The sequence below is a fragment of the Streptomyces sp. CRN 30 genome (assembly GCF_034105845.1).
The window spans coordinates 1-56,609 of record NZ_JAVRHI010000305.1; the positions used below are offsets into that span (position 1 = coordinate 1).

The 56,609-nt window shown below is 71.3% G+C and carries 54 protein-coding genes, 2 pseudogenes and 1 riboswitch (1 of these 57 running past the window's edge); of the genes and pseudogenes, 30 read left to right on the forward strand and 26 right to left on the reverse strand.

The genetic code is table 11. The features are described 5' to 3' along the window. From UW392_RS33105 to UW392_RS33120, 4 genes are all read right to left on the reverse strand, one after another. Positions 1-186, reverse strand: a 186-nt coding sequence (locus tag UW392_RS33105) for a hypothetical protein (RefSeq protein ID WP_320778886.1), incomplete at its 3' end; no start/stop codon positions are given. Positions 187-189: 3 nt separating this feature from the next. After that, positions 190-1,188 carry a MoxR family ATPase gene (locus UW392_RS33110; protein WP_320778887.1) on the reverse strand — a complete coding sequence of 333 codons (999 nt, stop codon included), beginning with the start codon at positions 1,186-1,188 and terminating at the stop codon, positions 190-192. Between the two features lie 145 nt (positions 1,189-1,333). Then, positions 1,334-3,295: a trypsin-like peptidase domain-containing protein gene (locus UW392_RS33115; protein ID WP_320778888.1), complete on the reverse strand. Its 1,962-nt coding sequence runs from the start codon at positions 3,293-3,295 to the stop codon at positions 1,334-1,336. Further along, entirely contained in the window at positions 3,288-3,710 is a 423-nt protein-coding gene (locus tag UW392_RS33120; protein WP_320778889.1) for a CU044_2847 family protein, read from the reverse strand. The genes UW392_RS33115 and UW392_RS33120 overlap by 8 nt, the downstream gene beginning before the upstream one ends. Positions 3,711-3,917: 207 nt before the next feature. Between UW392_RS33120 and UW392_RS33125 the strand changes: the two genes are divergently transcribed. The 3 genes from UW392_RS33125 (at position 3,918) to UW392_RS33135 (ending at position 6,416) form a co-directional block, all read left to right on the forward strand. Next, on the forward strand, positions 3,918-4,100 hold the full coding sequence (locus UW392_RS33125) for a DUF6104 family protein (RefSeq protein ID WP_018892073.1): 183 nt from the start codon (positions 3,918-3,920) through the stop codon (positions 4,098-4,100). A gap of 203 nt (positions 4,101-4,303) precedes the next feature. Further along, positions 4,304-5,281, forward strand: coding sequence for a DUF4097 family beta strand repeat-containing protein (locus UW392_RS33130; RefSeq protein ID WP_320778890.1), 978 nt, complete (start codon positions 4,304-4,306; stop codon positions 5,279-5,281). 1 nt (position 5,282) lies between these two features. Then, positions 5,283-6,416, forward strand: a complete 1,134-nt coding sequence (locus tag UW392_RS33135) for a PadR family transcriptional regulator (protein ID WP_320778891.1) — start codon at positions 5,283-5,285, stop codon at positions 6,414-6,416. A gap of 58 nt (positions 6,417-6,474) precedes the next feature. Here the strand turns inward: UW392_RS33135 and UW392_RS33140 are convergent, their stop codons facing one another. Both UW392_RS33140 and UW392_RS33145 read right to left on the reverse strand, forming a co-directional pair. Beyond that, complete coding sequence (locus tag UW392_RS33140; protein ID WP_320778892.1) at positions 6,475-7,440, reverse strand: zinc-binding dehydrogenase; 966 nt, start codon at positions 7,438-7,440, stop codon at positions 6,475-6,477. Positions 7,441-7,579: 139 nt separating this feature from the next. Further along, positions 7,580-8,800: an NADP-dependent malic enzyme gene (locus UW392_RS33145; protein ID WP_320778893.1), complete on the reverse strand. Its 1,221-nt coding sequence runs from the start codon at positions 8,798-8,800 to the stop codon at positions 7,580-7,582. 710 nt (positions 8,801-9,510) lie between these two features. Here UW392_RS33145 and UW392_RS33150 point away from each other — a divergent pair. From UW392_RS33150 to UW392_RS33160, 3 genes are read left to right on the forward strand one after another with little or no spacing between them, the layout of a single operon-like run. After that, positions 9,511-10,473: an ABC transporter substrate-binding protein gene (locus tag UW392_RS33150; protein ID WP_320778894.1), complete on the forward strand. Its 963-nt coding sequence runs from the start codon at positions 9,511-9,513 to the stop codon at positions 10,471-10,473. Positions 10,474-10,505: 32 nt separating this feature from the next. Then, complete coding sequence (locus UW392_RS33155) at positions 10,506-11,438, forward strand: amino acid ABC transporter permease (protein WP_320778895.1); 933 nt, start codon at positions 10,506-10,508, stop codon at positions 11,436-11,438. A 4-nt stretch (positions 11,439-11,442) separates the two neighbouring features. Next, positions 11,443-12,207 carry an amino acid ABC transporter ATP-binding protein gene (locus UW392_RS33160; RefSeq protein WP_320778896.1) on the forward strand — a complete coding sequence of 255 codons (765 nt, stop codon included), beginning with the start codon at positions 11,443-11,445 and terminating at the stop codon, positions 12,205-12,207. A 71-nt stretch (positions 12,208-12,278) separates the two neighbouring features. Here the strand turns inward: UW392_RS33160 and UW392_RS33165 are convergent, their stop codons facing one another. Beyond that, the gene (locus UW392_RS33165) at positions 12,279-13,049 is read right to left on the reverse strand and encodes a class I SAM-dependent methyltransferase (protein ID WP_320778897.1); all 771 of its coding nucleotides are present in this window, start codon (positions 13,047-13,049) and stop codon (positions 12,279-12,281) included. Positions 13,050-13,149: 100 nt separating this feature from the next. Between UW392_RS33165 and UW392_RS33170 the strand changes: the two genes are divergently transcribed. Beyond that, the gene (locus tag UW392_RS33170; RefSeq protein ID WP_320778898.1) at positions 13,150-13,779 is read left to right on the forward strand and encodes a CGNR zinc finger domain-containing protein; all 630 of its coding nucleotides are present in this window, start codon (positions 13,150-13,152) and stop codon (positions 13,777-13,779) included. Here the strand turns inward: UW392_RS33170 and sodX are convergent. Beyond that, the gene (gene sodX, locus UW392_RS33175; RefSeq protein ID WP_320778899.1) at positions 13,683-14,117 is read right to left on the reverse strand and encodes a nickel-type superoxide dismutase maturation protease; all 435 of its coding nucleotides are present in this window, start codon (positions 14,115-14,117) and stop codon (positions 13,683-13,685) included. The genes UW392_RS33170 and sodX overlap by 97 nt on opposite strands. A gap of 146 nt (positions 14,118-14,263) precedes the next feature. Here sodX and sodN point away from each other — a divergent pair, with 146 nt between their 5' ends. Then, positions 14,264-14,659, forward strand: coding sequence for a superoxide dismutase, Ni (gene sodN, locus UW392_RS33180; RefSeq protein ID WP_004983535.1), 396 nt, complete (start codon positions 14,264-14,266; stop codon positions 14,657-14,659). A gap of 985 nt (positions 14,660-15,644) precedes the next feature. Here the strand turns inward: sodN and UW392_RS33190 are convergent. Both UW392_RS33190 and UW392_RS33195 read right to left on the reverse strand, forming a co-directional pair. After that, complete coding sequence (locus UW392_RS33190) at positions 15,645-16,763, reverse strand: family 2 encapsulin nanocompartment cargo protein polyprenyl transferase (protein ID WP_320778901.1); 1,119 nt, start codon at positions 16,761-16,763, stop codon at positions 15,645-15,647. Between the two features lie 32 nt (positions 16,764-16,795). After that, positions 16,796-18,202: a family 2B encapsulin nanocompartment shell protein gene (locus UW392_RS33195; protein ID WP_320778902.1), complete on the reverse strand. Its 1,407-nt coding sequence runs from the start codon at positions 18,200-18,202 to the stop codon at positions 16,796-16,798. Positions 18,203-18,532: 330 nt separating this feature from the next. On the opposite strand from UW392_RS33195, the gene UW392_RS33200 reads away from it, so the two are divergent. After that, entirely contained in the window at positions 18,533-19,111 is a 579-nt protein-coding gene (locus tag UW392_RS33200) for an N-acetylmuramoyl-L-alanine amidase (protein ID WP_320778947.1), read from the forward strand. 46 nt (positions 19,112-19,157) lie between these two features. Next, positions 19,158-20,108 carry a 1-aminocyclopropane-1-carboxylate deaminase/D-cysteine desulfhydrase gene (locus tag UW392_RS33205; protein ID WP_320778903.1) on the forward strand — a complete coding sequence of 317 codons (951 nt, stop codon included), beginning with the start codon at positions 19,158-19,160 and terminating at the stop codon, positions 20,106-20,108. A 4-nt stretch (positions 20,109-20,112) separates the two neighbouring features. Here the strand turns inward: UW392_RS33205 and UW392_RS33210 are convergent, their stop codons facing one another. Beyond that, positions 20,113-21,705 (reverse strand): Na+/H+ antiporter, encoded by a 1,593-nt coding sequence (locus UW392_RS33210; protein WP_320778904.1) that lies wholly within the window; start codon positions 21,703-21,705, stop codon positions 20,113-20,115. Between the two features lie 62 nt (positions 21,706-21,767). On the opposite strand from UW392_RS33210, the gene UW392_RS33215 reads away from it, so the two are divergent. The 3 genes from UW392_RS33215 to UW392_RS33225 all read left to right on the forward strand — a co-directional run bounded on the left by UW392_RS33215 (position 21,768) and on the right by UW392_RS33225 (position 23,778). After that, on the forward strand, positions 21,768-22,028 hold the full coding sequence (locus UW392_RS33215; protein ID WP_320778905.1) for a UBP-type zinc finger domain-containing protein: 261 nt from the start codon (positions 21,768-21,770) through the stop codon (positions 22,026-22,028). A gap of 257 nt (positions 22,029-22,285) precedes the next feature. Further along, on the forward strand, positions 22,286-22,699 hold the full coding sequence (locus UW392_RS33220; protein WP_004925829.1) for an anti-sigma regulatory factor: 414 nt from the start codon (positions 22,286-22,288) through the stop codon (positions 22,697-22,699). Then, the gene (locus tag UW392_RS33225) at positions 22,696-23,778 is read left to right on the forward strand and encodes an RNA polymerase sigma factor SigF (protein ID WP_320778906.1); all 1,083 of its coding nucleotides are present in this window, start codon (positions 22,696-22,698) and stop codon (positions 23,776-23,778) included. The genes UW392_RS33220 and UW392_RS33225 overlap by 4 nt, the downstream gene beginning before the upstream one ends. A 7-nt stretch (positions 23,779-23,785) precedes the next feature. On the opposite strand, the gene UW392_RS33230 is transcribed toward UW392_RS33225, so the two are convergent. Next, positions 23,786-24,241 carry a hypothetical protein gene (locus UW392_RS33230; protein ID WP_320778907.1) on the reverse strand — a complete coding sequence of 152 codons (456 nt, stop codon included), beginning with the start codon at positions 24,239-24,241 and terminating at the stop codon, positions 23,786-23,788. Positions 24,242-24,358: 117 nt separating this feature from the next. On the opposite strand from UW392_RS33230, the gene UW392_RS33235 reads away from it, so the two are divergent. After that, entirely contained in the window at positions 24,359-25,327 is a 969-nt protein-coding gene (locus UW392_RS33235; RefSeq protein ID WP_320778908.1) for a diacylglycerol/lipid kinase family protein, read from the forward strand. Positions 25,328-25,645: 318 nt separating this feature from the next. Beyond that, positions 25,646-25,903, forward strand: a complete 258-nt coding sequence (locus UW392_RS33240) for a WhiB family transcriptional regulator (protein WP_003973730.1) — start codon at positions 25,646-25,648, stop codon at positions 25,901-25,903. A 178-nt stretch (positions 25,904-26,081) separates the two neighbouring features. Here the strand turns inward: UW392_RS33240 and UW392_RS33245 are convergent, their stop codons facing one another. Next, a complete protein-coding gene (locus UW392_RS33245; RefSeq protein ID WP_320778948.1) occupies positions 26,082-27,548 on the reverse strand; it encodes a PAS domain-containing sensor histidine kinase in 1,467 nt (488 codons plus the stop codon). A gap of 496 nt (positions 27,549-28,044) precedes the next feature. Here UW392_RS33245 and nagB point away from each other — a divergent pair, with 496 nt between their 5' ends. Beyond that, a complete protein-coding gene (gene nagB, locus UW392_RS33250; protein ID WP_320778909.1) occupies positions 28,045-28,830 on the forward strand; it encodes a glucosamine-6-phosphate deaminase in 786 nt (261 codons plus the stop codon). A 101-nt stretch (positions 28,831-28,931) separates the two neighbouring features. Here nagB and UW392_RS33255 read toward each other — a convergent pair whose 3' ends face one another. From UW392_RS33255 to UW392_RS33270, 4 genes are all read right to left on the reverse strand, one after another. After that, entirely contained in the window at positions 28,932-30,419 is a 1,488-nt protein-coding gene (locus tag UW392_RS33255) for a glycoside hydrolase family 3 protein (RefSeq protein WP_320778910.1), read from the reverse strand. Between the two features lie 7 nt (positions 30,420-30,426). Continuing rightward, positions 30,427-31,257 (reverse strand): carbohydrate ABC transporter permease, encoded by an 831-nt coding sequence (locus UW392_RS33260; RefSeq protein ID WP_320778911.1) that lies wholly within the window; start codon positions 31,255-31,257, stop codon positions 30,427-30,429. Beyond that, positions 31,254-32,240, reverse strand: coding sequence for a sugar ABC transporter permease (locus tag UW392_RS33265; protein WP_320778912.1), 987 nt, complete (start codon positions 32,238-32,240; stop codon positions 31,254-31,256). Before UW392_RS33265 ends, UW392_RS33260 begins: the two co-directional genes overlap by 4 nt. Positions 32,241-32,322: 82 nt before the next feature. Next, positions 32,323-33,585, reverse strand: a complete 1,263-nt coding sequence (locus UW392_RS33270) for an extracellular solute-binding protein (protein ID WP_320778913.1) — start codon at positions 33,583-33,585, stop codon at positions 32,323-32,325. Positions 33,586-34,033: 448 nt separating this feature from the next. Between UW392_RS33270 and UW392_RS33275 the strand changes: the two genes are divergently transcribed. From UW392_RS33275 to UW392_RS33320, 10 genes and pseudogenes are all read left to right on the forward strand, one after another. Next, a complete protein-coding gene (locus UW392_RS33275) occupies positions 34,034-34,798 on the forward strand; it encodes a GntR family transcriptional regulator (RefSeq protein WP_320778914.1) in 765 nt (254 codons plus the stop codon). A 128-nt stretch (positions 34,799-34,926) separates the two neighbouring features. Beyond that, the gene (locus UW392_RS33280; RefSeq protein WP_320778915.1) at positions 34,927-37,065 is read left to right on the forward strand and encodes a carbon starvation CstA family protein; all 2,139 of its coding nucleotides are present in this window, start codon (positions 34,927-34,929) and stop codon (positions 37,063-37,065) included. Next, on the forward strand, positions 37,037-37,237 hold the full coding sequence (locus UW392_RS33285) for a YbdD/YjiX family protein (protein WP_320778916.1): 201 nt from the start codon (positions 37,037-37,039) through the stop codon (positions 37,235-37,237). The genes UW392_RS33280 and UW392_RS33285 overlap by 29 nt, the downstream gene beginning before the upstream one ends. Positions 37,238-37,354: 117 nt before the next feature. Further along, entirely contained in the window at positions 37,355-37,621 is a 267-nt protein-coding gene (locus tag UW392_RS33290) for a DUF3311 domain-containing protein (RefSeq protein WP_320778917.1), read from the forward strand. Next, complete coding sequence (mctP, locus tag UW392_RS33295; protein WP_320778918.1) at positions 37,618-39,228, forward strand: monocarboxylate uptake permease MctP; 1,611 nt, start codon at positions 37,618-37,620, stop codon at positions 39,226-39,228. Before UW392_RS33290 ends, mctP begins: the two co-directional genes overlap by 4 nt. Positions 39,229-39,336: 108 nt before the next feature. Further along, positions 39,337-39,657, forward strand: a pseudogene (locus tag UW392_RS33300) (GNAT family N-acetyltransferase); the annotation flags it as partial. 153 nt (positions 39,658-39,810) lie between these two features. Beyond that, a pseudogene (locus tag UW392_RS33305) lies at positions 39,811-40,008 on the forward strand (GNAT family N-acetyltransferase); the annotation flags it as partial. A 79-nt stretch (positions 40,009-40,087) separates the two neighbouring features. Continuing rightward, positions 40,088-40,165, forward strand: a riboswitch (cobalamin riboswitch). A 140-nt stretch (positions 40,166-40,305) separates the two neighbouring features. After that, positions 40,306-42,687 (forward strand): ribonucleoside-diphosphate reductase subunit alpha, encoded by a 2,382-nt coding sequence (locus UW392_RS33310; protein WP_320778919.1) that lies wholly within the window; start codon positions 40,306-40,308, stop codon positions 42,685-42,687. Then, complete coding sequence (locus tag UW392_RS33315) at positions 42,687-43,703, forward strand: ribonucleotide-diphosphate reductase subunit beta (protein ID WP_320778920.1); 1,017 nt, start codon at positions 42,687-42,689, stop codon at positions 43,701-43,703. Before UW392_RS33310 ends, UW392_RS33315 begins: the two co-directional genes overlap by 1 nt. A gap of 230 nt (positions 43,704-43,933) precedes the next feature. After that, positions 43,934-44,899: a GlxA family transcriptional regulator gene (locus UW392_RS33320; RefSeq protein ID WP_320778921.1), complete on the forward strand. Its 966-nt coding sequence runs from the start codon at positions 43,934-43,936 to the stop codon at positions 44,897-44,899. Positions 44,900-44,937: 38 nt separating this feature from the next. Here UW392_RS33320 and UW392_RS33325 read toward each other — a convergent pair whose 3' ends face one another. From UW392_RS33325 to UW392_RS33360, 8 genes are all read right to left on the reverse strand, one after another. After that, positions 44,938-46,314: a cytochrome P450 gene (locus tag UW392_RS33325; RefSeq protein ID WP_320778922.1), complete on the reverse strand. Its 1,377-nt coding sequence runs from the start codon at positions 46,312-46,314 to the stop codon at positions 44,938-44,940. Beyond that, complete coding sequence (gene cyc1, locus UW392_RS33330; protein WP_320778923.1) at positions 46,311-47,396, reverse strand: epi-isozizaene synthase; 1,086 nt, start codon at positions 47,394-47,396, stop codon at positions 46,311-46,313. Before cyc1 ends, UW392_RS33325 begins: the two co-directional genes overlap by 4 nt. Positions 47,397-47,654: 258 nt before the next feature. Continuing rightward, the gene (def, locus tag UW392_RS33335) at positions 47,655-48,305 is read right to left on the reverse strand and encodes a peptide deformylase (protein WP_320778924.1); all 651 of its coding nucleotides are present in this window, start codon (positions 48,303-48,305) and stop codon (positions 47,655-47,657) included. Between the two features lie 62 nt (positions 48,306-48,367). After that, complete coding sequence (locus UW392_RS33340) at positions 48,368-49,348, reverse strand: hypothetical protein (protein WP_320778925.1); 981 nt, start codon at positions 49,346-49,348, stop codon at positions 48,368-48,370. Between the two features lie 209 nt (positions 49,349-49,557). Further along, complete coding sequence (gene rsrA, locus UW392_RS33345) at positions 49,558-49,869, reverse strand: mycothiol system anti-sigma-R factor (RefSeq protein ID WP_320778926.1); 312 nt, start codon at positions 49,867-49,869, stop codon at positions 49,558-49,560. Beyond that, positions 49,866-50,552, reverse strand: a complete 687-nt coding sequence (gene sigR, locus UW392_RS33350; protein WP_320778949.1) for an RNA polymerase sigma factor SigR — start codon at positions 50,550-50,552, stop codon at positions 49,866-49,868. Before sigR ends, rsrA begins: the two co-directional genes overlap by 4 nt. Before the next feature lie 257 nt (positions 50,553-50,809). Then, positions 50,810-51,445, reverse strand: coding sequence for an alpha/beta family hydrolase (locus tag UW392_RS33355; RefSeq protein ID WP_320778927.1), 636 nt, complete (start codon positions 51,443-51,445; stop codon positions 50,810-50,812). A gap of 37 nt (positions 51,446-51,482) precedes the next feature. Then, a complete protein-coding gene (locus UW392_RS33360) occupies positions 51,483-52,316 on the reverse strand; it encodes an SOS response-associated peptidase (RefSeq protein ID WP_320778928.1) in 834 nt (277 codons plus the stop codon). 50 nt (positions 52,317-52,366) lie between these two features. Here UW392_RS33360 and UW392_RS33365 point away from each other — a divergent pair, with 50 nt between their 5' ends. From UW392_RS33365 to UW392_RS33380, 4 genes are all read left to right on the forward strand, one after another. After that, positions 52,367-53,089 carry a M50 family metallopeptidase gene (locus tag UW392_RS33365; protein ID WP_320778929.1) on the forward strand — a complete coding sequence of 241 codons (723 nt, stop codon included), beginning with the start codon at positions 52,367-52,369 and terminating at the stop codon, positions 53,087-53,089. Between the two features lie 143 nt (positions 53,090-53,232). Continuing rightward, positions 53,233-54,549 (forward strand): 3-phosphoshikimate 1-carboxyvinyltransferase, encoded by a 1,317-nt coding sequence (gene aroA / locus UW392_RS33370; RefSeq protein WP_320778930.1) that lies wholly within the window; start codon positions 53,233-53,235, stop codon positions 54,547-54,549. A gap of 17 nt (positions 54,550-54,566) precedes the next feature. Then, the gene (gene rsgA / locus UW392_RS33375) at positions 54,567-55,577 is read left to right on the forward strand and encodes a ribosome small subunit-dependent GTPase A (protein ID WP_320778931.1); all 1,011 of its coding nucleotides are present in this window, start codon (positions 54,567-54,569) and stop codon (positions 55,575-55,577) included. A 156-nt stretch (positions 55,578-55,733) separates the two neighbouring features. Further along, positions 55,734-56,057 (forward strand): multidrug efflux SMR transporter, encoded by a 324-nt coding sequence (locus UW392_RS33380; RefSeq protein WP_320778932.1) that lies wholly within the window; start codon positions 55,734-55,736, stop codon positions 56,055-56,057. A 16-nt stretch (positions 56,058-56,073) separates the two neighbouring features. Here UW392_RS33380 and UW392_RS33385 read toward each other — a convergent pair whose 3' ends face one another. Continuing rightward, positions 56,074-56,609, reverse strand: the 3' portion of a protein-coding gene (locus tag UW392_RS33385) for a TetR/AcrR family transcriptional regulator (protein WP_320778950.1). It continues 175 nt past the right edge of the window; only the last 536 of its 711 coding nucleotides appear in the window; the start codon falls outside the window, past its right edge; its stop codon occupies positions 56,074-56,076.

Consider the following 56,609-nt stretch of genomic DNA (forward strand, 5'->3'; position numbering starts at 1 on the left):
CGCGTCGTCGGCGAGGGCGCCCCGGGGTCCTCGTCCCGCGCCGGCGGGGAGGCTGCGGGCCAGCCACAGCGCGTCGGCGAGTTCCTCGACGCCCGGGGCGACACCGGCCTCGCGCAGGCGTGCGACCAGGGCCGTCAGCGCGGGGTGGGCGCCGTCGGCCGGGGGTCCGGGGTCCGCTGCGGTCATCGGTTACCTGGGCCCGCGGTCCAGGGGCTGCATCAGCAGCTCCGAGATCTCCTCCCGCCGGTGGACCGCCTCCCGGGCGGCGTACTGGGTGAGGAAGATGGCGTTCAGCAGCTGGTCGGTGGGGCGCATCGCGCCGTCCGCCTCGGCGTGGGCGAACCGGTCGACGAGGTCGCGGTTGTCCTCGTACGCCTCCTGGCCGAAGTGGGCCTGGACGAGGGCGGCGAGGCGCTCGTCGCGCGGGGCCTTGAGGTCGAGGGTGATGCAGCGGCGCAGCAGCGGGGCGGGGAACTCGCGCTCGCGGTTGCTGGTGAGGACGACGAAGGGGAAGGCGCGGCAGCGCACCTGGCCGCCGGTGACCGCGACCCGCCGTCCGTCGTCGGTGAGGACGTCCACGACCGGGGCGCGGTCGGCGATCCGCTCCAGCTCGGGGATGGCGAAGCGGCCCTCCTCCAGTACGTTCAGCAGGTCGTTGGGGAGGTCGATGTCGCTCTTGTCCAGCTCGTCGATGAGCAGGACGCGGGGCCGGTCGGCGGCGATGAGGGCGGTGCCGAGCGGGCCCAGCTTGATGTACCGGCCGATGTCCCGCGCGCTCTGCTCGCCGGGCAGCTGGGCGTCCTGGAGCCGGCCGATGGCGTCGTAGGTGTAGAGCGCCTCGCGCAGTTCGCTGCGGCTGACGACGGGCCACTCCAGGACCCGGCCGAGGGCGAGTTCGTGCGCGACGGAGTGGGCGAGGGTGGACTTGCCGACGCCGGGTTCACCGGTGACGAGCAGGGGGCGGCGCAGGTACAGGGCGGCGTTGACGAGTTCCAGGGTGTCGGGGTCCTGGACGGGCAGCGGGACGGTGGAGCCGCCGAGCCGACGCCGGGTGGAGGCGTCGAGGTCCGGTACGTCGTAGGCGACCGGCGGGGTGTCGAAGGAGCGCCACGGCGGTGGCGGCGGGAGCCGGTCGATCCTGTCCGGATCCGGTCGCCCGACGCCCCGGTAGATGAACCACTCGGTCATGCCCTGCTCCTCGTCGACGGTCGGCGGCGGTCCACGTCCTGGCCGACGGGGGCGTCGTACACCCGCAACGGGCCCCTGAAAATGTACCCGCGGCGACCTGTGGAAAGAGGCGTTTTCGGCCAGCCGCCGGGCCGCCGGGCCGCGCTCACAGCGGGGCGTCCAGGGTCTCGGCCTCCTCGGCGGGCAGCGGGCGGCGCGGGTCGTCGTACAGCAGCGCCATCGGTTCGGCCCAGCCGTTGCCGGTCCGGCGTTCGCTGATGTCCTGGCGCAGGTGGCGCAGCCGGTCCGGGAGTTCGGCGAGCGAACCGAGCGTGCCCAGCAGTTCCTGGGCCTTGGCGTGCAGGACGTCGCACGGCTCGGCGCACGCGCGCGTGGAGTGGCCCTCGATGTGCCACAGGGCGACGCCGTGGCCGCTCTCCAGGGCGAGCCGCATGGCGGTGCGCCCGGGTCCGTGACCGGCCGGGCGGCACATCACCGGGATGCGGTCGTGGGCGGCCTCCCGGTAGACCCGCGCGGTGGGCAGGACGCCCTGCGCGGGGGTGCGCCAGCCGGTGAAGCGCCGCTCGGCCGACGTGGAACGCCAGCGCTCGGCCCACAGTTTGTCCGGATCTCCCCGGCGCTCAAGGGCGCGCAGGACGACCCGGCGGCGCGCGCCGAGGTGACCGCCGTCGGTCAGCTGCGCGATGTCGTCGAACCGCCAGCGGTGCACGGCGGTGTCGAAGTACTCGACGGGCAGCGCGACTTCCAGCGGTACGGGCCTGCCCTCCTGGTCGCGGGCGCGCAGCAGCCGGCCCAGCGGTCCGCGCAGCGCCTGGACCAGTGCGTCGGGGGCGCAGCCGTGCACGGAGCCGTCGGTCTCGTACAGCTCGGGCTCGCCGTCGCCGCCGTCGTACCAGATCTGCCAAAAGAACCGCGCGGTCTCGGTGCCGATCACCGGGTCGAGCAGCACCACGGCGGTGGGGCCCTCCCCCGGTCCCGGGTACGGGATGACGATCCGCCCGCCGCCGTGCGCGGGCGCGGGCCGCAGCTCCTCGGGCAGTACGGCGTCCCGTACGAAGTCGTGCATGGCCCGGCGCGGTTCCTTGCGCAGCCGCCGCTCGGACCAGCGGGCCAGGTCGCCGGGGTCGCCGCCGCGGGAGCGGACGTACAGCTCGACGTATTTCAGGTACCGCAGGAAGGTCAGCGCCTCCAGCGGGCGGGTCCCCTCGTACAGCAGCCCCGCGCCGTCGCGCCAGGTGAGCAGCTCGGGGGTGGAGCCGGGCCACCGGTTGTGGCTGCGGGCCTTGGCGGCGAGCAGCTCCACGGTGGGCGCGTCGGGCGGCGGGGGCAGCTCGGCGAGGAGCCGCAGGGCCTCGCGGCGGTCTGCGGGCGTCCACTGCTCGGCGCCGGGGCCGGGGCCGCCGCCCTGGAGGTCGATCCAGTTGTCCCCGGCGGCGGAGGACGGTTCGTCGCCGTGCCAGCGGTCGTGCGCGGCGAGCACCTCGCGGTAGGTCTCACCGAACCGGCGCAGAGCGGAGATCGCCACGGCCTTGCCGCCGTCCTGCTGCCGGCGGCGCGACTTGACCACTCCGACGACGGCGCCGGTCTCCGGGTCGAGCAGCGGTCCGCCGGAGACCCCGCTCGGGAAGTCGATGTCGGGCTTGATGATCAGCCCGTGGGTGTCCTCGTGCCCGTTGATCTCGGCGTCGACGAGCCGGAAGTGGGTCTCCGGCGGCCCCGGGAAGTAGCCGCACGCCTTGAGCGCCCCGGAGTGCCGTACGGCGCGGTCGGCGAGCCAGACGCACTCGTGCTGGTGCTCGTCGGCGCCGCCCGTCAGCCGGACCAGCGCCAGGTCCTCCTCCAGCGGCACCTTGGCGGCGCGGGCGTCGCCGACGAGCCAGTGCGCCAGGCGGGCCTCGGCCTCGACGTCTTCGCCGCGCACCCGGAAGACGGTGTCGCACGGTCCGTCCGGCAGGTGCGGCCGCAGCACGTGGGCGGCGGTGAGCACCCAGCCGGGCGCGACGAAGAAGCCGCTGCCCCACAGGGGTCCGTCACCGCCGCCGGCGGGCAGCAGGTGGACGGTGGCGGCCCGCGCCAGCTCCTGCAGCCGGTCGTACCGCTCACTCATGCGCGACCGCGCCCCCGCTGCCACCGTCTCCGCCGGCACCGGCACCGGCACCGCTACCGCCGGCACCGCTACCGCTACCGCCGGCACCGTCTGCGGGCCGCGGGTCGAAGTCCCAGTTCAGGGTGACCTCGATCGACGCCTTGGCCTCGCCCCTGGCGAGGACGGCGACGGCGAGCCCCTCCTTGGCGGTCAGCTCCACGCCGAAGGTGACGGAGGCGCTGCTGGGCCGCGCCGCGCGGGCGGCGTCGAGCACCGATCCGCCGACCCCCCTGATCAGCTCCTCCAACTGCTCGACCTTGGCCGCGGCCGCCTCGGTGAAGCCGACGTCCTCCTGGTCGTCGTACCCGTCGCCCGCCCCGATGCGGGCGGTGACCACCGTGCCGTCCGGCAGCCGGACGTCCTGGATGTGACTCATGCCGTTCCCCCGTGCACTCCTCGCGGCCTACTGCTGAAGTCCTCGCGGGACACTGCGCCGCGTCCGTTCCCCACATGCCCCGACGCGTTCCCTACCCAGCCCGGTTGCGCCCGACCCCACCGGCCGCACGGTCCGCCCCGCCGCCGCACCGCCTACCCTTGGAAGGCAGAACCCGTGGGCTCGTCCCGTCCGCATCAGGAGCAAGAGTTGTACTTCACCGACCGTGGCATCGAGGAACTGGAGAAGCGGCGCGGCGAGGAGGAGATCACTTTCGAGTGGCTCGCCGAGCAGCTGCGTACGTTCGTCGACCTGAACCCGGACTTCGAGGTCCCGGTGGAACGCCTGGCCACGTGGCTGGCCCGGCTGGACGACGAGGACGACGAGGAGTAGGCGGACCCCTCAAGGGCCCGTCGGACGCTTCCACCACCGGAAGCGTCCGACGGGCCTTTCGCATACACGTAAGTCTCGACTTCAGCCACGACTTCGGTCTCGACTCCGACCTTGACTTCAGCCTTGACTTCCCCGATCCGCGATATATCGTAAGTACCGCGAGGACGCGATATGGCGCGTCGAGCGCCGAAGGGAGCCGACCCATGCCCGAGTGGTCCGTCAAGGAACCGGAGAAGCTCACGTTCGACACGCCCGTGAGCGAACTGCACGTACGCGTCGTCAACGGCACGGTCAACGTCGTCGGCACGGACGAGGGCGCCGCGCGTCTCCAGGTCTCCTCGATCGAGGGGCCGCCACTGATCGTGACCCAGGAGGGCGGCACGCTCACCGTGGCCTACGAGGACCTCCCCTGGAAGGGGTTCCTCAAGTGGCTGGACCGCAAGGGCTGGCGCCGCCACGCCGTGGTCTCCCTGGCCGTCCCGACCCGCACGCGCGTGGAGGTCGGCGCGATCGGCGCCACGGCCGTCCTCTCCGGCCTCGACGGCCGCGCGGAGATCAGGGGCGTCTCCGGGGACACCACCCTGGTCGGCCTGGCGGGCCCGGTCCGCGCGGACACCGTCTCGGGGAACGTGGAGGCGCAGGCCCTCACCGGCGACCTCCGCTTCCACTCCGTCTCGGGTGACCTGACGGTCGTGGAGGCGGGGTCGTCCGTCCGGGCGGACTCGGTGAGCGGCTCGATGATCGTCGACTGCGACCCGGCCAGCCGCCGTACGGACATCAGCCTGACCAGCGTCTCGGGCGAGATCGCCATCCGCCTGCCCCAGCCTGCCGACGCGGAGGTGGAGGCCAACACCGCGGGCGGCACGGTCTCCAGCGCCTTCGAGGACCTCAAGGTCACCGGCGCGTGGGCCGCCAAGCGCATCACGGGCCGCCTGGGCGCGGGCAACGGCCGCCTGAAGGCGACGACGGTCTCGGGCTCCATCGCCCTGCTGCGCCGCCCGCCGACGGAGCACGACCACTGGGACACGGAACGCGAGCACGGGAGCGGACGGACGGAAGCCACGCCCGCCGCCCCGCCGCCCACACCACCTCACACCTCGGGGGACAATTCCACTGCCGACCGGGACACCGCCGCCACGGACGTCCCGGACGACGGTACGACCGACAAGAAGGTGCTCTGACATGCCCCCCGTCTTCGCCCACGGCCGCCTGCGCCTCTACCTCCTCAAGCTGCTCGACGAGGCCCCGCGCCACGGCTACGAGGTCATCCGGCTCCTCGAAGAGCGCTTCCAGGGCCTGTACGCGCCGTCGGCCGGCACGGTCTATCCGCGCCTGGCCAAGCTGGAGGCCGAGGGCCTGGTCACCCACACCACCGAGGGCGGCCGCAAGGTGTACTCCATCACCGACGCGGGCCGCGCCGAACTGGCCGACCGCAGCGGCGAGCTGGCCGACCTGGAGCTGGAGATCCGGGAGTCGGTCGCCGAACTGGCCGCGGAGATCCAGGCCGACGTACGGGGTGCGGCGGGCGACCTGCGCCGCGAGATGCGCGCGGCGGCCACGGCGGCCCGCCGGGGCTCCCGCCCGACCTGGCCCCCCACCGGCGACTCCGCCGACCCGTCCGAGCCCTCCGACTCCACCGGCTCTCCCCTCTCCGCCGAGAAGGAGGCGTGGCGCTCGGCCAAGGAGGAGATGCGCCGCGTGAAGCAGGAGTGGAAGGAGCAGGCCCGCCGCGCCAAGGACGAGAGCCGCCGGGCGCGCGAGGAGGCCCAGCGGGCCCGGCGCCAGGCGAAGGAGGCGCAGGAGTGGGCCCGGACCCAGGCCGCGGAGGAGGTGCAGCGCATCGCCCACCGCGTCCAGGAACAGGTGCAGGACCACTTCACGCGGGGCGACTGGCCCACGGGCCTGCGCGAGGGCCTCAGCGAGCTGGTCAAGGAAATGGGCGAGTTCGGCAAGGACGTGGGGAAGGACTTCGGCTTCCCCCGCCCCCCGCAGCCCTCCATGTCAAAGCCCTCCCCGGAGCACTCCCCTTCCTCCCCCGTCCCGGAGTACGCTTCCCCCTCCCCCGCCCCGGAGTACTCCTCGCCCTCTCATCCCTTTCCCGCGGAGTACGAGCCCTCCTGGGCCCATGAGCAGCCGGCGGACTCGACGGGCAACCCGGCCCGCGACCTGGACCGCCTGCTGGACCGCTTCCGGGACGACGTCCGCGACGCGGCCCGCGACCACGGCGTCACACCCGACCAGCTCCGCGAGGCCCGCCGCCATCTGTCGACGGCCGCGGCCCAGCTGGGAGCCCTGCTGAGGACCCCGGCCCCCTGACCGCCCCCCTGACCGCCCCCCCCTGACCGCAGGGCCTGCCCCGACAGGGGAAGGCCCCTCACCCACTCCCCAGCACGATCTTGCCGAAGTGCTCCCCGGACTCCATACGGGCGAAGCCCTCGCGGGCCCGGTCCAGGGGCAGTACTTCGTCGATGACGGGCCGCACACCGGTGGCGGCGCAGAAGGACAGCAGATCCTCCAGCTCGTCCTTGGTCCCCATGGTCGACCCCACGACCTTCAGCTCCAGGAAGAAGATCCGGGTCAGCTCGGCGTGCGAGGGCCGGTCACCACTGGTCGCCCCCGAGATGACCAGGGTCCCTCCCGGCTTGAGCGACTTCACCGAATGCGACCAGGTGGCGGCCCCCACCGTCTCGATCACGGCATCGACCCGCTGCGGCAGCCGCGCCCCCGGCTCGACGGCCTCCACGGCCCCCAACTCCACCGCGCGCTTCCGCTTGGCCTCATCCCGACTGGTGGCGAAGACCCGCAGTCCGGCGGCCTTGCCCAGCACGATGGCCGCCGTGGCGACCCCGCCCCCCGCGCCCTGCACCAGCACGGAGTCCCCGGGCCGCACACCGGCGTTGGTGAACAGCATCCGGTACGCCGTCAGCCAGGCGGTCGGCAGACAGGCCGCCTCCGCGAACGACAGTTCCCTGGGTTTGGGCAGGATGTTCCAGGTCGGCACGGCGACCTGCTCGGCGAACGTCCCCTGATAGCGCTCCGTGAGAATCGACCGGGGCTCCTCGGGGCCGACCCCGTACCCGCTCTGTCCGATGACGGAGTGCAGGACGACCTCGTTGCCGTCCTCGTCGACACCGGCGGCGTCACAGCCGAGGATCATCGGCAGCCGGCCTTCGGGGAGACCGACCCCGCGCAGGGACCAGAGGTCGTGGTGGTTGAGGGAAGCGGCCTTGACATCGACGACGCTCCAGCCGGGACGGAGCTCGGGAGCGGGACGCTCTCCCGACTCCAGTCCGTCGAGCGGGTGGTCGCGGTCGATTCGGGCGGCGTAGACAGCGAACATGCCCCCGACGATAGGTTCCCCGAAGCCCCGGCAACACCACCGAACACTGTGACACATGCCCTCTTGTGCGACGGGGGACGGCGAACGGCCCCGCCCTCCTGCAGGAGAACGAGGCCGCCCACACACAGCACACCACGCGTCAGCGGCGCGCGACCCCTTCGGCCCGCGCCGCGGCGGCCACAGCCGCCGTCACCGCCGGCGCCACCCGCTCGTCGAACGGAGACGGGATCACGTAATCCGCGGCCAGCTCGTCCCCCACCACGGACGCCAGCGCCTCCGCGGCCGCCAGCTTCATACCCTCCGTGATCCGTGACGCCCGCACCTGCAGCGCCCCCGCGAAGATCCCCGGAAACGCCAGCACGTTGTTGATCTGGTTCGGGAAGTCCGACCGCCCGGTGGCCACGACAGCCGCGTACTTGTGCGCGACCTCGGGGTGCACCTCGGGATTGGGGTTCGCCATGGCGAACACGAACGCCCCGTCGGCCATCGAGGCCACGGCCTCCTCCGGCACCGTCCCTCCGGACACCCCGATGAAGACGTCCGCGCCGTCCAGCGCGGCCTCCAGCGACCCGGTCCGCCCGGCCTTGTTCGTGAACTCGGCCAACTCCCGCTTCACCGGCGTCAGATCGTCCCGGTCCGCCGACACGACGCCCTTCCGGTCGGTGACGGCCACGTCACCGATCCCCGCCTCGACGAGCATCTTCGCGATGGCCACCCCGGCCGCCCCCGCGCCCGAGATCACCGCCCGCAGCTCGCCCAGCGACCGCCCGCTCAGCCGGGCGGCGTTCCGCAGCGCGGCCAGCGTCACGACCGCCGTACCGTGCTGGTCGTCGTGGAAGACCGGGATGTCCAGCCGCTCCCGCAGCCGCCGCTCGATCTCGAAGCACCGCGGCGCCGAGATGTCCTCCAGGTTGACCCCGCCGAAGGACGGCGCCAACCGCACCACCGTCTCGACGATCTCGTCGACGTCCGTGCAGTCGAGCGCGATCGGCACCGCGTCGACCCCGCCGAACTGCTTGAAGAGGATCGCCTTCCCCTCCATCACGGGAAGGGACGCCTGCGGCCCGATGTCCCCGAGCCCGAGCACGGCCGTGCCGTCCGTGACGACGGCCACGACGGACGACTTCCAGGTGTAGTCGTTGACCAGCTCCGGCTGCTCGGCGATCGCGCTGCACACTTTCGCGACGCCGGGCGTGTAGGCCAGGGACAGGTCGTCCTTGTCACGGACCGGCACCGTGGCCTGCACGGCCATCTTGCCGCCGCGATGCAGCGCGAACGCAGGGTCGAGCCCGTCCAGGGAGGAGCCACCGGCGTTGTCGCTGTCACTGTCGCTGCGAGGATTGACGATCTCCGCTGCCACTTCGTAGTACCCCTTAGAGAGTTCAGGTGTGAGGGTGGGTCCACTCCTGGTGAGGAGTGGGCGGGACCGCGCAAGGCCCAGGATGTAGAGGCGTACGGGCCGTACGCGACGGGCGCGCCGCACACGCGCCCTGAGCCCCGGATGAGGGGTGTAAAGAACCTTCTTACCGGACGGACGCCTCCCCGGACGAGTCCCTTGGGCGCAAGCTCACACACCGACCGGCGCGGACCGCGCACACAACGCACGCGGGCCCACGCACGCAGCGCACGCGGACCCGCGCGCACAACGCACGCCGCGCACCCGGACTCGGATACCGGACACCGAAAGCCGTATGCCGGTGACACGCCGGTGACATGCCCCACAGCACACCACCGGAAGATCTCCGGCCGAACGCGGCGATCGGCGAAAACGTTCGGCGGCGATCGACGGTGATGTACCGACCTGCTCCGGTTCGCGACGCCGCCCCGCGCACCCCGCCCCGACCCGTTATCCGATTTTGACATCGCGGTCGTCCTGAACAGCTCCGTCCGAATGGCAAGATGCCGTAATCGCACGAGGTCGCGACACTCGAAGACGTGTGGCCGTGCAGACCCCCGTGCACCGCCGTCGACGACCGCCGCGCGCACGCCGTCGACCCACGGCGCCCGCCGGCACCTCGACGGGCGCCCCGCCCCATCGGCTGCTCCACTCATCCGCCGGAGGATCCCACCATGACCGCAAGCTTCACCCGTCGTACGACCGCCGCGCCCTCCCGCACTGCCGCGGTCGGCGCGATCGCGGTCGCGTGCGCACTGCTGCTCACCGGATGCGGCGACCAGACGGACGACGGCGGCGCCGACTCCGGCGAGAGCCAGTCGGCGAGCACCGCTCCCCTGGCCGACAAGCTGCCGAAGTCGATCCGCGACAAGGGGGTCATCAAGGTCGGTTCCGACATCGCCTACGCCCCGGTGGAGTTCAAGGACGAGTCGGGCAAGACGGTCGGTATCGACCCGGATCTCGCGGAGGCGATGGGCAAGCAGCTCGGTGTGACGTTCGAGTTCGAGAACGGCACCTTCGACACCCTCATCACGGGCCTGCGCTCCAACCGCTACGACATCGCGATGTCGGCGATGACGGACACCAAGGACCGTCAGGAGGGCATCGACTCGGACACCGGCAAGAAGGTCGGCGAGGGCGTCGACTTCGTCGACTACTTCACCGCGGGCGTGTCGATCTACACCAAGCGCGGCGAGGACCAGTCCATCGCGACCTGGCAGGACCTCTGCGGGAAGAAGATCGTCGTGCAGCGCGGCACGGTCTCCGAGGACCTCGCGAAGGCGGAGAGCAAGAAGTGTCCCGCCGGCAAGAAGATCGCGATGGAGACGTTCGACAACGACCAGCAGGCCCAGACCCGTCTGCGCGCGGGCGGCGCCGACGCCGGTTCGTCCGATTTCCCGGTCGCGGCGTACGCGGTGAAGACCTCCGGCGGCGGCAAGGACTTCCAGCTGGTCGGCGAGCAGGTCGAGGCGGCGCCGTACGGCATCGCGGTCGCCAAGGGCAACACGGAGCTGCGGGACGCCCTGGAGGCGGCCATGGACGCGGTCATCGCCAACGGCGAGTACGAGAAGATCCTGGACAAGTGGGGCGTGTCGGAAGGCGCCGTCACCGACGCCAGCGTCAACGGCGGCGTGTGACCGTGCCCGGCGGGCACTGAAAGGCAGCATCCGTGACTGTTGACACCGACAAGACGACGGACGGCCCGGACGCCACACCACCGGCCGGCGCGGAAGCGATCAAGGCCATCCCGGTCCGGCACTACGGCCGCTACGTCAGCGCCGTCGTCGCGATCGCCCTGCTGGCGGCGGTCGTCTACGCGTTCTCCCAGGGCGACATCAACTGGGGCGCGATCCCGGACTACTTCTTCGACGACCGCGTCCTGCCCGGCGTGGGACGGACCCTGCTGATCACCGTGCTGGCCATGGTGATCGGCATCGGCGGCGGCATCCTGCTCGCCGTCATGCGCCTGTCGAAGAACCCGGTGACCTCGTCCATCGCGTGGTTCTACATCTGGTTCTTCCGGGGCACGCCGGTCCTGGTGCAGCTGGTCGTCTGGTTCAACCTGGGCCTGGTCTTCGACTACATCAACCTCGGGCCGGTCTACCGCGACGAGTGGGCGGACTTCATGACGCCGCTCCTGACGGTGCTGCTGGGTCTCGGCCTGAACGAGGCGGCGTACATGGCGGAGATCTGCCGCGCCGGCCTGCTCGCCGTCGACGAGGGCCAGACGGAGGCGGCGCAGGCGCTGGGCATGAGCCACGCCAAGACGCTGCGCCGGATCGTGATCCCGCAGGCGATGCGCGTGATCGTGCCGCCGACGGGCAACGAGGTCATCAACATGCTGAAGACGACCTCGCTGGTGTCGGTCGTCCAGTACTCCGAACTGTTCCGCGTCGCGCAGGACATCGGCCAGGTCTCCGGTGCCCCGGCCGAGATGCTCTTCCTGGCGGCGGCCTGGTACCTGCTGATGACCTCGGTCTTCAGCGTCGGCCAGTACTACCTGGAGCGCTACTACGCGCGCGGCTCCAGCCGCCAGCTCCCGCCGACGCCGTGGCAGAAGGTCAAGGCGAACGTGTTCTCCCTGTCCACCCGGAGGCGTTGATCCCATGAGTACGGCAATGGTCAAGGCCGAGGGCGTGCACAAGTCCTTCGGTCCGCTGGAGGTCCTCAAGGGCATCGACCTGGAGGTGAGGACCGGCGAGGTGTTCTGCCTCATCGGCCCCTCCGGCTCCGGCAAGTCCACCTTCCTCCGGTGTATCAACCACCTCGAAAAGATCAACGCGGGGCGGCTGTACGTCGACGGGGAGCTGGTCGGCTACCGCCAGAAGGGCGACAAGCTCTACGAGCTGAAGGACAGCGAGGTCGCCCTGAAGCGCCGGGACATCGGGATGGTGTTCCAGCGTTTCAACCTGTTCCCGCACATGACGGCCGTCGAGAACGTCATGGAGGCGCCGGTCCAGGTCAAGGGCGTGAGCAAGGCCCAGGCGAGGGAGCGGGCGAGGCAGCTCCTGGACCGGGTGGGCCTGGCCGACAAGGCCGGCAGCTACCCCTCGCAGCTCTCCGGCGGCCAGCAGCAGCGGGTGGCGATCGCCCGCGCCCTGGCCATGGACCCGAAGCTGATGCTGTTCGACGAGCCGACCTCGGCGCTCGACCCGGAGCTGGTGGGCGACGTCCTGGACGTCATGCGCGACCTGGCCGAGTCGGGCATGACGATGATCGTCGTGACGCACGAGATGGGCTTCGCCCGGGAGGTCGGCGACAGCCTGGTCTTCATGGACGGCGGCGTGGTGGTCGAGTCGGGCAACCCACGGGCCGTCCTGACCGACCCGCAGCACGAACGGACGAAGGCGTTCCTGTCCAAGGTGCTCTGACCCGGTCGCGGGAGGGGCGGTACGGAAGACCCGTACCGCCCCTCGACGCGTTCACCGCGAGGGGGCACTGATCACTTGACGGCCAGCAGCAGCGTGTCCGACGGCGAGCACCACACCGGCCGCGCCTCGCCGAACCCCTTCTCGCGCAGTACGCGCGCGTGCCACGCGGCGGAGGGCGTGTCGCCCTCGGCGTGCTCGCCGTAGATCTCGAAGCGGCGGGCGGTCGGACCGGCGAGGACCGGGTCCTCTGCGGCCAGCTGCCACCATTCGGACCAGTCGAGGGCGCCGTTCGCCTTGGCGGTCTCCATCTGGGCGTGCCGCTGCGCCCGCTCGGCCGCGTTGATCCGGGGCGTCGCCTCGTCGATCATGTGGTCCGCGTTCATGAAGACACCGCCGTCGCGGACCAGCTCCGCGACCTGGCCGTAGAGGGCGGCGAGGGGTTCGCTGTGCAGCCAGTGCAGGGCCGTGGCGGTCAGGACGGCGTCGTAGGAGTCGTACGGCAGCGCCGCCGGCCAGCGGGGGTCCTTGAGGTCGGCGGTGACCAGGGAGACCCGCCCGTCACCCGCGAAGGTGCCCTCGGCGATGGCGAGCAGCGCGGGGTCGAGGTCGACGCCGGTGCTGGTCGCCTCCGGGAAGCGGTCGAGCAGCCGGGCCGTGATGCTGCCCGTGCCGCAGGCGAGGTCGAGCACCCGCGGGGCCGGACCGGCCAGTGCCTCCACCATGTCGAGCATGATGCGGAACCGGTCCTCCCGGTCGGGCATGTACCACTCCTGCTGCCGGTCCCAGCTGTCCTGCCAGGCCTGCCAGTCGGTACCGGCGGTGGCGGTCTCCGCGTGCGTCATCGTGCCCCTCCTCCTGCTGTGCCACGTAATACCCTGTAAGCACGGTCAGCCATTACCTGATCGCAGGCACGACCCTAGAGCCCCTCCGTAAGGACTACAAGTGGAACTGGCCTATTACTCGGACTACGCCGTGCGCCTCGTCAACACCGAGGAGCCGGCGCGGGGCAAGGATTCCCTGACCTCGGTGGAGGCCGTCCGCGAGCTGTTCGGCGCGGGCCAGTCGGCGGCCCGGCGCGCGGCGGAGGCGGACGTGACCCGGTTCCGCGCGGTCCGCGCCCGGCTGCGCGCGGTCTTCGACGCGGCCGACGGCGGCGACGAGACCCTCGCCGTGGACCTGCTGAACTCCCTGCTCCTGGAGTTCCCGGTGAGCCCGCAGATCTCCGGGCACGACACGCGGGACGACGACGGCCGTCCGCTGTGGCACATGCACCTGGCGGACCACCCGTCGAACGCCACCGCCGGGTACGCGGCCATCGCCGCGATGGGCCTGGCCTTCCACCTGACGGAGTACGGCGTGGACCGCCTGGGCCTGTGCGAGGCGGCCCCCTGCCGCAACGCGTATCTGGACACCTCGACCAACCGCTCCCGGCGCTACTGCTCCGACCGCTGCGCCACCCGCGCCAACGTCGCGGCCTACCGCGCCCGCAAACGCCTGGAGGCCGACCGGTCGGACAGCACCGGCCTGACCGCAGACAGCCCCCAGCGCACCAGCGCGAGCGGCGAGCGCTGACCGGTGGCGCGCGGCCGGTAGCGGCCCAGGACCTTGCCCAGCACGAGGTCCTCGGGGACCGTCCCGTAGTCGGTGCTGTCACCGCCCGCGTACGGGTTGTCCCCGAGCACCCACCAGCCACCCTCGCGGCGCTCCGCGGCGCGCTTGACGACGAGCAGGTCCTGCTGGAACGGGTGGCACAGGACGATCACGTCACCGGGCCGGACCCGGGCGCCCCAGTGCACCAGGAGCAGGTCCCCGTGGTGCAGCGTCGGCACCATGGACGGCCCGGTCACCTCGGCCGGCCCGAAGGGCAGCGGCCCTCTCGCGCGCTCGGTCTCCTGCGACAGCTCCGGCATCACCCGGCACCTCCCCGGTTCAGTCCTCCACCAGTCTCAGTCTCACCCCGGACTTTTGTCCTAAGCCCACGGGGGCACTCGCGAAATCGTCTCCTCCAGAGAGTAATGTCCCCCCTGAGAAGACGATCACGAGGAAGGAACGCTTCATGCTTTCCCGCCTGTTTGCCCCCAAGGTCAAGGTCAGCGCCCACTGCGACCTGCCCTGCGGCGTGTACGACCCGGCCCAGGCCCGTATCGAGGCGGAGTCGGTCAAGGCCGTCCAGGAGAAGATGGCCGGCAACGACGACCCGCACTTCCAGGCCCGCGCCACGGTCATCAAGGAGCAGCGCGCGGAGCTGGCCAAGCACCACGTCTCGGTCCTGTGGAGCGACTACTTCAAGCCGCCGCACTTCGAGAAGTACCCGGAGCTGCACCAGCTCGTCAACGACACCCTGAAGGCCCTGTCGGCCGCGAAGGCGTCCACCGACCCGGCCACCGGCCAGAAGGCGCTGGACTACATCGCGCAGATCGACAAGATCTTCTGGGAGACCAAGAAGGCCTGATCACCGTCAGGTCTCCCCGCGGCCGGCGATCGGTGCACCATCGCAGGCCCACGGGCACCCACGAAGGGGCCCGGCCACACCCGGCCGGGCCCCTTCGCCACACCTGGCGGCGCCCCCGCCCCCGTCGACCTCCCTCGACGCGGCCCCGTCTCGGCGCCACGTCCCCCGGCCAAAGCCCCGTCTCGGCCGTACCCGGCCACGCCCCTCAGCCGTAACCCCGTCCCGGCCGTACCGGGCCACGCCCTACGGCCGTCAAGTCGTCTCGGCCGTACTAACCACGCCCCCGGCCGTAACCCCGGCCCGGCCATACCCGGCCGCGTCCCCCCGGCCATAACCGCGTTCTCGGCCGTTTCCGGCCATCCACCGGTCCGCGATCCCGTGGCCCCTTCGGTCCGGCCGCCCGGCCCCTTCGGGCCGGGTACGGGACTTGCCGCCGACCGGGGCCGGGCAGGGGGCCCGGTCCGGCCGGGTACGGGTCCTCCCAGCGGCCGGGTACGGGTTCCCCCGTCGGCCAGGTACGGGTTCTCCCGTCGACCGGGGCCGGGCAGGGGGCCCAGTCCGGCCGGGTACGGGTTCCCCCGTCGGCCGGGTGCGGGTTCCCCCGTCGGCCGGGTACGGGTTCTGCCGTCGGTCGGGGCCGCGCATGGGCCCGGTCGCCGGGCCGGCCCGGTTCACGGGTCGTCGGCCGCTCGGTCCCCCTCCGTCGTGTCCGGCTGTGCGCTCCACTCGGGGCACGCCGTGCAGCGGGGGTCGAGGCACGGGCCGGGTCTCCAGGCCGGGACCCACGCCCCGAGCGTCTTCCGGCGCCGGAGCACCGTCCTGACGGGCTGTCCGCAGACGGGACAGACGTGCTCGCCGCTGTCCATGCCCTCAGCGTAGGGCGGCCCGAAGCCGCCGTCCCCCCGCCGGTCCGCGCTCCCTTGCGACCGGCGCCCGCGGCCGGCCCGTACGGCAGCGGGCGCCGTACGGGCCACGCCCCCGTGTCTCAGCTGCTCCGGCGGGTCACGAACTCGGCCAGCGCCAGCAGGCCGCCCGCCGGCTCGGGATCGGGCACGGCCCGCGCCAGTTCCTGCATGGCCCGGCCCATCCGGTCGGCCGCCTCCGCCTGGGCCCAGTCCCGGCCGCCCGCCTGCTCCACGAGCAGCGCGGTCGCGGCCAGATCCTCCGCGCCCTCCCGGTACGGCCGCGCGTACAGCTCGGAGAGGTCGGCCGCCGCCGGGGAACCGGAGGTGAGCGCGGCGACGACGGGCAGCGACTTCTTGCGGGCCGCCAGGTCCGCCCCGGCCGGCTTGCCGGTGCGGCGCGGGTCGCCCCACAGCCCGATGACGTCGTCGATGAGCTGGAAGGCGAGCCCGGCCTCACGGCCGAACGCGTCCAGCGCCCGTACGTCCTCGTCGTCCGCGCCCGCGTACAGCGCGCCCAGGGCGGCGGCGCAGCCGAGCAGCGCGCCGGTCTTGGCCTCGGCCATGGCGAGCGTCTCGTCGAGGGTGATCCCCTCCGGTCCGCGCCGCTCCATCGCCGTGTCCGCCTGCTGTCCCGCGCACAGCTCGACGACGCAGTCCGCGAGCCGGGCGACCGCCGCCGCAGACGCCGGGTGCGGGTCGTCGGCGAGCAGCCGCAGGGCCAGCGCCTGGAGGGCGTCCCCCGCCAGGATCGCGTCGGCGTCGCCGAACACGGTCCAGGCGGTGGGCCGGTGGCGGCGGGTGGCGTCCCGGTCCATCACGTCGTCGTGGAGCAACGTGAAGTTGTGGACCAGCTCCACCGCGACCGCCGCCCGCACGGCCGCCGACCGGGCCCCGTCCCCGCCGAGCGCGGCGGCGGAGGCCAGGACGAGCGCGGGCCGGATCGCCTTGCCCGCGTTGCCCGCGGCCGGTGTCCCGTCCGCCTGCTGCCAGCCGAAGTGGTAGAGCGCCACCCTGCCGAGCGGGCCCGGCAGAGTGGTGAGCGCGGAGCGCAGCTCGGGATCGACCGACACCCGGGCCTGCCGGAGCAGTTCCGCCGCCTCGTGCCCGTCGGTGCCCTCCGCCGCGGGCTCCCGCCCCTCGGGAACCGGCCGCCCGCTCTCCCTCTGTGTCCCGATGGGCCTGTGCCTTTCCCCTGTCACGGCGAGCGCCGCGGGTACGCGGGCGCCGGGCGTCACTGCCAGCGGCCGATCTCGACGTTCTCCAGTACGCCGAGCGCGTCCGGCACCAGCACCGCGGCCGAGTAGTAGGCGGTCACCAGGTACTTGATGATGGCCTGTTCATTGATACCCATGAACCGCACGGACAAGCTCGGCTCGATCTCGTCCGGGATGCCGCCGGCGCGCAGGCCGATGACGCCCTGCTCCGCCTCGCCGGTACGCAGGGCGATGATCGAGGAGGTGCGGGCCTCGGAGACGGGGATCTTGTTGCACGGGTAGATCGGCACGCCCCGCCAGGTGGGGATGCGGTTGCCCGCGACGTCGATGGTCTCGGGGACCAGCCCGCGCCTGTTCAGCTCGCGGCCGATCGCGGAGATCGCGCGCGGGTGGGCGAGGAGCAGCTTGGTGCCGCGCCGGCGGCTGAGCAGCTCGTCCAGGTCGTCCGGGCCGGGGACGCCGTCGTGCGGCTGGATGCGCTGGTCGTACTCGCAGTTGTGCAGCAGGCCGAACTCGCGGTTGTTGACCAGCTCGTGCTCCTGGCGCTCCTTCAGCGCCTCGACCGTCAGCCGGATCTGCTGTTCGGTCTGGTTCATCGGCTGGTTGTAGAGGTCGGCCACGCGCGAGTGGATACGCAGGACGGTCTGGGCGACGCTCAGTTCGTACTCGCGGGGCCGGGCGTCGTAGTCGACGAAGGTGTGCGGGATGTCCGGCTCGCCGCTGTGGCCGGCGGAGAGGTCGATCTGCTTCTCGCCGTGGTTGTTGGTGGCCTGCCGGGGGATGGAACGCCGCTCCGCGAAGTGCGCGCGCAGGGAGTCGCTGCGCTCCGCGACCTGCTCCACCGCCTGGCGGGGCAGCACCAGCACCGTGCAGGCGGTCACGGCGCGGGCGGTGTACTCCCAGATGGCGTCGCCGTCGAGCAGGGCGCGGTCGCCGAAGTAGGCGCCGTCGGCGAGGACTCCGAGGACGGCGTCGTCGCCGTAGGGGCCGGTGCCGACCTTCTCCACCTTGCCGTGGGCGAGCAGGTACACCTCGTCGTCGGTGCTGCCGAAGGAGGCGATCACGTCGCCCGGGGAGTACTCCCGTTGCTCACAGCGCCGGGCCAGTTCGGAGAGCACCTCGTCGTCCTCGTAGGACCGCAGCGCCGGCAGCTCGCCCAGCTCCGCGGGGATGACCTCCACGCGGTCGCCGGTCTTCACGAACGTCACCCGGCCGTCGCCCACGGCGAAGGTCAGGCGCCGGTTCACCCGGTACGTACCGCCCTGGATGTCGACCCAGGGCAGCGCGCGCAGCAGCCACCGTGAGCTGATCTCCTGCATCTGCGGCACGGACTTGGTCGTGGTGGCCAGGTTCCGCGCGGCCGCCGTGCCGAGGCTCTGCTGCGGCCTGGTCTGCTCGGTGCGGATCTCTTCGCCTACCGACATAAGGAATTGCCCTCCCGGTCATGCCGGACGCCTCCGCGCCCGCCATCGATGTGCACGGCCCAGCCTTCCTCACGGAACGTGCCGGTGCTATTACACGAAAGAGCGGGAATGGATCACGGTTGGTCGGGGCACATACGCGTTTTCCGTAAGGGATCCCGCAGGGCGGCCACCGGGGCCGAAGTGGGCTCGCATGCAGGAAAGTTGACCGGATCGGCTCGTACAAGGGCCGAACGAGTAATAGACAGCGCTCCGCTTTGGTACAAGCCCCGTACGAGGCGGCCGCACCGGGCGGCCGTGCGAAGGGCTAAGGAGCCGGTGATGGCCTCACCGATGTCCGCGAGCAAGTTGCTGAAAGCGTTGAAGGCGGAGGGACTCACGGTCGTCGAGGTCGGTGACTGGCGAGAGCACAACCGCAATGCCAAGGGCGCCTGGGGCCCGGTCAACGGCGTGATGATCCACCACACCGCCACCAAGGGCAGCGCCAGTACGGTGAAACTGTGCCGCACGGGATACGAGGGCCTGCCCGGTCCGCTGTGTCACGGCGTCATCACCAAGGACGGCAGAGTCCACCTGATCGGCTACGGCCGGGCCAACCACGCCGGTCTCGGCGACGACGACGTGCTCCGCGCGGTGATCGCCGAGAAGGCGCTGCCGAAGGACAACGAGGCGAACACCGACGGCAACGCCCGCTTCTACGGCTTCGAGTGCGAGAACCTCGGCGACGGCGACGACCCGTGGCCCGAGGCGCAGCTGGAGGCCATCGAGAAGGCCGCCGCGGCGATCTGCCGCCACCACGGCTGGAACGAGCGGTCGGTCATCGGGCACCTGGAGTGGCAGCCGGGGAAGGTGGATCCGCGCGGGTTCACGATGAAGTCGATGCGTGAGCGCGTCCGGGACCGTCTGAAGTGACGCGGGGCGGAGCCGGGCGCGGCGGGGACGGAGCGACAATGGCGGTGTGTCCCGCCATGACGTTCCCGGCCCGCCCGCTCTGCGCCCCCAGCTGCCCTCGCCGCTGTGCGAGGCCGCGGACGAGCGGTTCGCGCGCCACGGCGTACGGCTGCTGCTCAAGCGGGACGACCTGATCCATCCCGAGCTGGTCGGCAACAAGTGGCGCAAGCTGGCGCCCAACCTCGCGGCGGCCGCCGGCCGTACGGTGCTCACCTTCGGCGGCGCGTACTCCAACCACCTGCGCGCCACGGCCGCCGCCGGCCGGCTGCTCGGCCTCTCCACGGTCGGGGTGGTGCGCGGGCAGGAGCTGGCGGACCGCCCGCTCAACGACTCCCTCGCGCGGTGCGCGGCCGACGGCATGCGACTGCACTTCGTGGACCGGTCGGCGTACCGCCGCAAGTCCGAACCGGAGACGCTGGCGGCGCTGCTGCGGGCGGCCGGGGCACCGGAGGCGTACGTCGTGCCGGAGGGCGGGAGCAACGCCGCCGCGGTGCGCGGCTGCCGGGCGCTGGGCGAGGAGCTGGGCGACCGGGCCGACGTGGTGGCCGTCGCATGCGGTACCGGCGGCACGCTGGCCGGACTCGCGGCGGGTCTGCCGCCCGGCCGGCGGGCGCTGGGCGTGCCGGTGCTCAAGGGCGGTTTCCTCGACGGCGACGTGCGGCGGCTGCAGGAGCGGGCGTTCGGCGGGCCGCGCGGCGACTGGAGCCTCGACGACCGCTTCCACTGGGGCGGCTACGCGCGCACCTCCCCCGCGCTCGACGCCTTCGCGGACGACTTCGAGCGGCGTCACGGGCTGCCCGTCGAGCGCCTCTACGTGGCGAAGCTGCTGTACGCCCTGGTGACGCTGACGGAGGAGGGCGCGTTCCCGCGCGGGACGACGCTCGCGGCGGTGATCACCGGCCGCCCGTTCCCGCCTCCCCAGGACGGCCGCCCGTCCCCGCAGCCCGGGGACGGCTGACCGCTCACGCCGTCTCGCGGTACGCCGCCGCCTCCTCCAGGTCCAGCCGGCGCAGCAGCGTGCGCAGCATCTCGTCGTCGATGTAGCGGCCGTCGCGGAGCTTGACGAAGACGTCGCGTTCGGCGCTGATCATCTCTCGGGAGAGCCGGCGGTAAGTGTCGTCGACGTTCTCCCCGGTGACGGGGTTGACCTGGCCGAGCCGTTCCCAGACGGCGTTGCGGCGGCGTTCCAGGACGGTGCGCAGCCGCTCGGCCAGCGGGCCCGGCAGGGCGTTGCGCTCGTCGGTCAGCAGGGCGTCCAGGCGCTGTTCGGCGGCCCGGGACGCCTGTGCCTGGGCGTTGGCCTCGGCAAGGGTCTCGGCCCGGACGTCGTGGGAGGGGAACTTCAGCAGGCGGATCAGCGGCGGCAGGGTCACGCCCTGGACGACGAGCGTGCCGATGACCGTGGTGAAGGTCAGGAACAGGATGAGGTTGCGCTCGGGGAAGGGTTCGCCGCCGGGCAGGGTGAGCGGGACGGAGAAGGCGATGGCCAGGGAGACCACGCCCCGCATGCCGGCCCAGGCGATGACGAAGGGCTGCTTCCAGGTGGGGTTCTCCTCACGCGCGCGTACGCGTGCCGAGAGACGGGGCAGGAAGGTCGCCGGGTAGGACCACACGAACCGCGCGGCGACGACCACCAGGAACACGGCGAGCGCGTACCAGGCGGCGTCGATCCCCTCGTACTCGCCGAGGCCCTTGAGGACCACCGGGAGCTGGAGTCCGATGAGCGCGAACACCGCGGACTCCAGGACGAAGGCGACCATCTTCCACACCGCGTCCTCCTGGAGCCGGGTGGCGAAGTCGACCTCCCACGCGCGGTGGCCGAGGTAGAGCGCGACGACGACCACGGCCAGCACTCCGGAGGCGTGCACCTGCTCGGCGACCGCGTAGGCGACGAAGGGGATGAGCAGCGAGAGCGTGTTCTGCAGCAGCGGCTCCTTCAGCCGGGTGCGCAGCCAGTGCAGCGGCACCATCAGCACCAGGCCGACGCCGACGCCGCCGACCGCCGCGATCAGGAACTCGCCGATCCCCCCGGCCCAGGTGGCGCCCTCGCCGACCGCCGCGGCGAGCGCGACCTTGTAGGCGGTGATGGCGGTGGCGTCGTTCACCAGGGACTCGCCCTGGAGGATCGTGGTGATCCGGTTGGGCAGTCCGACCCGGCGGGCGACGGCGGTCGCGGCCACCGCGTCCGGCGGCGCCACGACCGCGCCGAGCACCAGCGCGGCGGTCAGCGGCAGTCCGGGCACGATGACGTACGCGGCCCAGCCGACCACGAAGGTCGCGAACAGGACGTACCCCACGGACAGCAGCGCCACGGGTCTCAGCTGGGCGCGCAGGTCCAGGTAGGAGCTCTCGGTTCCGGCCGTGTACAGCAGTGGCGGGAGCAGGAGCGGCAGCACGATGTGCGGGTCGAGGGTGTAGTCCGGCACGCCCGGCAGGTAGCTGACCGCCAGGCCCACCGCGACCAGCAGCAGCGGCGCCGGCACCGGTGTGCGCCGTCCCGCCGCGGCCACCGCCGCACTGCCCGCCACCAGCAACAGCAGCGGCATCACGTCCATGGTCCTCGCCCACCCTTTTTCCTCCGCGCGGTCTTCCGCGCGCCCGTCGTAACCTGGCAATCATGAAACAGTGCACGCACGCCGACGCGCTGCCGCACCCGGAGCCCGCACCGCTGACCGCGACGTGCCCGGAGTGCCTGGCGGCAGGGACGGATCCGGTGCAGCTGCGGCTGTGCCTCACCTGTGGTCATGTCGGCTGCTGCGACTCCTCGCCGGGACGCCATGCCACGGGTCATCATGAGGGGACCGGTCACCCGGTGATGCGGACCTTCGAGCCGGGCGAGGAGTGGCGCTGGTGCTTCGTGGACCACGTGCTGGTGTAGTGGGAAGAAGGGACGGTTCGACCGCCTGAGCCCTGGGTACGTCAACCCGGCGCGCGGTCTTCCGATTTGGGCCCGCCCGACCCCTAGCCACTGTGCGTGTTCGCGTGTTTACTATGAGTGACAGCAAGGGGTTGGGGTCTCGGGGACAGGAAAGTACGGAGCGCGATAACGTCACCGCTGAACCACGTATCGCGTCACCGCGTTACCCGAGGGGCGACTCTCGGCCCTGAAACGCTTGTACCACCTTGGAGGTGAGGGTGTCCCAGATCGCAGGCGAGCCCGCGACCCAGGACTTCGTGGAAGTCCGGCTGCCGGCCGCGGGGGCCTACCTGTCGGTGCTGCGTACGGCGACGGCCGGCCTCGCGGCCCGTTTGGACTTCACCCTCGACGAGATCGAGGACCTGCGCATCGCGGTGGACGAGGCCTGCGCGATCCTGCTCCAGCAGGCCGTGCCCGGCTCCGTGCTCAGCTGTGTCTTCCGACTCGTCGACGACTCACTGGAGGTCACCGTCTCGGCACCGACCACCGACGGTCACGCTCCGTCACGGGACACCTTCGCCTGGACCGTGCTGTCCGCGTTGGCGGGCAAGGTCTCCTCCGCCGTGGACGAGGACAAGACCGTGTCGATCAGCCTCTACAAACAGCGCGGCGCGGGACCCGGGCCGGCGTGAGGAACGGGGACGGGCCGGTGCGGGACGAAGAGCGCGGCACACGGGAGCCACCGGCCGAGGGCGTCCGCGCCCCGGGCGCGGCCCGGCGCAGGGCGGACGGCATCGACGGCATCCCCGAGCAGGCCCGCCCGCACCCCGAGGACGCCGCGGAGAGCGGCGCCCCGGGCGCCGGTCGTCGGGGCGGGGACGGTGCCGTGCAGGACGGGCCTTCGGACGGGCGGGGCGGGGGTCATCCCGTCCAGCCCGGCCGAGCGGAGGCAAGGGCTCCGGAAAGGGCTACGGGCGGGACGATGAGCGAGCACGAGCGACACTCCGGAAACGACCCGCAGGACCGCAGCGGGGCGCGTGCCATGTTCACCGAGCTGCGCGGGATGAGCGACGGCAGCCCCGAGTACGCGGAGCTGCGCAACCGGCTGGTGCGGATGCACCTGCCGCTGGTCGAGCACCTCGCGCGCCGCTTCCGCAACCGCGGGGAGCCGCTGGACGACCTCACCCAGGTCGCCACGATCGGGCTGATCAAGTCGGTCGACCGCTTCGACCCGGAGCGCGGCGTGGAGTTCTCCACGTACGCGACGCCGACGGTCGTCGGCGAGATCAAGCGGCACTTCCGGGACAAGGGCTGGGCGGTGCGCGTGCCGCGCCGGCTCCAGGAGCTGCGGCTGTCGCTGACCACGGCCACGGCGGAGCTCTCCCAGCTGCACGGCCGCTCCCCCACCGTGCACGAGCTGGCCGAGAAGCTGGCCATCTCGGAGGAGGAGGTCCTGGAGGGCCTGGAGTCCGCCAACGCGTACTCCACGCTGTCCCTGGACGTCCCCGACACCGACGACGAGTCCCCGGCGGTCGCCGACACCCTCGGCGCGGAGGACGAGGCCCTGGAGGGCGTGGAGTACCGGGAGTCGCTCAAACCGCTCCTGGAGGACCTGCCGCCCCGGGAGAAGCGCATCCTGCTGCTGCGCTTCTTCGGCAACATGACCCAGTCGCAGATCGCGCAGGAGGTCGGCATCTCGCAGATGCACGTCTCGCGGCTGCTGGCGCGCACGCTGGCCCAGCTGCGGGAGAAGCTGCTGGTCGAGGAGTAGCCCGGAGCTACTTCGGGGCGTTCCCGGGGCCCTTGATCCCGAGGGCCCGGGTCGTCTCGGGATTGACGATCAGCACCAGCGCCGCCACCGCCACCACGGCGAGCGCGATCCCCGCGGGGATGGCGATGCTGTCGGCCTGGAGCAGGTTGTAGGCCACCGGCAGCGCCATGATCTGCGTGATCAGGGCCGGGCCGCGGCTCCAGCCGCGACGGGCGAGCAGCCCGCGGGCGGCGAGCAGCGGCAGCAGGGCGAGGACGATCAGGGTGACGCCGCCGGTGACGGCCTGGGTGCGGTCGTCGGGGTGTCCCGTGAGACCGCCCACCAGCATCCAGGCACCGCCGGCGACGAGCGCGAGGCCCTCCAGGCCGGCCAGCGCGGCCGCCACGGTCAGCCGGACGGGACGGGCGCCCGCCTCCCCGGCGGGGGCGGCGGCGTCGGCACTGGGGTTCGGCTCACTGCTCACCCCTGAAGGGTAGCCCGCACCGCCCGGACGCCCGCCGACGAGGTTCACGTCGGTGCGCGCACCCCGATCCACCAGCGGGTCTGGGCCCGGTACCGCCCAGTAGGTACCCTGCAGACCATGCGTGCACTTCTCGTGGTCAATCCGGCGGCAACCACCACGAGCGCGCGCACGCGCGACGTGCTGATCCACGCGCTCGCCAGCGAGATGAAGCTGGAGGCGGTCACCACCGAGTACCGCGGCCACGCGCGCGACCTCGGCCGGCAGGCGGCGCAGAGCGACGACATCGAGCTGGTGGTGGCCCTCGGCGGCGACGGCACGGTCAACGAGGTCGTCAACGGACTGCTGCACGCCGGTCCCGACCCGGAGAACCTGCCCCGGCTCGCGGTGGTGCCCGGCGGGTCCACCAATGTCTTCGCCCGCGCCCTCGGTCTGCCCAACCACGCGGTGGAGGCCACCGGCGCCCTGCTGGACGCGCTGCGCGAGGGCCGCGAGCGGACCGTCGGCCTGGGGCTGACCTCCGGCACCCGGGGCTCGGAGGACGAGGCCGTGCCGTCCCGCTGGTTCACCTTCAACGCGGGTCTCGGATTCGACGCCGGGGTGGTCGGCCGGGTCGAGCAGCAGCGCGAGCGGGGCCGGAAGTCCACCCACGCCCTTTACGTGCGTCAGGTGCTGCGCCAGTTCTTCGGCGAGGCGCACCGCCGGCAGGGGACGATCACGCTGGAGCGGCCGGGCCAGGACCCGGTGACCGATCTGGTGCTCTCCATAGTCTCGAACACCTCTCCGTGGACGTTCCTGGGCAATCACCCGATGTACGCGTCGCCTAAGGCGTCGTTCGATAAAGGGCTCGACGTTCTCGGTCTGAGCCGGATGACGACGGCGGCGGTTGCCCGGTATGGCACCCAGTTGCTCACTTCGTCCCCCGAGCGCGGACCGCACGGCCGGCACGCTGTCTCTCTGCACGACATGTCCGAGTTCACCTTGCATTCGAAGGTGCCGCTCCCCCTGCAGATGGACGGTGACCACCTGGGGCTGCGTACGAGCGTGACGTTCACAGGCGTACGCCGTGCACTGCGTGTGATTGTGTGAGCAGAAGCAGCTAAAGTCCTTTCACTCGAACGTTTAGGCCAGGGTCCACCCCATGGAAGTACGGCTGTGACCTAGTCGACACCGAAGAATCAAAAAAAACTTTCCAGAAGGGGTTGTATCCGCCGCTGAGGTTTGCGAGTCTCTACGTGGCGATCGGGACGGCCCCGCAAGACCGGCCTCCACAGATCACCGGAACCCCTCTACACACACAGGACCACGCCAGGGAACCTGGCGGTCGGCCCTTCACTTGTTGAGGGATTCGTGAAAGCGTTCACATTCACAAGCACTTGCACGTAATACCAAGGAGAGGTAGCAGCCATGGACTGGCGTCACCGCGCCGTTTGCCGCGAGGAAGACCCCGAGCTCTTCTTCCCCATCGGCAACACCGGTCCTGCGCTGCTGCAGATCGAGGAAGCCAAGGCCGTCTGCCGTCGCTGCCCGGTTATGGAGCAGTGTCTGCAGTGGGCGCTCGAGTCCGGTCAGGACTCCGGCGTCTGGGGTGGTCTCAGCGAGGACGAGCGCCGTGCCATGAAGCGCCGCGCCGCCCGCAACCGGGCCCGTCAGGCCTCCGCCTGACACACCCGCCCCACAACAGCCTCAGCCCGGCGGCGCGTACAGCGAGTACGCATCTCCCGCCCCCGAGCCGCAGCGCGCAGTATCCCCCGCAGCGAGCACTGGCCCCGGATCACCGTCGATCCGGGGCTCTTTGCTGTCCGGCGGCAGCACCCTCCCGCCGCCCTCCCGCCGCGGCGGGCTACTTCTGCGAGCTCACCGGGATGTCGAGGATCACCCGGGTGCCGCGCCCGGGGGCCGGCACCATGTCGAAGGACCCGGTCAACTCGCCCTCCACCAGGGTGCGGACGATCTGCAGGCCCAGGTTGCCTGAGCGGTGCGGGTCGAATCCCTCGGGCAGGCCGACGCCGTCGTCCTGGACGGTGACCAGGAGCCGGGTCTCCTTCGAGGTGCCGCCGCGGACCGCCGAGACCTCGACCGTGCCGGTGTCGCCGTCCCGGAAGCCGTGCTCCAGCGCGTTCTGCAGGACCTCGGTCAGCACCATGGACAGCGGGGTGGCCACCTCGGCGTCCAGGATGCCGAAGTGCCCGGTGCGCCGGCCGGCCACCTTGCCCGGGGAGATCTCGGCGACCATCGCCAGCACCCGGTCGGCGATCTCGTCGAACTCCACCCGCTCGTCCAGATTCTGGGACAGCGTCTCGTGGACGATGGCGATCGAGCCGACCCGGCGCACGGCCTCCTCCAGCGCCTCCCGCCCGCGCTCGGACTCGATCCGGCGGGCCTGGAGCCTGAGCAGGGCGGCCACCGTCTGGAGGTTGTTCTTCACCCGGTGGTGGATCTCCCGGATGGTGGCGTCCTTGGTGATCAACTCACGCTCTCGACGGCGCAGTTCCGTGACGTCGCGCAGCAGGACCAGTGAACCGATGCGCGTGCCCTTGGGCTTGAGCGGGATGGCGCGGAACTGGATGACGCCGTCGTTGGCCTCGATCTCGAACTCGCGCGGCGCCCAGCCGCTGGCCAGTTTGGCGAGCGCCTCGTCCACCGGGCCCCTGGACGGGGCGAGTTCGGCGGTGGTGCTGCCCAGGTGGTGGCCGACCAGGTCGGCGGCGAGCCCCATCCGGTGGTAGGCCGACAGCGCGTTCGGGGAGGCGTACTGGACGATGCCGTCGCCGTCGACCCTGATCAGGCCGTCGCCGACCCGGGGCGAGGCGTCCATGTCGACCTGCTGGTTCTCGAACGGGAAGGCGCCCGCCGCGATCATCTGGGCGAGGTCCGAGGCGCTCTGGAGATAGGTGAGTTCCAGGCGGCTCGGAGTGCGCACGGTCAGCAGGTTGGTGTTGCGGGCGATCACCCCGAGGACGCGGCCTTGGCGCCGTACCGGGATGGACTCGACACGGACCGGGACCTCCTCGCGCCACTCCGGGTCGCCCTCGCGCACGATCCGGCCCTCGTCCAGGGCCGCGTCCAGCATGGGCCGCCGGCCGCGCGGGACGAGGTGGCCGACCATGTCGTCCTGATAGGAGGTGGGGCCGGTGTTGGGCCGCATCTGGGCGACGGAGACGTACCGGGTGCCGTCGCGGGTGGGGACCCACAGGACGAGGTCGGCGAAGGAGAGGTCGGAGAGGAGCTGCCACTCCGAGACCAGCAGGTGCAGCCATTCGAGGTCGGACCTGTCGAGGGCGGTGTGCTGGCGTACGAGTTCGTTCATGGAGGGCACGTGGTGAGCGTACCTGGCGGTACGGACCAAGCCCGCGTAGCGGCCGTCCGGCGCCCGCGGGGCCCGGGAACACCCGCGGGCCGCGGCACCTGGGAGGGACCCTCAGCCCTCCCGGCACCGCAGCCCGGAGCAATATCGGCCGGGGGATGTGCGGTCCCGGTCGGCCGAGGTCGAGGAGCCGGGGCAGTCAGGGCAGAGAGCCTCGGTTCCTCGGTCCGCCCTCCTGTGCGGGGAGAGCGGAGGTCTTGACGGTGCCCATTCTGGACTAGACCACTATCGGTGTCCATGCACGGAACGGCTCCGTTTTTGTCACTTCCCGCCGACTGCTCGGACGTCCGAGCAGTGGGCAGCAGCCTAGCCGTCCGATTGGCATGTGTCCGGTGCCCCGGAGAACCTGGGAGGGCGAGGGGTGCTCTGTTAGATTGGTCTAAACCACCGGACCAGAAAACCACTCGACCAGGTCCTCTCCCCAGAACGGCAGGCCAGCGTGGAAGTTGTCATCGTTCCGGACGCCAGGGCGGGCGGCGAGCTGATCGCCGGAGCCCTGGCACAGCTCTTGGCGCGCAAGCCCGACGCCCTGCTCGGAGTGGCCACCGGCTCGACGCCGCTGCCCGTGTACGAGGCGCTGGCGGCCCGGGTGAGGTCCGGGACCGCGGACACCTCGCGGGCGCGGATAGCCCAGCTCGACGAGTACGTGGGACTGCCGGCCGAGCACCCGGAGTCCTACCGGTCGGTGCTGCGGCGCGAGGTGCTGGAGCCGCTCGGCATCCCGATGGACGCGTTCATGGGCCCCGACGGCACGGCGGCGGACGTGGCCGCGGCCTGTGCGGCGTACGACCGCGCGCTGGCCGGGGCCGGCGGCGTCGACCTCCAGTTGCTGGGCATCGGTACGGACGGGCACATCGGCTTCAACGAGCCGTGCTCCTCGCTGGCCTCGCGGACCCGGATCAAGACGCTGACCGAGCAGACCCGGGTGGACAACGCGCGCTTCTTCGACGGGGACATCGAGCAGGTGCCGCACCACGTGATCACGCAGGGCATCGGCACCATCCTGGAGGCGCGCCACCTGGTGCTGCTCGCCACCGGCGAGGGCAAGGCCGACGCGGTCGCGGCGACGGTGGAGGGGCCGGTCGCGGCGGTGTGCCCGGCCTCGGCGCTCCAGCTCCACCCGCACGCGACGGTCGTCGTCGACGAGCCGGCCGCGGCGAAGCTGAAGCTCGCCGACTACTTCCGGCACACCTACGCGAACAAGCCGGAGTGGCAGGGCATCTGAGGCCCCGCGGAACACAGGAGTCGCGTGCGTTTGAGCCGCGTACGACGGTAAAGGCGCCGGTCCCCACGGAGGGGGGCCGGCGCCTTCGCCGTGCGTACCCGCTACGCGCCCGCGACGACCTCCGCCGCCGCGCGGCCGCAGACCCGGGCCGCGCCGTAGGTGGCCACGTGCAGGGCGCCGCGGGGGGCGGCCCCGGGGAGGCCCATCTCGATCACGACCGTGTCGGGGCGGGCCGCGAGCAGGGTGTCGAGGGCCGCTCCCATCCACGGGTGGCGGTGCTCGTCGCGGACGACGGCCACCACCCGGCGCGGACCGGCCGCGCGCAGCACCTCCTCGCCCGCGTCCGGCCCGGTGAAGCTGCCGGTCTCGGTGCCGGGGAGCAGCCGGAACAGTTCGGGCGCGACTCCCCACGGCGTCTCGTCGCCGACGGCGATGTTCGGCGCGGGGCTGAGAGAGGCGACGTAGGGCGGCTCGCTGAGGGGAGTGAAGCCCTCGGCGCCGGTGACGCGCAGGGCGCGGCGGGCGGCGCGCAGGCCCACCTCCTCGTCGGGGGCGAGAGGCGTCCCGGCGCTCCGCGCGGCGGTCGTCCAGCGGGCGAGGGCGCGGACCCGCTCGGCCGCGTCGGCCAGGCGCTCCTCGGGCAGGTCGCCCGCGCGCACGGCCGCGACCAGGGCGTCGCGCAGCCGCCGTACGGTCTCCTCGTCGGAGAGGCCGCCGCCCACGCAGATGGCGTCGGCGCCGGCGGCGATCGCGAGGACGGTGCCGCGTTCGATGCCGTAGGTGCCGGAGATGGCCCGCATCTCGATGCCGTCGGTGACGATCAGGCCGTCGTAGCCGAGTTCGCCGCGCAGGAGGTCGGTGAGGATGCGGGGCGAGAGGGTGCCGGGGCGGTCCGGGTCCAGGGCCGGGGCGAGGATGTGGGCGCTCATCACCGCGCGCGTGCCGGCCGCGATGGCCGCGCGGAACGGCACGAGGTCGCGCTCGGCGAGGACGGTGGCGTCGGCGTCGATGCGGGGCACCGCGTGGTGGGAGTCGACGGCGGTGTCGCCGTGGCCGGGGAAGTGCTTGGTGCAGGCGGCGACGCCCGCCGACTGCAGGCCGGTGACGTAGGCGGCGGTGTGCCGGGCGACCAGGGCGGGGTCGGCGCCGAAGGACCGTACGCCGATCACCGGGTTGTCGGGGTTGGCGTTGACGTCGGCGGCGGGCGCCCAGTCGAAGTCGACGCCGCAGGCGGCCAGCCGGCGGCCCAGTTCGGCGGCGACGGCCCTGGTCAGGCCGGGGTCGTCGACGGCGCCGAGGGCGTGGTTGCCGGGGAAGGACGAGCCGGTGCGCACTTCCAGGCGGGTGACGTCGCCGCCCTCCTCGTCGATCGCGACGAGGACGTCGTCGCGCTCGGCGCGCAGCCGGGCGGTGAGGGCGGCCACCTGCTCGGCGGTGGCGATGTTGCGGCCGAAGAGGCCGACGGAGCCGAGGCCCTCGTCGAGGCGGCGCAGCAGCCAGTCGGGGGCGGTGGTGCCGGCGAAGCCGGGCTGGAGGACGGCGAGGGCGTCGCGGGTCAGGGTGTCGGTGGTGCCGGCGAGGGTGGTCATCGCGGGGTCATCCCTTCACGGCGCCGTCGGTCAGGCCGCTGACGGCCCGGCGCTGGAGAAAGACGAAGAGGATCAGGATCGGGACGGCGAACAGGGAGGAGGCGGCCATGGTGGCGCCCCAGTCGTTGCCGAAGACGCTCTGGAAGCTGGTCAGCCACAGCGGCAGCGTCTGGGCGTCGGCCTCCTTGTTCAGCACCAGGACCAGCGGCAGTTCGTTCCAGGCGGTGATGAAGCCGAACATCGAGGTGGACATCAGGCCCGGCGCGAGCAGCGGCAGGATGACCCGGCGGAAGGCCTGGGCGCGGGTGCAGCCGTCGACCATCGCGGACTCCTCCAGCTCCTTGGGCACGGCGGCGACGAAGCCGCGCAGCGTCAGGATGGTGAAGGGCAGGATCATCATCATGTAGAAGAGCGTCAGCGGCACGAGGCTGTTCAGCATCTTCGCGTCCCGGACGATCATGTACATCGCGATGATCATGACTTCCCACGGTGCCATCTGGGCCACCATGAAGCCGACGACGAAGCCGCGCCGTCCCTTGAACCGCATCCGTGCCAGGGCGAAGGACCCGGCCAGCGCGATGATCAGAGAGAAGACCACGGCGAGGACGGTGACGGTCAGGGAGTTGGTGACGAACGTCCAGAAGTTGTCGGCGGCGACCGCGTCCTGGAAGTGGTCGAGGGTGATGTCGGTCGGGAACCAGACCGGGGTGTCGGAGAGGATGTCGCCGGTCGGTTTGAAGGCCGTGGCGAACATCCAGTACACGGGGAAGACGAAGCCGATGAACAACACGACGGCCGTGACGTTGGGCCACAGGCGGCCGAAGAGCGAGCGCTTCACAGCTCGTCCTCCTCTTGCTTGAGCACGATCCGCAGGTAGTAGGCGGTGAGGCCGAGCAGGATCAGGATGGTCAGGACGGCGATCGCGGCGCCCATGCCGTAGTGCTGGTTGCCGACGCCCTCGACGTAGGCGTAGACGGGCAGGATCTCGGTGAGCCGGTCCGGGCCGCCGCCGTTGATGGTGAAGACCTGCACGAACGCCTTGAAGACCCAGATGATCTCCAGGAACGTCGTCGCGTAGAGGAAGGGGCGCAGGAACGGCATGGTGACCGTGGTGAAGCTCCGCCAGCCGCCGGCGCCGTCCAGGGAGGCCGCCTCGTACAGTTCCCTCGGGATGGTGGTCGTCGCGGCGTAGAGGTTGATCGCGACGAACGGGATGGACATCCAGACGATCAGCAGGGTGACGACGAAGAACGTCGACATCTGGCTGCTGGTCCAGGAGTAGTCGGCCATCGAGTGCCAGCCGAGCTTGTCCAGGACGTAGTTGACGACGCCGAAGCGCTGGGCGAACAGCCACTGGTAGACGGTGGTCGCGGCGACCACCGGCATGGCCCAGGCCAGTACCAGGCCGATCAGCAGGGTGATCCGCATCCGCTTGCCGAGCCGGGCCAGGAGCAGTCCGACCAGGGTGCCCGCGATCATGATCAGGACAACGTTGACGGCCGTGAACAGGATCGAGCGCAGGGTGACGCGCCAGAAGTCCTCGCCGGTGAGGACCTGCCGGTAGTTCTCGATGCCGTTCCACTCGGTGACGTGCTGGATCAGCTGCGCCATGTTGAGGTTCTGGAAGGACAGCAGCAGGTCCTTCAGCAGCGGCCAGCCGAGCAGCAGCACGGTGGCCGCCACGGCGGGCAGCAGCAACAGGTACGGGCCGAGCGCGGCGGTGCGCGACCCGCCTCGGGGGGTCGGCCCGCCGGATGCCCCGCCGTTCGTCTTGCTGACGTCCGCCGGACCGGAGGGCGGCCGTTCGGTCTGCACGGTCATGCTCGCGATCTCTCTTCCCGTCCTGTGACGCCGGGGGCGGGGGACGGCCGCCGTGGCCGTCCCCCGCATCCGCGGACGCGTCCTACTGCTGCTGCGCCAGGCGCTTGTTGAACTCGCCCTCGACCTGCTTGGCGGCCTCGGCCGGCGTCTTGCCGTTGAGCACGGCGGTCATGTAGGTCTTGATCGGGTTGGGCGCGTTCTCGACGGCCGCCCACTCCGCGATCAGCGGCGTGGTGCCACCGCCGGCGGCGGCGGGCGCGGCGGCCTCGGCGGCGGCGTTGCCCTTCAGGTTGGTCTGCAGCGACTCCTTGTTCGGGATGACGCCGTTGACCTTGGCGAGCTGGCCCTCGTACTTGTCGGAGAGGGCGAGCTTCAGGAACTCCTTGGCCAGGTCCTGCTTGGTGGAACCGGCCGCGACGGCGAGGTTGGAGCCGCCGAGGAAGACGCCCTCGGGCTTGTCGGCCGTGTCACCGGGGATGGTGAAGTAGCCGATCTCCTTCTCGATCTCGGGGTTGGCCTCGATCGCGATGCCGGCTTCCCAGCCCATGCCGACGAAGGCGCCGACCTTGCCCTTGCCGAAGACCTCGCCCTGCTGCGGGGTGGCCTCGTCCTTGTCCTTGGGGGCCTCGGAGAGCGCCTGGAACTTCTTGTAGGTCTCCATGGCGGCGGCGACCTTGGGGTCGTCGAGGTTGGAGACGTACTTGTCGCCGTCCTTCTTGACCAGTTCGCCGCCCTCGCCGACGACCAGGCCGACGAAGTGGTACCAGTTCTGGCCGGGCAGGTAGATCGGCTCGGCGTCGGTCTTCTCGCCGATGGTCTTCAGGTCGTCGTAGAACTCGTCGCGGGTCTTGGGGGTGTCCTTGATACCCGCCTCGGACCAGATCTTCTTGTTGTAGAGGACGACGCGGTTGGCGAAGTACCAGGGGGCCGCGTACTGCTTGCCCTCGAAGACGGAGGAGTTGTTGAGGGAGTCGGTCCAGTCGCCGCCGATCTCGGACTTGAGGTCGCCGAGGTCGGCGAGGCCGCCGGTCTTGGCGTAGGCGGGGGTCTGGGTGTTGCCGATCTCGAAGACGTCCGGGGGGTTCTCCTCGGAGAGGGCGGTGGTCAGCTTCTGCTGGATGCCGTTCCACTGCTGGACCTTGAACTCGACCTTCGAGCCGGTCTTCTTCTCGAAGGCGGTGCCCAGCTCCTTCTGCCACCCGTCGGGCGAGGAGCCGTCCATCACCCACACGGTGAGCGTCTGGCCCTCCGACCCGGCCTCGCTGTCGCCGCCGTCGCCACCGCACGCGGCGATGGAGACCATCATGCCCGCGACACCGATCGCGGATATCAGCTTGCGCTTCACGCCACCCTCCTCAGGGATGCCACAAACCCCCCTGCCTCCCCGCGGTAACTCGCCGACGCGTGACCGCCCTTGGGCCGGGACCTGGACCAATGGTGTAGACCAGTACGGGGAGCCTGGCCCAGACCATTAGGGCTGTCAAGGGTGTTCAACCCCCCTCCCCGCCTCCGTGATGCGACCGAGATATGCAGGGACCTTTCATTCCGCAAGCGGCCAAACCGGCGGCCGTCGGCGGCCGTACCAATCCGGTGCGCGCACCCCCGCGACCGGTCGCCACGCGCGCGTACCACTGCCCCCGCGCGGCGCGGTGGACTAGACCAACGGAGGCCCCAGAGGTATACAGAGGGGATCACGGAGCGTGCGGGACCCCCCGCGGCGAGCCGTGCCACGATTGAGCCGTGGCCGACCGGGGACGTCGGCCGTGGCGGCACCCGGAGCCGGGAAGGCAGAGATGAGCACCGACGTCAGCAGTGCGGAGAACGAGGGTGGGGCGACCGTCCGTACCGCGCGCGTGCCCAAGTACTACCGACTGAAGAAGCACCTCCTCGACATGGTGCGTACGCAGGCGCCGGGCACCCCCGTCCCGCCCGAGCGCACGCTGGCCGCCGAGTTCGACACCTCCCGCACGACCGTGCGCCAGGCGCTTCAGGAACTGGTCGTGGAGGGCCGCCTGGAGCGCATCCAGGGCAAGGGCACCTTCGTCGCCAAGCCGAAGGTCTCGCAGGCGCTGCAACTGACCTCCTACACCGAGGACATGCGCGCCCAGGGTCTGGAACCGACGTCCCAGTTGCTGGACATCGGCTACATCACCGCCGACGACCGGATCGCCGGGCTGCTGGACATCACCGCCGGCGGCCGGGTGCTGCGCATCGAGCGGCTGCGGATGGCCAACGGCGAGCCGATGGCGATCGAGACCACCCACCTGTCGGCCAAGCGCTTCCCCGCGCTGCGCCGCTCCCTGGTCAAGTACACGTCCCTCTACACGGCGCTCGCCGAGGTCTACGACGTCCACCTCGCCGAGGCCGAGGAGACCATCGAGACGTCGCTGGCCACGCCGCGCGAGGCCGGGCTCCTCGGCACCGACGTCGGCCTGCCGATGCTGATGCTCTCCCGGCACTCCCTGGACCGGAAGGGACAGCCGGTGGAGTGGGTGCGGTCGGTGTACCGGGGCGACCGGTACAAGTTCGTGGCCCGCCTGAAGCGCCCCGTCGACTGACGTACGGCGCCCCGTCGACTGACGCACGACGCCCCGTCGACCGGCGCGCGGGGTGTGGCGGAAGGCGCCGTCCTCCTCTACGTTCCCCACGTCGCCTGAATTGACGGCAGGGACGGGAGGACCGCCCGGTGCGTACCGCGAACGTCCGAACCATCGTCGTGTGGACCGTCGTCGCGCTGGTCGGCGCGGCGGGCTGGACCGTGCTCGCGCTCTCCCGGGACGAGGAGGTCTCGGCCGCCTGGATGGTGGCGGCGGCCCTCGGCTCGTACGCCATCGCCTACCGCTTCTACGCGAGGTTCATCGCGTACCGCGTCCTCAAGGTCGACGCGACCCGGGCCACCCCCGCGGAGCGGCTGGACAACGGCATCGACTTCCACCCCACCGACCGCCGGGTGCTGCTAGGCCACCACTTCGCGGCGATCGCGGGCGCCGGACCGCTGGTCGGTCCCGTGCTGGCCGCGCAGATGGGGTATCTGCCGGGCACGATCTGGATCATCGTCGGAGTCATCTTCGCGGGTGCCGTGCAGGACATGGTGGTGCTGTTCTTCTCCACCCGCCGCGACGGCCGCTCGCTGGGACAGATGGCGCGCGAGGAGATCGGCCCGTACGGCGGGGCGGCCGCCCTGGTGGCCGCCTTCGCGATCATGATCATCCTGCTCGGGGTGCTGGCGCTGGTCGTCGTCAACGCGCTGGCGCACTCCCCCTGGGGCACGTTCTCCATCGCGATGACCATCCCGATCGCCCTGCTGATGGGCTTCTACCTGCGGGTGCTGCGGCCCGGCCGGGTCATCGAGGTCTCCCTGATCGGAGTGGCGCTGCTGCTGCTCGCGCTGGTCTCGGGCCGCTGGGTCGCGGAGTCGTCGTGGGCGGACACCTTCACCCTCGCCCCGTCCACACTGGTGATCTGGCTGGTGGCGTACGGCTTCATCGCCTCGATCCTGCCGGTGTGGACGCTGCTCGCGCCGCGCGACTACCTCTCCACCTTCCTCAAGATCGGCACCATCGTGCTGCTGGCGCTCGGGGTCGTGGTCTCCGTGCCGACGCTGCGGATGGACGCCGTCACCGACTTCGCCTCGCGCGGGGACGGACCGGTCTTCGCGGGGTCGCTCTTCCCGTTCGTCTTCATCACCATCGCCTGCGGCGCGCTCTCCGGCTTCCACGCGCTGATCTCCTCCGGCACGACGCCGAAGATGATCCAGAAGGAGACGCAGGTCCGGATGATCGGCTACGGCTCCATGCTGATGGAGTCCTCCGTCGCGGTGATGGCGCTGGTCGCGGCGAGCGTCATCGACCCGGGCCTGTACTTCGCGATGAACGCGCCGGCGGGTGTCGTCGGCACCACCGTGGAGAACGCCTCGCAGGTGGTGACGGGGTGGGGCTACTCCATCTCCCCCGGTGACCTGGCCCAGGCCGCGAAGGACGTCGAGGAGGCGAGCCTGCTCTCCCGTACCGGCGGCGCCCCCACCCTCGCGATCGGCATCTCGCAGATCTTCTCCGACGTGACCGGCGGGAGTCTGCGCGCCTTCTGGTATCACTTCGCCATCATGTTCGAGGCGCTGTTCATCCTGACCGCGGTGGACGCCGGCACCCGGGTCGGCCGGTTCATGCTCCAGGACATGCTGGGCAACGTCCACCGGTCCTTCCGGAACGTCAGCTGGAAGCCGGGCCTGGTGATCACCAGCGCGATCGTCTGCGGCGCGTGGGGGTACTTCCTCTGGGTGGGCGTCCACGAACCCCTCGGCGGCATCAACCAGCTCTTCCCGATCTTCGGTATCGCCAACCAGCTGCTCGCGGCGGTCGCGCTGGCCGTCTGCACCACGCTGCTGGTGAAGTCCGGGCGCCTGAAGTGGGCCTGGATCACCGGCATCCCCCTCGCCTGGGACGCGACGGTCACCCTGACCGCGAGCTGGCAGAAGGTCTTCTCCAGCGATCCCAAGGTCGGCTTCTTCAAGCAGCGCGAGGTGTTCCAGGACGCCGTCGACCGGGGCGAGGTCCTCGCGCCGGCCAAGTCCATGGACGACATGCGCACCGTGGTCACCAACTCCACGGTGGACGGGGTCCTCACGGCGGTGCTGGCCCTGCTGATCGTGGTCGTCATCGCGGACGCCCTGCGCGTCTGCGTCCGGCACGTGCGCCGCCCCGCGCTCTCCACCCTCAGCGAGGCGCCGTACGTCGAGTCGAGGATCGTCGCTCCCGCCGGGCTCGTCCCGACCCGCGAGGAGAAGGAGGAGGCCCGCGATGCGGTGGACCCCGCGGCGCGTGTTTAGGGGCGTGCGCTGGTACCTCAGGGAGCTGACCGACGAGTCGGCCTACGACCGCTATGTCGCCCATCTGCGCGCGCACCGCCCGGCGGAACGGGTGCCCTCCCGGCGCGCGTTCGAGCGGATGCGCACGGAGGAGCGGGAGGCGGACCCGCGTACGGGCTTCCGCTGCTGCTAGAGACGAGTCCCGGACCGGAGAGCCCGATATGCGGACGGGGTCTTCCGCTGTCGTGTCACCGTCACCTAGATTGCCTGCGCATTGCAGGGGTGATCAACGAGGGGACGGAGCCGCCGTATGTCGCAAGCCCCAGGAACAGGCAGAGAACCGGTGGTGACGCCGGTGCGCGTCGTCATCGGCGTCTGCCTCGTCGCACCGTTCGTGGCCATGCTGTGGGTCGGTTCGTACGCCAAGACGGACCCGGCTTTCATCGGCATCCCGTTCTTCTACTGGTACCAGATGGCGTGGGTGCTGATCTCGACCGCGCTGACGATGACCGCGTACAAGCTGTGGCAGCGTGACCAGCGCGCCCGGCGTCCCCGGAGCGGGGGTGCGGGACGGTGAACGACGGCGTGAACGGCGTCGCGCTCGCCGTCTTCATCTTCTTCTTCGTGCTCGTCACCGCGATGGGGTTCCTGGCCGCGCGCTGGCGCAAGGCCGAGAACGAGCACAGCCTCGACGAATGGGGCCTGGGCGGCCGCTCGTTCGGCACCTGGGTGACCTGGTTCCTGCTGGGCGGCGACCTCTACACGGCGTACACCTTCGTGGCCGTGCCCGCGGCGATCTACGCGGCCGGCGCGTCCGGCTTCTTCGCGGTGCCGTACACGATCCTGGTCTACCCGCTGATCTTCACCTTCCTGCCGCGGCTGTGGTCGGTCTCCCACAAGCACGGCTACGTGACGACCTCGGACTTCGTGCGCGGCCGCTTCGGCTCCAAGGGTCTCTCCCTCGCCGTGGCCGTCACCGGCATCCTGGCGACCATGCCGTACATCGCGCTCCAGCTCGTCGGCATCCAGGCGGTCCTGGACGTGATGGGCGTCGGCGGCGGCGAGGACACCAACTGGTTCGTCAAGGACCTGCCGCTGCTGATCGCCTTCGGCGTGCTCGCCGCGTACACGTACTCCTCGGGGCTGCGGGCGCCGGCGCTGATCGCGTTCGTGAAGGACACGCTGATCTACATCGTCATCGCGGTGGCGATCATCTACATCCCGATCAAACTGGGCGGCTTCGACGACATCTTCGCCGCGGCGGACGACAAGTTCACCTCGGCGGGCAGCGGCGGGATCGTACCGGCCGCGGAGAACCAGTGGACGTACGCCACCCTGGCCCTCGGCTCGGCGCTCGCGCTCTTCATGTACCCGCACTCGATCACCGCGACGCTCTCCTCGCGCAGCCGCGACGTGATCCGCCGCAACACCACGATCCTGCCGCTGTACTCGCTGATGCTGGGCCTGCTCGGGCTGCTGGGCTTCATGGCGATCGCCGCCGGGATCAAGGTCGAGAACGGCCAGCTCGCGATCCCGCAGCTGTTCGAGACGATGTTCCCGGACTGGTTCGCGGGCGTGGCCTTCGCCGCCATCGGCATCGGCGCGCTGGTCCCGGCGGCGATCATGTCCATCGCCGCCGCGAACCTTTTCACCCGCAACATCTACAAGGACTTCATCAGGCCCGACGCCACGCCGGCCCAGGAGACGAAGGTCTCCAAGCTGGTCTCCCTCCTGGTGAAGGTCGGCGCCCTGGTCTTCGTCCTCGGCATGGACAAGACGGTCGCGATCAACTTCCAGCTGCTCGGCGGCATCTGGATCCTCCAGACCTTCCCGGCCCTGGTCGGCGGCCTGTTCACCAACTGGTTCCACCGCTGGGCGCTGCTCGGCGGCTGGGCGGTCGGCATGGTCTACGGCACCCTCGCGGCGTACGGCGTCGCTTCTCCGACGCAGGCCCACTTCGGCGGCTCCAACAAGGAGATCCCCGGCATCGGGGAGATCGGCTACATCGGCTTGACGGCGTTCGTCCTCAACGTCCTGGTGACGGTCGTCCTGACCTTCGTCCTGCGCGCCCTGAAGGCCCCCGACGGCATCGACGAGACGACCCGCGCCGACTACACCGCGGACGCGGGCGACCCGGGAGTGGAGGTGGAGCTTCCCCCGGCGACGGCGGGCTCCGCCCACTGAGACACCCTCGCGAGGGGCGCGAGGAACCGCGCGCCCAGCCGCACACGACCCGCGACGGGCCGCCGACATGGAGCACATCGGCGGCCCGTCGCGGTGCACACTCCCCCCATGGACTTCGTCATCCGCCCCGCCGTCCCCACCGACCACACCCCCCTCGGTGACCTGACCGCCACCGCCTACCTCCACGACCGTCTCCTCGACTTCGGCGCGTCCGACGCCTACCTGGACGAACTGCGCGACGTCGGGAAACGCGCCGCGGCCGCGGAGATCCTCGTCGCCGCCGACAGGAACACCCTCCTCGGAGGGGTGACCTTCGTCCCCGCCGGCGGCCCGATGGCCGACATCGCCCGCCCCGGCGAGGCCGAGATACGCATGCTGGCGGTGGCCGTCCCGCACCGCGGCCGCGGCGCGGGCGAGGCACTAGGGCGCTTCTGATGGATCTCCGCGGGAGAAGGAGCGGCGTTCGGTGCGTGCCCTCGGCGTGCGGTGTGAAGGGTCATGTGGCGGAGCCACCTGTCCCTTCGCGCCGTGCGGCGAGGGTGCGTGCTGGGCGTCGCGACGCCGCGGAGGTCCATCAGAAGCGCCCTAGTCCGCGCCTGTGTCGACCGCGCCCGTGCGACGCCCGGCTGTGAGCGCGTCGTGCTGTCGACCCAGCGCACCATGCGCACGGCCCACCGCATCTACGGGCGTCTCGGCTTCACCCGCACCCCCGAGCGCGACTGGAACCCGCTGCCGGAACTCACGGACATCACGCTGCTCGCCTACGAGCTGACCCTCTGACGCACCGGCGCGACACAACATCTGGGGGTGTCACCCGCACCCGGCACAAGATGTATGCTCATGCTCGCTGTCGCCGCAGGGGAATCCGGTGCGAATCCGGAACTGTCCCGCAACGGTGTACTCGCGTGTTTTCGCACGCCTGTCCAGTCCGAGTACCTGCCGACGGCGCGCCCGGCCGTCCGGCTCGGGCGCTTGACGTCCGGGCCTCGTGGAATGGGCCGGTGGACGCGACGCCGCGCGCGCTCGTGAGCTGCCCCCGCCCCGCCAGGCCCCGTGCCGAGCGAGGGAGAGCACCACGTGACCATCGCGCCAGCCGATCCGGCTTCAGCGACCACGGTGACCGGAGATTCCGACGGGCCCGGAACCGCGCTGCTGCGGACCCTGACCGAGCTGACCGCCGACCTCCCGGACACCGACCCGGGCCGGGTGGCCGCCGCCGCGCTGCGCGGCCGGTCCGCCCGCGCCGACGAGGCGGAGTTGCGGGAGCTGGCGACGGAGGCCGCGGCCGGACTCATCTCCGAGGACCCGGCGTACTCCCGGCTCGCCGCCCGGCTGCTGACCCTCTCGCTGCGCGCGGAGGCCGCCTCCCAGGGCGTGACCCGCTTCACCGGGTCCGTCGCCACCGGCCACCGCGAGGGCCTGATCGCCGACCGCACGGCGGAGTTCGTACGGCTGCACGCGGACCGGCTGGACGCGCTGGTCGACACGGCCGCCGACGACCGGTTCGGCTACTTCGGACTGCGCACCCTGCACAGCCGCTACCTGCTGCGCCACCCGATCACCCGCAAGGTGATCGAGACGCCCCAGCACTTCATGCTGCGGGTGGCGTCCGGGCTCGCCGCCGACGACAGCGAGCGCTCGGTGGACGAGGTCGCCGCGCTCTACGGGCTGATGAGCCGCCTGGACTACCTCCCCTCCTCCCCCACCCTCTTCAACTCCGGCACCCGGCACGCCCAGATGTCGTCCTGCTACCTCCTGGACTCCCCCAAGGACGAGCTGGACTCCATCTACGAGCGCTACCTCCAGGTCGCCCGGCTCTCCAAGCACGCCGGCGGCATCGGCCTCGCCTACTCCCGCATCCGCGCCCGGGGTTCGCTGATCCGCGGCACCAACGGCCACTCCAACGGCATCGTGCCGTTCCTGAAGACGCTCGACGCGTCCGTCGCCGCCGTCAACCAGGGCGGCCGGCGCAAGGGTGCCGCCGCGATCTACCTGGAGACCTGGCACGCGGACATCGAGGAGTTCCTGGAGCTGCGGGACAACACCGGTGAGGACGCCCGCCGCACCCACAACCTGAACCTCGCGCACTGGATCCCGGACGAGTTCATGCGCCGGGTCGACGCCGACGGCCCCTGGTCGCTGTTCTCCCCCTCCGACGTGCCGGAGCTGACCGACCTGTGGGGCGAGGAGTTCGACGCCGCCTACCGCAAGGCCGAGCGCGCCGGGCTCGCGCGCCGGACGCTGCCCGCGCGGGAGCTGTACGGCCGCATGATGCGTACCCTCGCGCAGACCGGCAACGGCTGGATGACCTTCAAGGACACCGCCAACCGCACCGCCAACCAGACCGCCGAGCCCGGCAACGTCGTCCACTCCTCCAACCTGTGCACGGAGATCCTGGAGGTCACCGACGACGGCGAGACGGCCGTCTGCAACCTGGGCTCGGTCAACCTCGGCGCCTTCGTCGACCCGGCCGCCGGCGACCTGGACTGGGAGCGGCTCGACGCCACCGTCCGCACCGCCGTGACCTTCCTGGACCGGGTCGTCGACATCAACTTCTACCCGACCGGGCAGGCGGGCCGCTCCAACGCCCGCTGGCGCCCCGTCGGCCTCGGCGCGATGGGCCTCCAGGACGTCTTCTTCAAGCTCCGGCTGCCCTTCGACTCGCCCGGCGCGAAGGCCCTCTCCACGCGCATCGCCGAGCGGATCATGCTCACCGCCTACGAGACCTCCGCGGAGCTCGCCGAACGGCACGGCCCGCTCCCCGCCTGGGAGAAGACCCGTACCGCCCGGGGCGTCCTCCACCCCGACCACTACGGCGTGACGCACGAGTGGCCCGAGCGCTGGGCCGCCCTGCGGGACCGCGTCGCCCGCACCGGCCTGCGCAACTCCCTGCTCCTGGCCATCGCGCCGACCGCGACCATCGCCTCCATCGCGGGCGTCTACGAGTGCATCGAGCCGCAGGTGTCCAACCTGTTCAAGCGCGAGACGCTCTCCGGTGAGTTCCTCCAGGTCAACGGTTATCTGGTGGAGGACCTCAAGCGGCTCGGCGTCTGGGACGCCCGGACCCGCGAGGCGCTGCGCGAGGCCAACGGCTCGGTGCGGGACTTCGCCTGGATCCCCGAGGACGTCCGCACGCTGTACCGCACCGCGTGGGAGATCCCGCAGCGCGGCCTGATCGACATGGCCGCCGCCCGCACCCCGTACCTCGACCAGGCGCAGTCCCTGAACCTGTTCCTGGAGACGCCGACCATCGGCAAGCTCTCCTCGATGTACGTCTACGCCTGGAAGCAGGGGCTGAAGACCACGTACTACCTGCGCTCGCGCCCGGCGACCCGGATCGCCCGCGCCGCGCGCGCCACCACCGCCGTCCCCGTCCCCGTCCCCGCCCAGCAGCCGGCGGCCGAAGAGGCCGTCGCCTGCTCCCTGGAAAACCCCGAGTCCTGCGAGGCCTGCCAGTAATGAGTGACACGAAGACGAAGAACCTGCTCGACCCGGGTTTCGAACTCACCCTGCGCCCCATGCGCTACCCGGACTTCTACGAGCGCTACCGGGACGCCATCAAGAACACCTGGACCGTGGAGGAGGTCGACCTCCACTCCGACGTCGCCGACCTCGCCAAGCTCTCCCCCGAGGAGCAGCACCTCATCGGCCGGCTGGTCGCGTTCTTCGCCACCGGCGACTCGATCGTGGCCAACAACCTGGTGCTGACCCTGTACAAGCACATCAACTCACCGGAGGCGCGGCTCTACCTCTCCCGCCAGCTCTTCGAGGAGGCCGTGCACGTCCAGTTCTATCTGACGCTGCTCGACACCTACCTGCCCGATCCGGACGACCGCGCCGCGGCCTTCGCGGCCGTCGAGAACATCCCCTCGATCCGCGAGAAGGCCGAGTTCTGCTTCAAGTGGATCGACTCGGTGGACAGCATCGACCGTCTTGAGTCGAGGGCCGACCGCCGCCGCTTCCTGCTCAACCTGATCTGCTTCGCGGCGTGCATCGAGGGACTGTTCTTCTACGGTGCCTTCGCCTACGTCTACTGGTTCCGCGGCCGGGGCCTGCTGCACGGCCTGGCCACCGGCACCAACTGGGTCTTCCGCGACGAGACGATGCACATGTCCTTCGCGTTCGACGTGGTCGACACCGTCCGCAAGGAGGAGCCCGACCTCTTCGACGACGCCCTCCGCGAGGAGGTCACCGACATGCTGCGGGAGGCCGTCGAGGCCGAGCTGCAGTTCGCGCGCGACCTGTGCGGTGACGGCCTCCCCGGGATGAACACCGAGTCGATGCGGCAGTACCTGGAGTGCGTCGCCGACCAGCGCCTCACCCGCCTCGGCTTCGCCCCGGTGTACGGCTCCGAGAACCCCTTCTCCTTCATGGAGCTCCAGGGGGTTCAGGAGCTGACCAACTTCTTCGAGCGGCGCCCCTCGGCGTACCAGGTGGCGGTGGAGGGCACCGTCGACCTGGACGAGGAGTTCTGAGCCCGAGCGATCTGACGGTCGGCACGCCGGTCCCGCACGATGCCGAACAGGGAGGGGAGGACCAGCAGGACGAGGAGTCCGAAGGTCACGAGCATTCCGATCAGTGCTTCTGCCTGGTTTCCGGTCATGTCACTACTGTCGCGCCGGAGACTGCTGACCGGGAGTGGCAGGACTGCCGTAGGACCTCGAATTCCTGCCATCGACCGCTCCCGAGGGGGCACACTGTCGGCATGCTGAAGAACGTGGCGGCCGTCCTGCTCGACGGCGCTCATCCCTTCGAACTCGGCGTCGTGTGCGAGGTGTTCGGCATCGACCGCAGCGACGACGGCCTGCCGGGCTACGACTTCGCGGTGGTCTCCGCGGAGGGCCCGGCGCTCTCCACCCACGTCGGCGGGCTGACCCTCGCCACGCCGTACGGCCTCGACCGGCTCGACGAGGCCGACCTGATCGCCGTACCGGCGGGCAGCGACTACGCCCGCCGGGAGTATCCGCCGGAGCTGCTCGACGCCCTGCGCCGGGCGGTGGAGCGGGGCGCGCGGGTGCTCAGCGTGTGCTCCGGGGTCTTCGTGCTGGGCGCCGCCGGTCTGCTGGACGGGCGGCGCTGCGCGGTGCACTGGCACCACGCGGCGGAGCTGGCCCGGCAGTACCCGCGGGCCACGGTCGAGGCGGACATGCTCTACGTCGACGAGAACCCGGTGTTCACCAGCGCCGGCACGGCCTCCGGCATCGACGCCTGTCTGCACATCGTCCGCCGGGAGCAGGGCGTCGAAGTCGCCAACAGGATCGCCCGGCGCATGGTCGTGCCGCCGCACCGGGACGGCGGGCAGGCGCAGTACATCGAGCGCCCGCTGCCGCGCTCCTCCTGCGACACCGTCGGCGAGGTGCTGGTCTGGATGGAGGCGCACCTCGACCAGGAGGTGACGGTGGAGCAGCTGGCCGCCCGCGCGCACATGTCGCCGCGTACCTTCGCCCGCCGCTTCCAGCAGGAGACGGGCACCACGCCCTACCGCTGGCTGCTGCGCCAGCGGGTCCTGCTGGCGCAGCGGCTGCTGGAGGAGACGGACGAGACGATGGACACGATCGCCTGGCGCACCGGGTTCGGCACCCCGGCGGCGCTGCGCCACCAGTTCGGCCGGGTACTGGGGGTCACGCCGGCGGCCTACCGGCGCGCGTTCAAGGACCCGCGGGCCGCCTGACGCACGCCGGTGGGACAGCCGCCCAGCGGGACAGCCGCTCAGCGGGGCAGCGCGCGCAGTTTCAGCCCGCGTGGCCGGAGCGTGATCCCGATCCGCGGCCGGACGTCCGAGCCGGGCGCGTGCTCGAAGCGGTACGCGCCCGCGATCGCGGCGGTCAGCAGCGTCAGCTCGGCCATCGAGAAGTGGTCGCTGGGACACTTGCGGTTTCCCACGCTGAACGGGCTCATCGCGTACTTCGCCGCCTCCTTGGCCCGCTCGGGACGCCACCGGTCCGGGTCGAACTCGGCCTCGCGCGGGAACGACCGGTGGTCGCGCTGGATGGCGTACGGACTGTAGATGACGTCCGCACCGGCCGGAATGCGGTACCCGCCGAGTTCGGTCTCGGCCACCGTCCGGCGGGTCAGAATCCATACGGCGGGATGCAGCCGCATTGTCTCGACGACCACATTCGCGGTGTACGTCAGCTTCCGTACGTCCTCGAATGCGACCGGGCGGTCACCGACGACGCTATTCACTTCGTCGCGGATCTTGTCACCCAGCTGTGGATGCTCGGTGAGCACCAGGAGCAGCGACATGAGAACGGAGCCGACCGTTTCACTGCCGGGGGTCAGGATGGCGATGACCTGGTCGTGGATCTCCTGTTCCCCGATGGGCTCGCCATTCTCGTCCTTCGCCTCCAGCAAAGCCGTCAGCAAATCGTCCGGTTTTTGACCGCTCGCCCGCCGGTCGGCGACGATCTCGTCCACCAGGAGATGCAAATCGGCCAGCGCCCGGTTGAATTCGCGGTTGCTCGGCACGGGTATGCGGTAAAGCGGTCCGAGGGGCACGACCATGCGCCGGTACATGCCGCTGAACAGTGTGGCGAGGTCGGCGCAGATCCGCTCGGCCCGGTCGTCCATGTAGCTGCCCCGCATCAGACAGCGGGCGGAGATCCGGACGGCCACCCGGAAGGACTCCGCGGTGACGTCGAGGACCCGGCCGGCCCGCCAGCGCTCCACCAGCGCGGCCGCCTCCTCCACCATGACGGGCCCGTAGGCGGGGATCGCGTCGAGCCGGAACGCGGGCTGGATGGTGCGCCGCTGCCGCCGGTGCAGCGGGCCGTTCGCCGTGGCCACGCCCTCCTTGCCGAGCAGACTCTCCAGGGACTCCCAGAGCGGCCCGGCGATGACGTAGTCGGGGCTGAGCGCGAGCGCCCCGGTGAGGTGCGGGGCGGTGACGGCGTACACCGTCTTGGGGCCGAGCCGCAGGCGGACCACGTCGCCGTGGTCGCGCAGCTGGGCCATGAAGGCCAGCGGGTCGCGCGCCAGCTTCCAGCCGTGGCCGAGCAGCGGGACGCCGCCGCCCGCGACGGGCGGTTGTCCGGCCTGCGCCACGGTCTCCGCCGCCGCTCCTGGCTTGACGGACTCGACGGTCATTTCTCACCTGCCGCTTCATTGTCGACGTACGGGGGCGTGGACCGGTCGTCCCAGCTGTCGACCGCGTAGCGGCCGGACTCGTGGTGGAACCAGTAGACGGAACTGAACCAGTTCCGCATATTTCCCACGCAGGTGTGCACGGCTATGCCGAGTTCCTTTCCGCGTACGGTTCCGTCGGCGAGTCCGTCGGCGAACTCCAGGGCCTCCCGCTCGGCCACCACGAATTCCGTCACGCAATCTTCTACGCGTCGCCGCAGTTCCGTTATCGCTTCTTCGAGGGTCAGCCCCTCGTGCACGATCAGACTGATTCCGAGATTGTGCACCTCGGCCCCCGCCAATTCCTTCGGCAGCGAGCAGAGGTCGTTGTACCAGGCGGCGAATTCCTGGCTCAGCAGCGCCGCCCGGCGGAATGCCGGGTGTTTTCGCACAGGGTCCGGGAGTTCGCAGCCCGCGGCGGGCTCCAGCAGGTCCGTCCATATCCAGTGCGCGAAGGTGAGCCGGCGCAGCGCGAGGTACTCCTCGACGCCCGGCACGATGCCGTGCGCCCGGTTGTGGAACTCCCGGTCGTAGGCGTCGATCACCGCGTGGAAGTGCCGGGCGAACCGCGCGTTCCACGTCCCGGGCAGGAACGTGTACAGCCGCGCCACGCTGTCCGCGAACCCGGCCACCAGCGCGTCCTCGTGGTGCAGGTGGTCCAGGGGTGAGTCGAGCGCCGTGTGCAGCCGCTCCCGCAGCAGCCGCCAGGCGCCGGGCCGCCCGTGCACGATGTCGCGGTCGTGCCGGTCGTCCCAGACGAAGAACCAGGCGCTGTAGTCCGCTATCGCCTGGAGCACCTCGTCGGAGGCGCCCAGGTAGTACCCGGCCATGAGGTCCGTGTAGCACAGACCATCGGCATATTCCTCCACCTTGTCCGCGGGCATCAGCCGCTTTTCCAGGAGCCACGCCCGGGTCTTCTCCTGAAGCTTGGGCCAATACTCGTGCAGACGCCGGGGAAAGGCCGCTTCGATCAGGGGAAGGGAGAGTGACGGTGGGACCGCCACCGCGATCGGTGTCGATGTGGTGCCGGGTGGGAAAGCAAGCACGAACTAGCCCCTCTCAGCCGACGGTGGCGCACGCCTCCCGCATGCCGAGCGTGCGCCCTTGCCTATCCCCGCACTCCCCATTCAGCACCACAACTGACCGTTCTGGGAACGGATTTGCTCCATTCACTACCCGTGGGTGCCGGGAATCTCCTGTTGTGTGGCGGCTTTTGGGGAACACGCGAACGAACGGCGCCTGTTCCGGGAGTTGTTCCCGGTCAGACGCCGTTCGAAGGGGGGTGGTGAGACGGGTGGTACGTCTCAGTCGTTGGCGACCACGGGGTAGCGCGGCTCGTTCTCGGCCATCTGCCGCAGCGCGTCCTTGCGCTCGCGCTTCGAGAGCCGGTCGATGTACAGGTACCCGTACAGGTGGTCGGTCTCGTGCTGCAAACACCGAGCGAAGTAGCCGGTGCCGCGCACCTTGATGGGGTTGCCCTTCTCGTCCTGCCCGGTGACCTCGGCGTAGTCGGGGCGGGCCAGCGGCGCGTAGGCGGTCGGCACCGACAGGCAGCCCTCGTTGCTGTCGTCGAGGCGGCGCAGCTCGGCCGGCAGCTCGACCAGCCGGGGGTTGACGACGACGCCGACGTGCCGGACGCCCTCGTCGTCGGGGCAGTCGTACACGAAGACCTTCAGGTCGACGCCGATCTGGTTGGCGGCGAGGCCCACGCCCTCGGCGGTGCGCTGGCTGGCGAACATGTCCGCGACCAGCTGCTGGAACTCCTCGCCGAAGTCGGTGACGTCCTTGCACTCCTTGTGCAGCACCGGGTTCCCGACCACCGTGATCGGCCGCGAGGTCCCGCGCTCCCGCCAGGCGGTCTCCCGCTCCTCGCAGTCCTCCGTGTCGACGACGTACCCCTCGTCGTCCACGGGGAGCACGCCCACGTGCTGCTGATCGGTGTCCTGCTGCGCCATGACGGACGTACGCCTTTCTGGAAGAACGGGGAGATGCTGCCGTTACAGGGTACGGGGAGGGTTCAGCAGACCTCTTCCAGATCCCGCCAGTCCCGGGAGTCGGGACTGTCCGCGACCCACCCGTCCAGCAGCCCCCGGACGAGAGACGCGGGGGCGGCGACGCCGCACTCCCGCTCGGGAACCCACAGCTGCCCGTCGGTGCGGTGCCCGAGCGGCCCCGGATGCCCCGGCTCGCTGTGGTCGTGGGGGTCGAGGTGCTCCCCGTCCCCCTCGTCGGACGGCATCCGCGACTCGGAGCACATCCGGCACAGCAGCCGCACGGAGGACGACCAGTCCTCGGCGGCGAACCCCGCGTCGGCCGCGAGCTGCTCCAGCGCGTCCCGGTCGGCCTCGGTGGCGGCCTCCAGGAGGACCACCCAGGTCGGCACGGGCGACGGCGCCCACAGCTCGATCTCGTCGAAGACGGGATACGCGTGCCCGGCGGTGGTGGTCCGCTCCCCGTGCGGAACGCCGTCGTGCAGCACGACCTCGCCCCAGCGGCGCCCGGAGGACGGCAGCGGGATCGACAGCACCTCGATGCGGGCGGGGTCGAGCCGCCGCCCCCACACCACCTCGGCCTCTCCCTCGGGAGAGAGCCGCACGGCGGCACTGCCCAGCTCCATGCCGAGCGGCTCGCCGGAGTCGGTCGCGTCACCCGGTGGGCGCAGCCCGTACGCCTGCCAGGCCCGGCGGGCCAGCGGCCAGTCCTGCAGCGCGGTCGCGGCGATGCCGACGTTCCACCAGTCGGGGGCCCCGGCGTCCCGGTCGAGGAGGGCGACGGCCCGCAGGCCGGTGGTGCGGGCCTGCTCCCAGTCGTGCCGGAACTTGTGCAGCAGGGCGAGGTTGAACCACGACTCCGACAGCCAGGGCTCCAGATCGGCGGCCCGCGTCAGCAGGGCCCCCGCGTCCTCGTACCTGCCGTCACCGATCAGGGTGAACGCACGGTCGGTGGCCTGCCGCCAGGAGGCGGAGGGCCGGTGCCGTCCCTTGCCGAAGATCCTCACGATTCCCGCCTGCCAGTTCCGTTCTGTGGGCTGGCTGTGCCTTTCCGCCCCCCGGACACCCTCTCCTGCGCATCAAACCACGTACGGCTGGAGAGGCGCTCATTACCCATGGGTTACCCAGTCGCACGGGAGGTAAGACAGCGGCGGGACACGGCGAACCACCTCGCCATGTCCCGCCGGCCGGCACGATCGAGTGACGCGTACGCCGCTCAGGTCTCCTGCGGCGTCGTGGGGGCGGCCGCGATGTCGTGATCGGGGACGGTCTCCCCGGAGCGGATCAGCTCCAGTCGGCCCATCACCTTGGAGCGCAGGTCACCCGGTACGTCGTCCTGTCCGCAGCACCGCTTGACCAGCTTCTTCACGGCCTGCTCCAGGCCGTACTTCTCCAGGCAGGGCGAGCATTCCTCGAAGTGCGTCTCGAACTTCGTGCACTCCGTGTCCGGCATCTCTTTGTCGAGGAACTCGTAGAGATGATCGAGGATTTCGCTGCAATCCGTCTCGTGCGGCTCTCCGCAGCTCATGACCCCGAGCCTTTCGCTTCGTTCGACTCTCCGGCGCCGGCCGGGACCAGGCCGCGGTCGCGGGCGTAGTCCTCCAGCATGCCGCGCAACTGGCGGCGCCCCCGGTGCAGCCGCGACATCACGGTCCCGATGGGTGTCCCCATGATGTCCGCGATCTCCTTGTAGGCAAAGCCCTCTACGTCCGCCAGATAGACGGCGATGCGGAACTCCTCGGGAATCGCCTGGAGCGCCGACTTCACGTCCGAGTCGGGCAGGTGGTCGAGCGCCTGCGACTCCGCGGAGCGCAGACCCGTCGACATGTGCGACTCGGCGCGGGCGAGCTGCCAGTCCTCGATCTCCTCGGCCGCGCTGCGCTGCGGTTCACGCTGCTTCTTGCGGTACGAGTTGATGAAGGTGTTGGTGAGGATCCGGTAGAGCCATGCCTTGAGGTTGGTGCCCTCGCGGAACTGGTGGAAGGACGCGTACGCCTTCGCGTACGTCTCCTGCACCAGGTCCTCGGCGTCGGCGGGGTTGCGCGTCATGCGCAGCGCCGCCGAGTACATCTGGTCGAGGAACTCGAGCGCGTCCCGCTCGAAGCGCGCGCTGCGCTCCGCGGTCGTCTCCGCACTCCTGTCGCCCCGGCCGTCGGGCTGCTCCGCCTGGCCGTTGTCGGTCCCTGCGTCGGTACCGGTGACCGGACCCACCTCCTCCAATGCCGTCACGGAACCGAGTTCGGTCCCGCTCGAATCGGAGGATAGACGACTTCCCGGTCCGCCCGCCGCCCGGACAGGGGCGGTCTTCGCGGCGTGCAGCACGGACCACTCCAGGTCCGGGCGGCTGCCACGGGTCGGGCAGAAGGTGGAACCCATGCGGTGGTCTTCCTTCCCTGCGGCTTCTGTGCTGGGGCGCCAGCACGTACACCCCGCACAACAGCCGTCGGCCGCCGCTCATTCCCTGGAGTTCACTCCAGTGACCCGGTCCACTCCGCGACGGCGTCGGTGATCACCGTGAGCGTCTCGTCCTGGCCGACGGGGGCCCGTTTCGGCACCGCGAAGCCGTGATCGCCGTACGGGACCTCCACCAGCTCGTGGGGGCCGTCCGGGAACTCGGCGGGCCTGCCGAAGGGGTCGTTGCCGCCCTGTACGACCAGGGTGGGCACCCCGGCGCCGAGCAGTTCCTCGGCGCGGGACTTCTCCGGCTTGCCCGGCGGGTGCAGCGGGAAGCCGAGCGCGAGGACCGCCCGCGCGCCCAGTTCCGTCGCCGTACGGCAGGCCACGCGCGCGCCGGCGCTGCGTCCGCCGGCGATCACCGGCAGGCCGGGGCGGGCCAGTGCGGGCCACAGGCCCCGCCAGCCGGTGTCCAGGGTCTTCGGCGCGGGCGCCAGCTTCTTGCCCGCCACCCGCCAGGGCTGCTCGACGAGGGCGACGGTCACTCCGTGCGCGGGGAGGGCGGCGGCGAGCGCCATCAGGTCGCGGGCGTCGATGCCGCCGCCGGCGCCGTGGCTCACGGCCAGCACCAGCCGGGGGTCCGGTGCGGGGTGCCAGGTGATGCGGGCGGTCCCCGCTTCCGTCTCGGTGGTCTCTTCCGTAACCGTCACATCAGAAGTCGCTTCGGGCGTCACATCAGGCGTCACATCAGAAGAGTGTGCCCTCCTCGGGGCCCTCCAGCTCCTTCAGCAGCTCCGGCCCGTTGTTGCGGACGTTGCTGACCGCGGTGGGCACCGGATAGGCGCGCATCAGTCCCCCGGGCGGGGGCGCGAGCAGGGCGCGCAGCGAGTCGGGGTCGGTGCGGGCCGGGTCGAGCCAGGCGTCCCAGCGGTCCGGGGTCAGCATCAGCGGCATCCGGGGGTGGATCTCGGCGAGGGAGCGGGGGCCCTCGGCGGGCGCGACGGCCAGCGGCGCGGTCTCGGCCTCGGTGGTGATCACGGAGCAGGTCACCCACCAGGCGAGGGGGTGGTCGTCGGGGAGGGTGCGGTCGCGCCAGAACTCGTACAGTCCGGCCATCGCGAAGACCGACCCGTCGGCCGGTGTGACGAAGTAGGGCTGCTTGCGCGGCCGCTTCTTCCTGCCCTCGACCTCCAGGTCGCGCTCCTGGCTGCCGGTGACCCACTCGTAGTAGCCGTCGGCGGGCAGGACGCAGCGGCGGGTGGCGAAGGCACGGCGGTAGGACGGCTTCTCGTGGACCGTCTCGGCCCGCGCGTTGATCATCCGGGCGGCGCCCTCGGGCGTCTTGGACCAGGAGGGGACCAGTCCCCACTTCAGCTTCCGCAGCTGGCGAACCGGCTTCGGCTCGGCCGCGTCTTTCAGAGGGCGGTCCAGGACGGCGTAGACCTCTTTGGTCGGCGCCACGTTGTAGTCGGGGACCGGCCCCCCACCGGTCTCCTCGGAGTCCCCGGGCTCGTACTTCTCGATCTCAAAGATTTCCGCGAGATCCTCGGGTCCCCGGCTCGCCGCATACCGTCCGCACATACGTGCCACACTGCCAGACTCCGCGCCGCAACGAGGAGCCCCTCCCGAACATGACCCCTCTCGCAACGCCCTCGCTCACCTCGCTCTGGGACGAGGTCTCCGGCACCCAGCCCGATCCCGACCTGTGGGTGGTGATCGCGACGCTGGTTGCCGCGCTCGCCGTCGTGGTGCCGCACGTCCCGTGGCGGATAGCGCGCAACGCCGTCACCATCGCCCACGAGGGCGGCCACGGTCTGGTGGCCCTGTGCACCGGGCGGCAGCTCACCGGCATCCGGCTGCACTCCGACACCAGCGGTCTGACCGTCAGCCGCGGCAAGCCCACCGGCCTGGGCATGATCCTGACGGCGGCGGCCGGCTACACCGCTCCCCCGCTGCTGGGCCTCGGCGGCGCCGCACTGCTCGGCGCGGGCCGCATCACACTGCTGCTGTGGCTGGCCACGGCGCTGCTGCTCGCCCTGCTGGTCATGGTCCGCAACGCCTACGGGGTGCTGACCGTGGTGCTCGCCGGCTCCACGTTCGTGGCGGTGTCGTGGCTGGCGGGCCCGCAGGTGCAGGCGGCTTTCGCCTACGCGGTGGTGTGGTTCCTGCTGCTCGGCGGGGTCCGCCCGGCCTTCGAACTCCAGGCGAAGCGGTCCCGGGGAGGCGCCGGTGACTCGGACGCGGATCAGCTCGCGCGGCTCACGCACGCCCCGGCGGGGGTCTGGTTCTTCCTGTTCCACATGGTGTCGCTGTGCTCGCTGCTCGGCGGGGGACGCTGGCTGCTCCAGCTGTGAACGGCGCCGCGCGGGGTGCCGGGACCGCCGAGTGACCAGACCGCATGCATATATGCATTGCACATACCATGCCGCTGTTTCGTTCTGGTTTCGCCGCTTTTGATCAAGATCTACGTTCGGTACCAGCCACTAAAGTGGGCCCCATGACGCTGAACCCCGCGCACACCGCCCTCTGGCCCGCCCCGCACGCGAGCGGAGCCGTCGACGCGACCGTCCACGTGCCCGGGTCCAAATCGGTCACCAACCGCGCCCTGGTCCTGGCCGCCCTCGCCTCCGAGCCCGGCTGGCTGCGCCGCCCGCTGCGCTCCCGCGACACGCTGCTGATGGCCGGCGCGCTGCGCGAGCTGGGCGTGGGGATCGAGGAAGGCGTCGGACCGGACGGCACCGGTGAGTTCTGGCGGGTCATCCCGGCGGGCCTGCACGGCCCGGCCACGGTCGACGTCGGCAACGCCGGCACCGTCATGCGTTTCCTGCCGCCCGTCGCCACGCTGGCCGACGGCCCCGTCCGCTTCGACGGCGACCCCCGTTCCTACGAGCGTCCGCTGCACGGCGTGATCGACGCGCTGCGCGCGCTCGGCGCCCGGATCGACGACGACGGCCGCGGCGCGCTGCCGCTGACCGTGCACGGCGGCGGCGCCCTGGAGGGCGGACCGGTCGCGATCGACGCCTCCTCGTCCTCGCAGTTCGTGAGCGCGCTGCTGCTGTCCGGCCCCCGCTTCAACCAGGGCGTCGAGGTCCGGCACGTCGGCTCGGCGCTGCCCTCGATGCCGCACATCCGGATGACCGTCGACATGCTGCGCGCGGTCGGCGCCCAGGTCGACACCCCGGAGTCGGGCGGCGAGCCGAACGTGTGGCGGGTGACGCCGGGCGCGCTGCTCGGCCGGGACCTGACCGTCGAGCCGGACCTCTCCAACGCCCAGCCGTTCCTCGCGGCGGCGCTGGTGACCGGCGGCAAGGTGACGATCCCGGACTGGCCGGCCCGCACCACCCAGCCCGGCGACCGGCTGCGGGAGATCTTCACCGAGATGGGCGGCTCCTGCGAGCTGACCGACTACGGCCTGGTCCTCACCGGTTCGGGTGCCGTGCACGGGATCGACGTGGACCTCGGCGAGGTCGGCGAGCTGACCCCGGGCATCGCGGCCGTCGCCGCCCTCGCGGACTCCCCCTCGACCCTGCGCGGCGTCGCGCATCTGCGGCTGCACGAGACGGACCGGCTGGCCGCCCTCACCAAGGAGATCAACGAGCTGGGCGGTGACGTCACCGAGACCGCCGACGGCCTCCACATCCGCCCGCGCGCCCTGCACGGCGGCGTCTTCCACACCTACGAGGACCACCGCATGGCCACGGCCGGGGCGATCCTGGGCCTGGCGGTGAAGGACGTACAGATCGAGAACGTGGCGACGACGGCGAAGACCCTGCCGGACTTCCCCGAGCTGTGGACCGGGATGCTCGGGGCGTAGGGACGCGGGAGAAAATCATGCGCCGCTACGGCAAGCACACCGACGAGGACGACATCCGCACCCGGCCCGGCCGCCGCAACACCCGGCCCAGGACCAACATCCGCCCCAAGCACGAGGACGCCGCCGAGGGCATGGTCCTCACCGTCGACCGGGGGCGGCTGACCTGTCTGGTCGAGGACCGGACGGTGATGGCCATGAAGGCCCGCGAACTGGGCCGCAAGGCCGCCGTGGTCGGCGACCGGGTGGCGCTGGTCGGCGACCTGTCCGGCGCCAAGGACACCCTCGCGCGGATCGTCCGCATCGAGGAGCGGACGTCGGTGCTGCGCCGCACCGCGGACGACGACGACCCCTACGAGCGGGTCGTCGTCGCCAACGCCGACCAGCTCGCGATCGTCACCGCCCTCGCCGACCCCGAGCCGCGCCCCCGGCTCATCGACCGCTGCCTGGTCGCGGCGTTCGACGGCGGCCTCACCCCGCTGCTGGTGCTGACCAAGTCGGACCTGGCCTCCGCGGACCAACTCCTGGAGCTCTACGGCGACCTGGACATCCCCTACGTCGTCACCAGCCGCGAGGAGCTGGAGAACGGCGACGCGGCCGACCGGGTGCGCGCCCACCTCACCGGCAAGGTCACCGCGTTCGTCGGCCACTCCGGCGTCGGCAAGACGACACTGGTCAACGCGCTGGTCCCGGACGACCGGCGGCGCACCACCGGCCATGTCAACGCGGTGACGGGCCGGGGCCGGCACACCACGACCTCGGCGCTCGCCCTGCCGCTCGCCGCCCCGGACAGCTGGGTCGTCGACACCCCGGGGGTACGGTCGTTCGGGCTGGCCCACATCGACCCGTCCCGCGTGATCCACGCCTTCCCCGACCTGGAACCGGGCACGGAGGGCTGTCCGCGCGCGTGCGGTCACGACGAGCCCGACTGCGCGCTGGACGCGTGGGTGGCCGAGGGGCACGCCGACCCGGCACGGCTGTACTCGCTGCGCCGGCTGCTCTCGACCCGGGAGCGGAAGGAGGGCGACTGAGGCGAGGGGAGGGCGACTGACCTCCGCGTTGTTTGCGGCGTGGTGGTATCGGCAAGTGCATAATCGCACCAAGCCGGGACCAAGCCCGAGCAAAGCCCGGCGAAGCGGTCACTCGATCCGGAACCTACGGGGCCGGAACCTACGGGAGGACGACACATGGCGTGGCTGCTGGTCATAGTGGCCGGTTTGCTGGAGACCGGTTTCGCCGTGTGCCTGAAGCTGTCGCACGGCTTCACCCGGCTCTGGCCCACCATCGCTTTCGCCGCCTTCGCCCTCGGCAGCTTCGGCCTGCTGACCCTGTCGCTGAAGAAGCTCGACGTCGGCCCGGCCTACGCGGTGTGGACCGGCATCGGCGCGGCGGGCACCGCGATCTACGGCATGATCTTCCTCGGCGACCTGGTCTCCACTCTGAAGATCATCTCGATCAGCCTGGTCATCTTCGGCGTGATCGGCCTCCAGCTCTCGGGCTCGTCGCACTGACCGCGCGGCGTCCTGTTCAGGACGTCAACCGCCCTGGCAGCGCCGTCCGTACGAGGTCGGCGACGCCGCCCTCCTGCGGCGGCGCGGCGACACAGGACAGGGCGAGCCGGACGACGAGTTCGCAGAGCCGGGTGAGATCGGCGGGGTCCTGCCGACCGGCACCGGCCCCTGCTTGAGCACCGGCTCCCGCCCCAGCTCCGGCTCCGGCACCCGCCCCGGTTGCGGCTCCGGCTCCGGCTCCGGCTCCGGCTCCGGCTCCGGCTCCGGCTCCGGTGAGTGTCGTCGCGGCGCGGTCCCGGACCAGCGCCACGAAGTCGCCGGGCGAGGGCAGCGGCCCGTCCGCCCTGCGCTGGGCCGGAACCGCGGAGGAGGACGGCACGGCCGTCAGCGTCGGCGACGGCAGCCGTTCGCTCCAGCAGCCGGTGAGCAGGGCCCGCACCAGCGCGTTCTCCCGGGCGGCCGAGGTCGTCCACTCGGCGGTCGCGGTGAGCTGTTCGCGCGGGTCGCCGGCCGCGGCGAGGACGCGTTCGACTCCGGCGAGATAGCCGTCCG

Coding starts and splice junctions, on each gene's coding strand:
- UW392_RS33290 (WP_320778917.1), top strand. CDS start 37,355: ATGTCGCAAGCCCCAGGAACAGGCAGAGAACCGGTGGTGACGCCGGTG.
- UW392_RS33140 (WP_320778892.1), bottom strand. CDS start 7,440: ATGTTCGCTGTCTACGCCGCCCGAATCGACCGCGACCACCCGCTCGAC.
- UW392_RS33315 (WP_320778920.1), top strand. CDS start 42,687: ATGAGTGACACGAAGACGAAGAACCTGCTCGACCCGGGTTTCGAACTC.
- UW392_RS33210 (WP_320778904.1), bottom strand. CDS start 21,705: ATGGACGTGATGCCGCTGCTGTTGCTGGTGGCGGGCAGTGCGGCGGTG.
- UW392_RS33215 (WP_320778905.1), top strand. CDS start 21,768: ATGAAACAGTGCACGCACGCCGACGCGCTGCCGCACCCGGAGCCCGCA.
- UW392_RS33160 (WP_320778896.1), top strand. CDS start 11,443: ATGAGTACGGCAATGGTCAAGGCCGAGGGCGTGCACAAGTCCTTCGGT.
- UW392_RS33265 (WP_320778912.1), bottom strand. CDS start 32,240: ATGACCGTGCAGACCGAACGGCCGCCCTCCGGTCCGGCGGACGTCAGC.
- UW392_RS33165 (WP_320778897.1), bottom strand. CDS start 13,049: ATGACGCACGCGGAGACCGCCACCGCCGGTACCGACTGGCAGGCCTGG.
- UW392_RS33130 (WP_320778890.1), top strand. CDS start 4,304: ATGCCCGAGTGGTCCGTCAAGGAACCGGAGAAGCTCACGTTCGACACG.
- UW392_RS33275 (WP_320778914.1), top strand. CDS start 34,034: ATGAGCACCGACGTCAGCAGTGCGGAGAACGAGGGTGGGGCGACCGTC.
- UW392_RS33110 (WP_320778887.1), bottom strand. CDS start 1,188: ATGACCGAGTGGTTCATCTACCGGGGCGTCGGGCGACCGGATCCGGAC.
- UW392_RS33360 (WP_320778928.1), bottom strand. CDS start 52,316: ATGTGCGGACGGTATGCGGCGAGCCGGGGACCCGAGGATCTCGCGGAA.
- UW392_RS33325 (WP_320778922.1), bottom strand. CDS start 46,314: ATGACCGTCGAGTCCGTCAAGCCAGGAGCGGCGGCGGAGACCGTGGCG.
- sodN (WP_004983535.1), top strand. CDS start 14,264: ATGCTTTCCCGCCTGTTTGCCCCCAAGGTCAAGGTCAGCGCCCACTGC.
- UW392_RS33245 (WP_320778948.1), bottom strand. CDS start 27,548: ATGAACGAACTCGTACGCCAGCACACCGCCCTCGACAGGTCCGACCTC.
- sodX (WP_320778899.1), bottom strand. CDS start 14,117: ATGCCGGAGCTGTCGCAGGAGACCGAGCGCGCGAGAGGGCCGCTGCCC.
- UW392_RS33195 (WP_320778902.1), bottom strand. CDS start 18,202: ATGTCGGTAGGCGAAGAGATCCGCACCGAGCAGACCAGGCCGCAGCAG.
- rsrA (WP_320778926.1), bottom strand. CDS start 49,869: ATGAGCTGCGGAGAGCCGCACGAGACGGATTGCAGCGAAATCCTCGAT.
- UW392_RS33320 (WP_320778921.1), top strand. CDS start 43,934: ATGCTGAAGAACGTGGCGGCCGTCCTGCTCGACGGCGCTCATCCCTTC.
- UW392_RS33135 (WP_320778891.1), top strand. CDS start 5,283: ATGCCCCCCGTCTTCGCCCACGGCCGCCTGCGCCTCTACCTCCTCAAG.
- UW392_RS33240 (WP_003973730.1), top strand. CDS start 25,646: ATGGACTGGCGTCACCGCGCCGTTTGCCGCGAGGAAGACCCCGAGCTC.
- UW392_RS33255 (WP_320778910.1), bottom strand. CDS start 30,419: ATGACCACCCTCGCCGGCACCACCGACACCCTGACCCGCGACGCCCTC.
- def (WP_320778924.1), bottom strand. CDS start 48,305: ATGGCGCAGCAGGACACCGATCAGCAGCACGTGGGCGTGCTCCCCGTG.
- UW392_RS33115 (WP_320778888.1), bottom strand. CDS start 3,295: ATGAGTGAGCGGTACGACCGGCTGCAGGAGCTGGCGCGGGCCGCCACC.
- UW392_RS33150 (WP_320778894.1), top strand. CDS start 9,511: ATGACCGCAAGCTTCACCCGTCGTACGACCGCCGCGCCCTCCCGCACT.
- UW392_RS33285 (WP_320778916.1), top strand. CDS start 37,037: ATGCGGTGGACCCCGCGGCGCGTGTTTAGGGGCGTGCGCTGGTACCTC.
- UW392_RS33380 (WP_320778932.1), top strand. CDS start 55,734: ATGGCGTGGCTGCTGGTCATAGTGGCCGGTTTGCTGGAGACCGGTTTC.
- aroA (WP_320778930.1), top strand. CDS start 53,233: ATGACGCTGAACCCCGCGCACACCGCCCTCTGGCCCGCCCCGCACGCG.
- UW392_RS33365 (WP_320778929.1), top strand. CDS start 52,367: ATGACCCCTCTCGCAACGCCCTCGCTCACCTCGCTCTGGGACGAGGTC.
- UW392_RS33200 (WP_320778947.1), top strand. CDS start 18,533: ATGTCCGCGAGCAAGTTGCTGAAAGCGTTGAAGGCGGAGGGACTCACG.
- UW392_RS33120 (WP_320778889.1), bottom strand. CDS start 3,710: ATGAGTCACATCCAGGACGTCCGGCTGCCGGACGGCACGGTGGTCACC.
- rsgA (WP_320778931.1), top strand. CDS start 54,567: ATGCGCCGCTACGGCAAGCACACCGACGAGGACGACATCCGCACCCGG.
- UW392_RS33235 (WP_320778908.1), top strand. CDS start 24,359: ATGCGTGCACTTCTCGTGGTCAATCCGGCGGCAACCACCACGAGCGCG.